Genomic DNA, 40,675 nt, shown 5'->3' on the forward strand with positions numbered 1-40,675 from the left:
GATTCAGCTATTGTGTTTGATTGTACTGTATTAAAAACAAATGCAAATGTCACTGTAATTAATACCGCAAAAACAACACCTAACCATTTTTGGTTGAGTCCTTTAGTTATGTAATAAGCTGGTCCACCACGATAACCACCTTCTTCATCAGGCACCTTATACACTTGCGCAAGCGTTGCTTCAATAAATGCACTGGCTGCTCCGATAAAAGCAATAATCCACATCCAGAATACTGCACCAGGGCCTCCTAATACAATTGCTGTCGCAACTCCGGCAATATTACCAGTACCAACACGAGAACCTGCACTAATTGCAAATGCTTGGAATGGTGAAATACCTTTTTTTCCATTTTCTAATGTTTCAGGTTTTTCTCCAATTGCTCGAAACATTTCCGGTATCCATCTTAATTGTACGAACTTAGATCCAATGGTAAAAAATATACCTGCTGTAATTAAAAGTCCAATTAAGTATTGTGACCAGATTAAATCATTCCCGACTTGAACAAATGCTTTGAACCAATCCGGAATCAAACTATCAAAATTGCTCAATTTAATCCCTCTCATCTATACAAATTAATTTTCATAGTAAAATCAAGAGATTTATAGTTTCATTCATGTTTATAAACAAAATCCAATGCTTATGTAGACATGAAAATAAATGAATCGGTAAAGTACTTATCATCAAGCATTGCACAGTACCTTTTCACATTACTATAAATCTCTTGCTTCATTTTTGTTACACCTAATAGGTATTTTATCATTATATTGTTGTATTTACTAACAAAATTTTAAAACTTGTGTTATTTAACGATCATATTAACAACTTCACCAAATTCTTTAACATCTACTACAAAGCTACCATTGGTATATTGTTCCGATAAATGAATATCTTTAATATTGCCGCTTTCTTCATGTTGTTTTGAATATACTGTATAAGTTGTATGATCCGGCTGAACAACGTTAGCTGCTACGATGCGATGCGGTGTTTTTTTAAGCTCTTTTAATAATGTGATACCGCGTTGTGCACGTTTAGCTTTTTGTAAAATATTAAATCTTATGCGTTTTAATGAACCACGTTGAGTCGCCATCAAGATCGTGTTATTTTCATTAACGATTTGTGTTAACACAACATAGTCCTCACTTTTAAGGTTAATCGATTTAACACCAGCGGCTCTTAGTCCAGTATCTGATAACTCTTCACTACTGTAAGTTAATGACATCCCTTTGTGTGTTAAAACAGTAATCGTTTGTGGTTCATCTAATCTCATTACATTAATCACTTCATCATTATCTTTTAGTTTCATAGAGACAAGTGGTTTATTGTATCTTGATGTTTTAAACATAGAGACATTACTTTTCTTAATCATGCCATTTCGCGTAGCTAAAATATAAAATACATCTGGTTTAAAATCACTTTCACAATAAACATCTATAACATGCTCGCCTTCATCAATAGGCACAATCTGTGATACATGTTGTCCTAAATCTTTCCACTTAATCTCTGAAAGTTTATGAACTGGTATATAAAGATGTCTGCCTTTATTTGTGAATACTAATGCTGTATCTAATGTATTTACTTCTTGATATTTGAGCATTGTATCCCCATCTTTTACACCTAGCTCTTCTACACCACTGGCATTAAAGCTACGTAACGATGTTCGTTTTATGTAACCATGTTTCGTAATACTCATAATTACATTTTCGCTTGGCACCATGACCTCTTTGTCAATTTTGATTTCACTGATTTCAGCTTCTATAGTAGATAAACGTTGTTGCTTATATTTATTTTTTATTTCGCCCAATTCTTCTTTGATAACATTCAACAAAGCATCATGGTTATCTAAAATATTTTTTAAATGTGCAATTTTAGCTTTTAATTCATCATGTTCTTCTTGTAATTGTACTATATCTGTATTTGTCAGACGATATAGTTGCAACGTAACAATAGCTTCAGCTTGTGCTTCTGTAAAATCAAACTCAGAAACCAAATTATCTTTAGCGTCTTTTTTATTTTTTGAATTTCGAATGAGTTTAATAACTTCATCTAAAATTGACAAAGCTTTCATTAGACCTTCTACAATATGCATTCTACTTTCTGCATTATCTAATTCAAAACGTGTACGCTTAGTAACTACATCAATCTGATGATTGAGATAACTGTCTATAAATTGACGAATACCCATAAGAAGTGGACGACCGTCACTGATTGCTACCATATTAAAATTATATGCAACTTGTAAGTCTGTGTTTTTATATAAAAAATTAGCAACCGCTTCGCTATTGACATCTTTCTTTAATTCAATGGCAATTCGTAGCCCTGTACGGTCCGTTTCGTCACGTACTTCTACAATACCATCTACTTTTTTATCTGCTCGCAGTTCATCCATCTTTTTAACAAGTGAACTTTTGTTAACTTCATAAGGTAATTCAGTAACGATGAGTTCTTTTCTACCATTTCTCAATTCTTCGACATCGACTTTAGAGCGAACAACAATTTTACCTTTTCCAGTTTCATAAGCTTTCTTAATACCATCAATCCCTTGAATAATACCACCTGTAGGAAAATCGGGACCTTTGATATACTTCATCAACTGACTTACAGTGATGTTGGGATTATCTATATACTTCAATGTTGCTTGAATAACTTCAGCGAGATTATGCGGAGGTATATCCGTGGCATAACCTGAAGATATACCTGTACTTCCATTGATTAACAAATGTGGGAGTCTAGCAGGTAATACCATTGGTTCCATTGTCGTATCATCGTAGTTAGGCATAAATGGTACAGTTTCTTTATTAATATCTCTTAATAACTCTTCTGAAATTCTGCTTAATTTCGCTTCAGTATAACGCATAGCAGCTGCTGGGTCGTTATCAATACTACCATTATTACCTTGCATTTCTATCAGAACATGTCGCAGTTTCCAATCTTGACTCAAACGAACCATCGCATCATATACAGATGAATCACCATGAGGGTGATATTGTCCGATAACATCACCGACAGTTTTTGCACTTTTACGGAAATTTTTATCAAATGTATTACCACTAGAATACATAGCGTATAAAATACGTCTTTGAACAGGTTTAAGCCCATCACGAACATCTGGTAATGCACGCTCTTGAATGATGTATTTACTATATCTACCAAATCGGTCGCCAATAACATCTTCCAGCGACAAATCTTGAATTATTTCACTCAATTCATTTCCTCCTCATCAGAATAATCCTGCTCTAGTATTTGAATTTCATTGTTATCCAAAATGCTTTGATCTTCTTGAAGACCAAATTCAACATGTTTTTCAATCCATTCACGTCTAGGAGCTACTTTGTCTCCCATTAAAGTTGTTACGCGTTTCGATGAACGTAATTCATCATCAACTTGTACTCGAATCAGCGTTCTTGTATCTGGGTTCATTGTTGTTTCCCATAATTGATCAGCGTTCATTTCTCCTAAACCTTTATAACGCTGTAAACTAAATCCTTTACCTAATTTCTTTTGTAGTTTTTCTAATTCTTCATCTGTCCATGCATATTCTATTTTCTTAGAAGCACCCTTACCTTTTTCCAGTTTGTACAATGGAGGTAATGCTATAAATACTCTACCTGCTTCTACTAAAGGTTTCATATATTTAAAGAAGAATGTTAATAAAAGCACTTGAATATGTGCGCCATCCGTATCCGCATCTGTCATTATAATTACACGATTGTAATTGCTATCTTCTAATTTAAATTCATTACCTACACCAGCACCTATTGTGTGGATAATCGTATTAATCTCTTCGTTTTTAAAAATATCTTCTAAGCGTGCTTTTTCAGTATTTATAACTTTACCTCTTAAAGGTAAAATTGCTTGATATTTCCGGTCACGCCCCAATTTTGCAGAACCACCAGCTGAATCACCCTCAACTAAATACAATTCTTTTTTCTCTGTATTCTTACTTTGCGCAGGTGTTAACTTTCCGGATAATAATGTATCTTTTCGTTTGTTTTTCTTACCTGATCGCGCATCTTCTCTTGCTTTACGTGCTGCTTCTCTTGCTTGTTGGGCTTTTAATGCTTTTTTAACGAGGGTTTTTGACAATTGTCCTTTTTCTTCTAAATAATAAGGTAATTTTTCAGATACAACTGAATCTACTGCACTTCTGGCTTCAGGTGTACCTAATTTAGACTTAGTTTGCCCTTCGAATTGTAATAATTCCTCAGGTATACGAATTGAAATAATCGCAGTCAAACCTTCTCTTATATCATTACCATCTAGGTTCTTATCTTTTTCTTTCAATTCATTAATACGTCTAGCATAATCATTAAACACTCTCGTCATTGCTGTTTTAAAGCCAACTTCATGAGTGCCGCCATCTTTAGTACGTACATTATTGACAAAACTCAAGATGCTTTCCGAATATTGATCATTATACTGAAATGCAACCTCTACTTCTATATCATTAGCAGTGCCAACAAAGTTTGCTACATCGTGTAACACTTCTTTACCTTCATTTACATAACTCACAAATTCTTTTATACCATCTTCATAGTGGAAAACATCTTCTCTTTCTTTGCCAGCTCTCAAATCTTTAAGTGTAATTCTAAGATTTTTAAGCAAAAATGCTGATTCTTGTAAACGTTCGCTCAACACATCATAGTTAAAAGATGTTGCTGATTTGAAAATTTCAGCATCTGGTTTAAAGGTAACTTTAGTACCTGTTTTTCTAGTTTTACCTTGCTTTTCTAATCCAGTAGCTGGTACACCACCATGACTAAATAGCTGTTTATAGATAGCACCATCTCTGTATATTTCTACTTCTAACCATTCACTTAATGCATTTACAACTGATGCACCTACACCGTGTAGACCACCTGAAGTTTTATATCCGCCTTGTCCAAATTTACCGCCTGCATGAAGTACTGTAAATATTACTTGAACAGTAGGTTTACCCGATGTATGAATTCCGGTTGGCATCCCACGTCCATCATCTTCTATAGTAATACTTTCGTCCTTATTTATTGTCACTAATATTTCATTACCAAAACCGTTTAATACTTCATCGACGGAATTATCGACAACTTCATACACTAAATGATGTAATCCTCTTTTATCGGTAGAACCAATATACATACCAGGTCTTTTTCTTACGGCTTCTAACCCTTCCAAAACCTGAATGGAATCATCCGAATAATTATTTTGTTTGTTCATTGCCAATCGTTTCGCCCTCCTACAAACGTACGTTCGTTTTTAAAACTATACATTAGTTATTCTTATATAAATCTTGATAAATTGCAAGTATCAAATTAATATTTAAACCGTGTTTTACTACAGTTATAAATTTTTATTCGTCTAACCGAGGTCATATATGGTAAAATAATTTTAATGTCATTAAAGGATGTGGATTATGTATGGTGATGATAATTATCATGTTAATTTTAAGTTATCTCATTGGTGCTTTCCCAAGTGGCTATGTAATAGGTAAATTATTTTTCAAAAAAGATATTAGACAATTTGGTAGTGGGAATACAGGAGCAACAAACAGTTTTAGAGTATTAGGAAAACCTGCAGGATTCCTTGTTACATTTTTAGATATATTTAAAGGGTTTATTGTTGTGTTCTTACCACTATGGTTACCAGTGCATGCAGACGGTGCTATTAGTACATTTTTCACAAATGGACTCATCGTAGGCGCATTCGCTATTCTGGGTCATGTTTATCCAGTTTACCTTGGATTTAAAGGTGGAAAAGCGGTTGCCACAAGTGCTGGTGTTATACTCGGAATCAATCCTATATTATTACTCATTTTAGCAGCGATTTTCTTCGGCATACTTTATTTAACAAAGTATGTATCACTATCGAGTATCATAGCATCAATCTGTTGTGTAATCGGTGCACTATTAATTCGAGATTATATCTTACTAGTCGTGAGTATCGGTGTAGGCGTTCTATTAATATTTAGACATCGAACTAATATTGTTAGAATATTTAAAGGCGAAGAACCAAAAATTAAATGGATGTAACTATTACAAAAGTCATTAGCAATCAATAACAAAAATAGCAAACATACTCAGACTGGGACAATCTAATGCCTCAGCTACTGATAAGTAAAAACGAATGTCTGGCTAATAGAAAATGATGGAACATAAACCTATTCATTAGTCAGTTTTCCTTATAGTGAAGCAGAAATCTTTAAAATAGACTTCTGCTTCACTATTTTTTATTCATTAAATTAAAGATTTATAGCTCAGACTATCATTATACTATTAATTTTTACTTATTATAATCCAAGTTAAGCGTATGAATTGAATCTTGTCTCAAAACCAGCATTTTAAAATATTATTTATAAAACATAACTTAACATTTGTGGAATAAATGCACTTCTCTTAATTCTACATTCATAAGCAATAACATCTATCATTCATTTACTATTATTTTAATTATAATCCTTATATTCATTATGCCACACTAATCTACAACGTGGTTAAATATCTTCGTTTTCACTCTGAAACATGATTGAACAATTTGAATTCAAAGAAAATTATACTTAAATATGATATACTACTTTTATTATTACTCAAAATTGGGTAATAAATATAGTACTAATTTAAAAATTAGTAACCAATGGTCACAAGCTATAACTTGTGAAATGAGAGGGGACTTTTATTATGGATATAAAACTTTCAGATAACGCTGTATCTTGGTTTAAAGATGAACTTGATTTACCTGAAGATAACAAAGTCTTACAATTTTTCGTTCGCTATGGTGGAGAATTCCAATTAAAACAAGGATTTAGCCCTGCATTTAGTGTTGATCAAAAAGATGATGTAGAAATTGGTTACGAAAACCATTTCGATGGCTTAGATGTAGTGATTGCCGAAAAAGACTTATGGTATTTTGAAGACCATGATTTATTCATAGACGTCAATGATAGTGTCGATGAAATTGCTTATTCTGCTAAATAATAATAGAACTCAAAACACATAACACAATATATAATTCATATAAAAATATATACTTAAAAAGAGCCTGGTTTCATTCCAGGCTCTTTTTATCAATCATCTTTATCATTCTTTTGTACACTTGAAAAACACATGGCAAATAAATTAATGTATGTAAATACAAATACCATACATTGAATTATGCATTTATACATCTAACTAAATTAAAGCATGCCATTTTCTACTTCAAATGTTTCTCCAGCTTGATTTCTTTTATCTACTTCTGCATACATAGCATGCCATTCTGGAAAATATCTATCTAATCTAATAGGCTTAAAGTTATCCTTCCTAATACAAGTCAAAACAGTTGAACCTGTAGTAGCTAATTCGCCAACCTCGTTGTACACTTCATAACGATAAATTGATCTTAAACGTGTATATTTTTCAACCCATGTCTTAATTTTAACAGTTTCAGGATATTGTATCGTTTTTATATATTTAATATCTAAATCTGTAACAGGAGAAATAATACCAGATTCTTCCATTGCTTTATAGCTAAAACCTAATTTTGATATATAATCTGTGCGTGCAACCTCAAACCATGTTGGATAATTACCGTGATAAATAACACCCATTTGATCTGTTTCTGCATAACGTGAAGGAATTTCTGTAATACTATAAATCATTATAAACGTCCTCTTTTCAATTGTTCGAATTACTTATATATAAATATTAACATAAAAATGAAAGCAAGGCAGAAAACACATTTTAAAATCATTTCCACAGACTTAACTAGAAAAAGTTAAATGTTTAGCGTTCACAAATAAAATAAGGCTGAGACACAAAAGATTGTCTCAGCCTTATTTTTGTTCAGAATAAACAATTAATTTGCTAATTTATTTCTTAATACTAATTGTAAAATGCCGCCATGACGATAGTAATCAATTTCTACATGTGAATCGAAACGTGCAACTGCTTCGAAGTCAACAACTTCTCCATTTTCTTTTTTAGCAGTTACTTTCACTAAATCATGTGGTTTTACATTTTCATCGATGTCAACAGAAATAGTTTCTGTACCATCTAAGCCTAGGCTATCTGCAGATTCACCATCTTTGAATTGTAAAGGTAGCACACCCATCATAACTAAGTTAGAACGGTGGATACGTTCATAACTTTGAGCGATTACAGTTTTAACACCTAGTAAATTTGTACCTTTAGCAGCCCAGTCACGGGAAGAACCCATTCCGTAGTCATTTCCGGCTAATACTACTAAACCAGTACCATCTTCTTTATATTTCATTGCCGCATCATATATAGGCATTTGTTCACCAGTAGGCCAGTAAGTAGTGAAACCACCTTCTGTACCTGGTGCTAATTGGTTTTTAATACGAATATTAGCAAAAGTACCACGAACCATTACCTCATGGTTACCACGACGAGAACCATAAGAGTTAAATTGACGAATAGGTACGTCATGATCTAGTAAATATTTACCTGCTGGCGTATCTTTACCGATAGCACCCGCTGGAGAAATATGGTCAGTCGTAACTGAATCTCCAAATTTACCCATAATACGTAAATTATTTAATGATTTAATATCATTTGGTTCTTTAGATAAATTTTGGAAGAATGATGGATTTTGAATATAAGTTGATTCTGGATCGAAATCATACAACGGTTGATCTGTTACATCGATTTCATTCCACATTTCATTGTTGTTATAAACAGTTTCATATTCTTCTTTAAACAATTCAGGTGTAACGACACTATCTACAGTATCTGCTACTTCTTTAATTGTTGGCCAAATATCTTTTAGATAGATATCTTCACCATTTTTTCCTTTACCTAATGGCTCATTTTGTAAATCAATATCAACTGTACCTGCAAGTGCATATGCAACTACTAATTGAGGTGATGCTAAATAGTTAGCTTTTACTAATGGATGAATACGTCCTTCAAAGTTACGGTTACCTGATAAAACAGATGTTACAAGTAAATCTTCTTCAGCAATCGCTTTTTCGATTTCTTCTAATAATGGGCCTGAGTTACCGATACATGTTGTACAACCGTACCCTACTAAATTAAATCCTAAGTCATCTAAATATTCTTGTAATCCAGAATCTCTTAAATAACCTGTAACAACTTTAGAACCCGGAGCTAATGAAGTTTTAACATATTCAGGTACTTTTAAGCCTTTTTCAACTGCATTTCTAGCTACCAAGCCAGCACCCAACATAACATATGGATTTGACGTATTCGTACATGATGTAATTGCTGCAATCGCAAGGTCACCTGTAGTCATTTGTGTTTTAGATCCATCTTTAAATTCAATTGTTGCTGTTTTATCAAATTCACTTTCATCAAAACCATGACCTTGGTTACCAGCAGGTGCAGTAACAGATTTTTCAAATTCTTCTTTCATATCACTTAAGAAGATTAAATCTTGAGGTCGTTTAGGACCTGAAAGTGAAGCTTCAACTGTAGCTAAATCTAATTCAACCACATCTGTATAATCTGGTTCATCTTTATCAGCAGTAAAGAACATATTGTTTTCTTCTAAATATTTTTCAACTAATTCAATTTGTTCTTCTGAACGACCAGTTAAACGTAAATATTTTAAAGATTCTTTATCTACAGGGAAGAAACCACAAGTTGCACCATATTCAGGCGCCATATTTGCGATTGTAGCTCTATCTGCTAATGGTAGATGTTCTACACCTGGGCCAAAGAACTCAACAAATTTACCAACAACGCCTTTTTTACGTAATTCTTGAGTTACACGTAAGGCTAAATCCGTTGCAGTAGCACCTTGAGGTAGCGCATTAGATAATCTTACACCAATTACTTCAGGAATTGGGAAATAAGAAGGTTGACCAAGCATACCAGCTTCGGCTTCAATACCACCTACACCCCAACCTAATACACCTAGACCATTAATCATAGTTGTATGTGAGTCAGTTCCTACTAATGTATCTGGAAAAGCAACTGTTTCTCCGTCTACTTCACGTGCGTGAACAACGTTTGCTAAGTACTCTAGGTTAACTTGGTGTACAATACCAGTTGCTGGTGGAACAGCACTATAGTTAGCAAATGCTTTAGTAGCCCAATTTAAGAATTGATAACGTTCGTAGTTTCTTTCAAATTCTAATTTCATATTTCTTTCTAGCGCATCTGGATTCGCATAGCTATCTACTTGAACTGAGTGATCAATAACTAAATCTACTGGCACTTCTGGATTAATTTTATTTAAATCTCCCCCAACATCATTCATAGCTTTACGTAATGACGCTAAGTCAACAACTGCAGGTACACCAGTGAAATCTTGTAAAATTACACGAGATGGTTTAAAAGGCACCTCACCTACTGTACCTTTATTGAATTCAGACAATGCTTTAATGTGATCTTCAGAAATAACAAATCCATCTTCTTGTCTCAATTCAGATTCTAATAAAACTCTTATCGAATATGGTAATTTGGATATTTTAGTTAAACCTTTTTCTTCTAAAGTTTTTAAATCATAGTATGTGTATGATTTCCCATTTAGCTCGAATGACTTTTTCGCTTGCTCTTTTAAATTAGAAGCCATATAAATCCCCCTTGAAATTTTTAGTAATTATATGCCGTTAATTAAATTGTATAATTATATGTAACTTAAAACAACTACCTACCATTATAAACATCTATAATTTAGATTTGAATTTACAATCAGTATATATAAGTAAAACTTATCACAAGTGTATCGTGTAATAAGTTATTATTATTAATTGAGAATCATTATCACTAATTAAGTGCAATTAAACTTAAACAAAAAAACTGAGAGCCTTCATCGGCCCTCAGTTTTTAAGCTTATTTCTCTGATTTTTCAGCGTCTCTTAACGGCGCTCTTTTATTGATAATATCATCTTCAAAATCTTCTTGTTGATATTGTACATAATCTTGTAGTCTGTGTTTGTTAGGCGTTAAAGTTAAGCCTAAGAATTTACGTTCTTTATTCGCATCTTTGTAGAATGAAATCATCATCATTATAACTACAAAGGAGAATGGTAACGCACTGATTATGGCAGCACTTTGAATTGCATTTAAAGCATCTGCACCATTTCCTCCACCTGCAAATAATAATACGAAAGCAATTAATGACTGAGCAATACCCCAAGTCACTTTAACAACATTTGAAGGTTCTAATGAACCAAATGTCGTTTGCATACCTAATACAAATGTTGCAGAGTCAGCAGATGTAATAAAGAATGATGCAATGAGTACTAGCGCTATCAACGATAATACAATTCCAAATGGTATTTCATTAAACACGCCAAATAATTGAGTTTCAGCTGTCATATTAAACAGTTCAGGATTTTTCTTACCAGTTTCAATACCTAGTACACCAAATACACTGAACCATACAAAACTTACTAAAGCAGGTACTAAAAGTACACCGCCAATAAACTCACGTACTGAACGACCTTTAGAAACACGCGCTATAAAGATACCTACGAATGGACTCCAGCTTAACCACCAGCCCCAATAGTAAAGTGTCCAGCTAGACATCCATTCACGTTTTTGTGGGTTTTGAGCTGCTGTATCAAAAGTATTAAATAGGAATGAATTTAATAAACTACCTGTTGAACTTGTCATCATATTTAATATCAACACAGTTGGTCCAATAATCAAGACTGCAATCATTAGAACCGCACCCAAACTAATATTTAAATTACTTAAGTATTGGATACCTCTACTTAAGCCTGACCATGCACTCATTAAGAATAGAATCGTAACGATCACAATAATGATTGCTTGTACCCAAATAGTATTTGGTACACCAAATAGGTAATTCAAACCACCATTGATTTGTAATGCACCCATACCTAATGAAACAGCAACACCGACAACTGTAGCAAATACTGCTAACACGTCAATGATTGTTCCAATTGGACCTTCTACTTTATTGCCTAAGATAGGGCGTAACGTTCTTGAGATAAGTCCTGGTTCTCCTTTTCTAAACTGTGCGTAAGCAAGTGCTAATGCAACGACACCGTAAATAGACCACGCATGGAATCCCCAATGGAAGAATGTAGAACGTAATGCTTCAGTATATGCTGCAGTAGTTTTAGGTTCCGCATTTGGCGGTGCAGCAAAATCTGCCATAGGTTCAGCAGCACCGTAGAACACAAGTCCTATACCCATACCAGCACTGAATAGCATCGCAAACCAAGATATAGTATTAAACTCCGGTTTATCATTTGGTTTACCGAGCTTTAATTTTCCAATAGGGCTAAAAATTAGGAAAATACAGAAGAAAACAATAAACGTTGTAAGAATTAAGTAATACCAACCCAATTTATCAGTAATCCATAGTTTGATTGTGTTCGTAACAGTGTCAAATTGTTCTGGAACAATTGCCCCGATTAAAACAACTATACCAACAATAATCGCACTATAAATAAATACTGGGGATATCTTCTTACCGTTTGGTTGATTTTCAGAAGAATTCACAATTAATTACTCCCTTTCATATTTATATTAAATTTTTAAATCTAAATAGAAAATTTGAAAAAACAAATTTATTTCTATTTTTTAGTTTTACCATTCATAAGAATAACAAACATCTATGTTAATATCAAATTCACTTTTAAAAAGTATTTTCTTAATTTAATAAATATTGTATAATAACATTTATATTAAAAAAATTTAATTAAGAGAGGTTATTAATATGCTACAAGAATTTAAAGATTTTGCATTAAAAGGGAATGTCTTAGATTTAGCAGTAGCTGTAGTTATGGGTGCAGCTTTCAACAAAATTGTAACAGCTTTGGTTTCATATATTATCATGCCATTAATCGGTTTAATATTCGGTACCGTTGATTTTGCCAAAAGTTGGTCCTTCATGGGTATCAAATACGGTATGTTTGTACAATCGATTATAGACTTTATTATTATTGCATTTGCATTATTTATATTTGTTAAAATTGCAAATACATTAATTAAACAAGAAGAAGAAGAAATTGAAGAAAATACAGTATTATTAACAGAAATTCGTGATTTATTACGTGAGAAACAATAAGCAGCAAGCAACAAATACATTATTTAGTTATCTCATATTAGCGTAAGCGATGAGGATAGACCCGTAAATGAATTTTGAACATTCATTTACGGGTCTATTTTTATCTATAATTCCTAATTTTGTTTTCTTAGACTCATCAGACTGTGCAATCTAACTCTTTTAGATAGGCTTGTATTTGCGGAAACTTTGTCCTAAATATTCAGTTGAGCATTACTTGTGTTAACTATTTACTATAAAATCAATACACAACCATATTATTATTAAATCTTAAAATTTAAATCGACGTATCATCATTGTTACTATGCTTATTTCAATGGACAAAGTAATCAAATATACATCACCTATTCATTTAAATGCTTATAGCTTTAAGATTAAAAAACAGTGAATTTACTTTATCAAAAAGTAATTCACTGTTTTTTTGTTTTTATTGTTTTATAAAGTTTGTTGTACTTTGGTATTGCTCAGTTTGTACTTCTAAAATAAGCGGAATACGTTGTTTTAGTTCGCTAACATGAGAAATAATTCCAACCATTCTTCCAGAAGATTTTAAACTAAGTAGTGTATCCAAAGCAGTTTCCAGCGTTTCCTGATCTAAGGTGCCAAATCCTTCGTCTATGAACATAGAATCTAATGCAATCCCACCAGATTCTTGTTGCACCACTTCACTCAAACCTAATGCCAGCGCTAAAGAAGCTTGGAAGGTTTCCCCTCCCGATAACGAGGTGATATGTCTCTTTTTATTAGAGTGAGAATCAAATACATCTATTTCCAAACCACTATACCCTTTTGAAGTTTGTTCCCTTCTAACTAATTGATACCTTTCACCCGTCATCAATGATAAGCGCTGGTTCGCATGAGCAAGTATTCGTTCTAAATAATATATTAAAACAAAATTTTCCAAAGTTAATTTTTGTTCATTTTTTCCAGATAATACTTCTGCTAATTGAAAAACTTCTTGTTGTTCTTGTAATTCTTTTTCTAAATGATTTATAACAGCATAAATATTATCGATTTTCTTATTGTTAAATTCAAGTTTATAATTATGTTGACTTAACATCGATTTAGCTTGATCTAGTTGTACTTTTTCTTGTTCATAATCTTTTTTTAATTGAGAAATATCATGTAATTCTTGGTTATTAATTTCTGCTTCTAGCTGATTAATGATAATTTCAAATTGTTGTTTCTCTTGATTGAACTTATTTATTTCCGCTTCTATTTTTACTTTATTAGGAATTTCATTAATGGTGTGTTCTACATCTTCCAATGATGTAAAGCCTATCCTATTCATTTCATGGTCAATTTTTTGATTTGCTTCTTTAATATCCTTTTGCAAACTCTTTATAGTATTTTCTAGATGTGTTTTATTATTCATTTCAAGTGACAGTTCGTTATTATATTTTTGAACTTGCTGTACTAACCATTCATATTGCTTTTGATATTCATTTACTTCCTCTAATGATTTATCATAAGCCGTAATAAACTTATTCACATCTTTATATTGTGTGGTATTTTCAAAGTCATTAATCATCAGTGTGCTTTCATCTAATTTGAATTGTTTTGTTTTTAAATCCAATTCTAACTCATGTGATTTTTGCCTTAAATTTAAAATTTTCTCTTTAAGGTTTCTAATTTCTTCATTTTCCTCTTCTATTAATCCTTTTTCTTTCAAAAGGTTATCCTTAGTTAATTCAAGCTCTGTATAGTTAATTTTTTCTAACTCATCTAAATTAAATCTATGTAATTGTTCTAAGATGTGCTGTAATTCACTATCATATTTGATTTTTTGTTCTTTTAACTTTAATCGTTGTTGTTCAATATTATTGAGTTGGTCATGTCTTTTTGTAAGTTCATCAAAATCAATATGATGTTCAATTTCATGAATCTCATTCCCACAAAGTGGGCATTTGTCACCTTTAGAAAGCACTGATTGTAATTTAATAATCATATCTTGTTTATTGTTTAAATCTATATTTGTTTTATCAATAGCTTTATATTTATCATCTAATGCATTTATTTCAGATTTAATATGTTCATTTTTCGCTGTTATGTCAGTTTGTCGCTTTTGCAACGCTTGATATTCTTTTTTATTTAACTCATTTTGTTTTTTAATTTTAATTTCATTATCCAACTGATGTATTTTTTCATTAAGTTGTTCATTTCTTTTATAATCTGGCTCTCTGTCATTTAATTTTTCAATATATTGATTAAGTTGTTGCTTTTGTTTTTCGTAATGTGATTTAAACTCACCGTATGTGTTTTTTAAATTTTCAATTTGCTGGTATAGCTCTTTATATTTATCAATTTTTTTATAAAATATTTTACAATTTTCTATAAATGTTTTCGATTTATCTATTGTCTCAGATAAGTCTTTATGTTTTGCTAATTGTTTCTGACAATTTTCTAATTGCTCCTGTAAATTTGATATGCTTGTTATTGTTTTTGCTTTATCTTTTTCTATCTCTTTATGCTTATTTAAAAGTTTTTCTTTTGAGTCAAGTAAATTGGAGAGCGGTCTTACCTCATTGATTTCATTTAATAATTTTATTTGATTTTTTATATAATTTTGATTGGATAACAAAGCTTCTTGCTTTTGTTTATTTTCTTCGAGACTTGTCATTGCATCTTGAAGTTTCAAATTACGATTTAATAAATTTTCAGCTTGCTCAAATTTTTCGATACTTCTTTTTTTAGCTGTTAATAAATCATTTTGAATAGATTCGCCTATACTTTTGAATTGTGGTATTAATGCTTTGATTTTATCAGTTTGTCTTGAATTTACTTCTTTATACTCATTTAATAAGTTCTCATCAAAAGTATCTAAATCCATCCAATCCGTTTCAAGTGTATGATAACGCTTTTCAATATTCGCCCTTACTTCTTTAACATCATCATTTAACAATTTTTGTATTTCTTCAAATCTTTGACTATTAAACAATGTTCTTAATATTTCCTGTTTTTCTATACTTTTAGATAATAAGAAACGTTTAAATTCACCCTGAGGAAGGATAAATAATTGTCTAAACTGTTCTGAATTAACACCAAGTAACGTTCTAATAAATTGATTTCCAGCATTCACTTTACTTTCACGTAATTCAAATGTATCTTCAAGTTGATAAATTGAAAGTTGTCCAAGTGTTTTATTTTTATTTCCTTCTTTTACAAATGCGCCTTGTCGATTAATTTTATAAATACTATCTCTCAATTTAAACTCGAACTCAACGACCATTGGTGATTTACCGTCTGCAAAATGACTACGTAAATCTCCTTCATTCCTATCTTTTGTCGATGCTTCACCAAATAAAGCAAATACAATTGCATCAAATATCATTGTTTTTCCTGAACCTGTTTTTCCACTAATTAAAAACAATTGATCATTATTTACTTGTTGAAAATCAATGGTTTCGTCTAAAAATGGGCCGAAATTTGTTAATTTTAATGTTAAAGGTCTCATTTAGTCTGATCTCCTTCAAGTAAATGATTTAATACTTTACCAATTTTATTATTTTGAATACTTGTTAATGATTGATCCGTCACATTCTCAAAAAATTTATTAATGATTGTTGTATCATCTAATTTTTGTATTTCTATATTTTCATGATGTAACGGAGTATTAAATTCAAAAGAACTATTGGTAAGCGCCAACGTGTTTGGGTATATTTGTTTCAAATGCATCATAGGATCACTAACATGTGACATATGTTTTAACTTGAAATGTAAATAGTTGTTTTTATCTTTTATGCTTAATTTTTCTTGAATAGCGTCTTCATAATCCCCTTCAATTACTTCTAATTGTCTTAAGGGCATTAATGGCCTAAATATACTTTTCAATTTATGATCTATCATTTCAATTACTCTATAACCTTTAGGTTGTGTAGTTTCTGAAAAAGAGTATTGTAATAAAGAACCACTATAATGAATAAAATCTGAATCTATACTAAATGGATGATGTAAATGGCCGAGTAACACTGCATCAAATTGCTGAAATGAATTTTCTGTAACTGATTCAACAGTGCCAATCGTCAATGCTCTCTCAGATTCAGTGCGTATACCACCTTGAACTGTGAGGTGGCCTATTAGTATATTGACTTTATTTGGATTAATATTCTGTGTCATAAATTCTATTGATTTACTCACGGCTTGTTGATGTGTTTCTATCTTTTTATCATTAAAGAAATAACTTGTTTCATTCACTGTAGAAAATGGTAATGTATAAAAATCAATATTTCCAATGGTAATAGGATCACACATATCTTCAAGTGAGGTTCTGATATAAAGTTGAGATTTTTCAAACCACTTTGAGCCATAATTTAACCGTTCTTTACTATCATGATTTCCACTTATCATCACCAACGGAATGTTCATTTCTAAATTTAATGTATTAATTGTATTTTCCAATAACTGTATTGCAGCTTTGTTGGGATAACTAGTATCATATAAATCACCTGCAATTACGATTACATCTGGTTTTTCGTCGCCCATTTTTTTAATAAATTGATCTAATATATGTGCTTGGTCTTCTAGCAATGATTTTCCGTTCAAAATCCGCCCTAAATGCCAATCAGCTGTATGTACAATTTTCATTCTATCACTCCTAATAGAACATCCGTTCGATTTTATGATATAATACTCCTACTTAATACTCAAGTAATTTTTCAAAATATAAAAGAGGCTACTTAAATTCCATGATTTTTAAGGAAATTTAGTAGCCCTTTAGTATTAAGCATATTCAATTACTCTAATATAATTATTACTTCATTCGCTTATTTAATTAATGTTTTCTTAACTTTTTTATATTGATATAACATAGCCAATCTCCAAGGTACAATCATACAAAAAGCAAGTAAGAAAAACATGCCACCAATTTCACCTGGATCTATTTTATTACTTATAAATATTTTCATAATTGTTCTGATTAACAACAGTGAAATTAAGATAATAGGAAAAGCTTTAGACCGCTTCATGTATACTTCGCTACCGGATGTTTCAAATCGAGAAGTCCAAATTAATATCGTCGAGAAAAGAACACCTAATACGATGCACTCTATTATTTCCATACCCGTTAATCTGAAATAAGGTACCACATACATTAATGCACCTGTTGCCATAAAAAATGGCGGTAAAATAATTTTCTTTTCATTTACTGGATATTGCTGCGCTTTCATTCTTACAACGATTACCCCAATACCCATTAAAAAAGCTACAACTATAGAAAAAACTAAATATAACATGCTTACACCTTCTTTATGTTACTGGCTTAATCTCCACCTCAAATAGTATATCATTTTACTATTTAACATTCAGTAATTTTAATATGTTTTCATTTGGTCTGTATAGCATGTTATTTAGCCTCATCTGTATATTTCAAAAATTCAATTATGTATAGGTGATCTATAGTATCAAAAGATTAATGTCAACGTCGGGAGGTATTGATAGAAAATTACTCAAAATAAAATAAGCCTTGTTTCAGACTTATCTTATTCATTGCTATTTAAATAGCGCGTGTTGTGTCACAAGCTGACAATGCATTTTCTAAAGTATATCTAAGATAATTCATATCATGAATTTGCATCGCGTTGTGATATTCTTTGAAAGCTTCTTCAGTAGAAAAGTTAATATGCATATTTGCTAATCGATCTAAAACTTCTTTGTCTTCCATGTCATAAGCACTCTTCACTTATTAATACCTCCCTTATATATACAAATTATAACAAATATGATTTTACAATCAAATATTTACTGAATATTTAAAAAATAAATTACATTCACTATCACTTTAATTATTTTAATGCGCATTTAAAAAACCTAATCCGTCTATAAAATTTCGAAACATTAAAGTATGATTTGCAAATGACACAAATTGAGTAGCATCACATTTATATGACCGAACCAGGATTATATTCTCATTTTTTAAATATAATAGGTATTTGTTCAAATCAAAAAAGCTGACGATTTACTAGTAGGTAGTAATCATCAGCTTTTCACAAGACATTATTTCTTCTTCTTGAATGCGTCGTCTTGATTTTTATTCATCATTGTCATCATTTGATTTATTTTCTTTTGAGATGGTTTTTGACCCATTTGCATCATCATCATTCGTAGCATTTCTTCATTAATTGGTGGGTTCTTTTTCAGATAATCCATCATATATTTTCTCGCAAGGAAAAATCCACCGACTAGTCCTAGAATTAGTGCTAACACGATTAATAAAATTGCTAACCAAGTTGCCATTGTTTCACCCACTTTCCTATCCTAATGCATTTTACTAAAATAACCACTCCTTTTCAAGAGTGACTCAATTAATTTATATTTCCAACCTTATGTATTATATCAATTATAATTTCAGTTTGTAAATATAATCCAATCTTTATTTATAATTAAAAATTGGTATGAGAACAAAAGCTCTCATACCAAAAATGTTACCTATCTTTTTATCTTAATAATTAGAACGTTTGAATTTGATTTAAGACATTTTCTTTAGTGAAACCATATTTTTCAACTACTAAATCACCAGGCGCACTTGCACCAAATCCATCAATACCAATCACTTTACCTTCAGTACCAACATATTTATGCCAACCTAATGATGATGCCATTTCAATAGCAACACGTTTTGTAATTGAAGAAGGTAAGATAGATGCTTTATATTCATCGGATTGTTGATCGAATGCATTCCAGTTAGGCATTGATACAACACGTACACCTTTACCTTGTCCTTCTAAATCTTTAGCAGCTTCAATGGCTAAATTAACTTCTGAACCTGTAGCTAATAGTAAGTACTCTGGATCTTTATCTGATTCAAACACTACATAAGCACCTTTACGCACACCTTCTTCAACAGTTTCTTTAGGTAAGTCCATTGTTGTTAGGTTTTGACGTGTTAATACTAAAGATGTAGGTGTATTTTCTGATTCCATTGCTACTTCCCAAGCTACACGTGTTTCATTACCGTCTGCTGGACGAATAACATTCATGTTTGGAATTGCACGTAAACCAGATAATTGTTCGATTGGTTCATGTGTAGGGCCATCTTCACCAACTGCAATTGAATCATGCGTGAAAATAAATGTTGAATTTAATCCCATGATTGCTGATAAACGAAGTGCTGGTTTTAAATAGTCACTAAACACGAAGAAAGTTGCACCATATGGATGTAAACCACCGTGAGCAGCCATACCATTTACAGCAGCACCCATTGCAAATTCACGTACACCAAACCAGATATTTTTACCTTCAGGTGTATCTTTATCAAAGTCAACCGCATCTTTAACGTTTGATTTGTTTGAACCAGCTAAGTCAGCTGAACCACCAAAGAATGAAGGTACTGTTTTACTTAGTGCTTGTATTACTTCACCAGAGTCTGCACGTGAAGCACCACTATGGCCAGCTTCAAATTCTGGCAATTCATTTGAGTAGTTTGTTGGTAATTTACCACTGATTGCCAATTTGAATTCTTCAGCTAATTCTGGATATTTTTCACTGTATGTTTCAACAAGTTTATTCCAGTTTTCTTCTTTTTCATTAGCACGTTTTAACATTGTTTGTTGGAAAATTTCATATACTTCATCTGGTACGTTAAAGCGTTTTTCAGGATCCAAACCATAGTTTTCTAAAGCTAATTTTCTTTCTTCTTCACCTAATGGAGCACCGTGTACGCCATGAGAAGCTTGTTTATTAGGCGCGCCGTAACCAATGATTGTTTTCACTTCAATGATTGTTGGTACATCTGAAGTTTTAGCTTCTTTAATAGCATTATCAATAGCATCTATATCATTACCATCTTTAACTAAAATGTGTTTCCAACCATATGATTCAAAACGCGTTTTAACATCTTCAGAAAATGCTTTGTTTAAATCTCCATCTAAAGAAATGTCATTTGAGTCATATAATACAATAAGTTTATCTAATTGTGTATGACCAGCTAATGATGCTGCTTCATGTGAAATACCTTCCATTAAATCTCCATCAGATGCTATTACGTAAGTATGGTGATCTATTACATTAGCATCTTCTTTATTAAACTTACCAGCAAGATGTTTTTCAGCCAATGCCATACCTACAGACATAGCAAAACCTTGTCCTAATGGGCCAGTTGTTACCTCAACACCATCAGTATGTCTAAACTCTGGATGGCCTGGAGTTTTTGAACCCCATTGTCTAAATTGTTTTAATTCATCTAATTCTAAACTACCTGAAACGTGTAATAAACTGTATAGCAATGCAGAACCATGGCCTGCAGACAATACAAAACGATCTCTATCGAAGAAATCTTTTGATTGGGGGTTGAAATTTAAGTGGCGTGTCCATAATGTATATGCCATTGGAGCTGCGCCCATTGGTAATCCAGGGTGACCTGAGTTTGCTTGCTCAACAGCATCGATACTTAAGGCTCTTATCGTATCTATCGCTAATTGATCTTTTTCTTTATTCATCTAAATGACTTCCTTTCTTATAGCAAGTTTCATTACTATTATACCTTATTTAGTAATTATTTAACAAAAAATTGATTTAGTTATTATCTTTTTTATCTTTAGAATCTAATATTTTTTTCACCTTTTCAGGCGTTACATCATTGCCTTCTGGATCAATAACTCTCGTACTTTCAATTTGTTTTTTAAAGCTTTGTCGGAAAGAATCTAAATATGCTTTTCTTAATTTCGATTGTTCTTTCGATTCAGATTCAGTCAATCCTTGTTCTTTTTTCTTTTTTGCTAACTCATTTATACGCTTAATATCTACGGCATCATTTTTCGCCATAATAAACCTCCGTAATTCATAATATAGAAAATATAACAAAAAAATAAGCGAAACTAAATAGTTACGCTTATATTACCATTCTACTAAATAAATTCACTTTCACAATACAGTTGGCTTAATATTTTATTTGGCTTTTGCTAAAAATTGATTGAGTGTCCGTTCGCTTTTTTCATCTGAATTCATTTGATACTGTTCGTCTTTTGTAGAAATATTTGTGATTTGATGATCTGTCATTTCGTACGTTTGTTCTGATTTTGTATTATAATAAGCACTTAATATAAAGACAGTACTCAAAATCATTGTAACTAGCAATACTGTAATATAAGGTTTAATTTGATATATATATAGTTTGAACATATAAGTCACTCCTAGAACGTTTGTTTGTACTTAAACTTTATCAGAACGTCTGTTCTCTGTCAACACGAAAACGAACAAACGTTTGTAAACATAAACAATACATGCTATAATAAAAACAAATTAACGTAGGGAGTGCCTATTATGAGAGAATTAACTAAGCGACAAAATGAGATTTTTGAGTATATTAAACAGACTGTTCATTCAAAGGGTTATCCACCAAGTGTTCGGGAAATTGGTGAAGCTGTTGGTTTAGCATCTAGCTCAACTGTGCATGGACATCTATCCAGATTAGAAGAAAAGGGTTATATAAAAAGAGATCCAACTAAACCACGTGCAATTGAAATTGTTACCGAACAATTAGGGGAAACCGTGAATATGGAATCTACAATTCACGTGCCAGTCATTGGTAAAGTCACAGCAGGTATACCTATTACTGCTGTTGAAAATGTTGAAGAGTATTTTCCGTTACCCGAGCATTTCACTTCAACGCATAACAGCGATATTTTCATCTTAAATGTTGTTGGTGATAGCATGATTGAAGCGGGAATATTAGATGGAGATAAAGTTATCGTAAGAAGCCAAACTATTGCTGAAAATGGTGATATTATTGTAGCAATGACTGAGGACAATGAAGCTACAGTCAAACGTTTTTACAAAGAAAAAACACGATACCGTTTACAGCCGGAAAATAGTACAATGTCGCCAATCTATTTAGATCAAGTTGCTGTTTTAGGTAAAGTTGTCGGCCTGTTTAGAGAAATTTAATTTTATAGATAAAGACACTCTCAATTAAAATAAGAGGCTACGCTTATAGCGTAGCCTCTTATTTATTGTCATTTTTTTCTAAGACATCTTTCACTTTTTCTAGTATATCTTCTGTTTGATCTTTTTTATTTGTTGTCATAATACCTCATCCTCACAGAATATAGATACCCTTTTCAACAATGCATAAACACTATCCCGTATAATTTTCAGTCCAATAAGGTTGTTTATGTTCATTAAAATCAACGCCGACACCTAAAGTATTAAATTCTTTTTTAAGAATATTTTTTCTATGACCTAAAGAATTCATTAATCCTTGATGAGCATAAATGCTACTTGGTTGACCATAAGCTAAATTCTCGCCAGCTGCATTAAAATCATGTCCATCTTGTTCTAATCTATCAAATGGTGAATCCCCAGATTGATTATTATGGTCAAAATAATTATTCTCCGCCATATCATTACTGTGTTTGCGTGCTGTATCAGAGATAGTTTCAGAATAATCTAATGTATTTAACCCATGTTGTACTCTTTCAGCATTGACCAAATCAAAATTTTGAAGTTCAAAACTTTTTGCTAAATTACGCGAAGGCGTTGCATATTGATTTTGAAGTCTATTCTCCATTTTTTCACTTACTAATAGTAGCGCAGTGAGATTGTTGTCATTATGCTTATCATAAAAAGCTGTCGTGTAAATATTGTCTTTTTTAAAATTATCAAATTCATTATCGCGAACGTCCATACTCAAATGACCTTTACGTTTTGTAGTTATCGGATCACCTAATCGTTCTCTAACTATATCTTTAGGAGTACTATATTTAATTTTAGATTTTGAAGAAATAACATTTTGATTACTGTATAGTCCGTTCACTTTACCTTTAATATAACTTACCATAATAAAGCTTCTATAATTCTCCGAATAATACGCATACCATTGTGTACCATATTCATTTGAAGTAACGCGTTTTGCTTTACCTAGTTTTCTTTCAACTTCAGCCTTCGACATGTTCATTTGAATATTATTCAAAGCAAATTCTTGCTCATCAGGTACTTTCAAAGCATTTTGAGTTTGTGACTGTTCCGATGATGACCAACTATCTATTTTTGCTTTAAATTGTTGTTGCAAATTTTCTAAAGGTGTAAATTCTTTGATTGGAACAATTAAAACAATACAAAGAAGTACAATTACATATAATAAAAATCGTTTAATTTTTTACACCTACTAGTTTATTAGTCTCTGTCTCCATTAAAAATGGAGTTTCTTACTATAACATAATCTACTTTAGTCAATGAATTTAAATCATCGCCACCCGCATATGAAATAGAACTTTGTAAATCTTGTTGCATTTCAATTAATGTATCTTTCAATAAACCTTTATGTTCAACAAACATTTTTTTACCTTCAACGTTTTTGTGTTCACCTTTTTGGAACTCAGACGCACTACCAAAATATTCTTTATACATTTTTCCATCTAATTCAACGGTTTCACCAGGAGATTCTTCATGTGCTGCAAATAATGAGCCTACCATAACCATTGATGCACCAAAACGAATTGATTTAGCAATATCACCGTGCGTTCTGATACCTCCATCAGCTATTATCGGTTTTCTTGCAGCTTTACTACAATGGTTCAACGCAGCTAATTGCCAACCACCTGTGCCAAATCCTGTTTTAATTTTTGTAATACAAACGCGACCTGGTCCAATACCAACCTTAGTTGCATCTGCACCAGCATTTTCCAATTCACGAACACCTTCTGGCGTTCCAACATTACCTGCAATAACAAATGCTTCAGGTATGTGGTTTTTAATATGTTTGATCATATTAATAACGGCATCAGAATGCCCGTGTGCGATATCAATTGTAATATACTCAGGAATCACATTATCCTGTGCTAATTTTTCTACAAAATCAAATTCACGGTCTTTAATACCAACTGAAATTGAAGCAAATAATCCTTTATCATGCATTTGCTTTACAAATGGTATACGTGCTTCTTCATCGAATCTATGCATGATATAGAAGTAATCATTTTCAGCAAACCATTCTGCTAATGTTTCATTCATTACTGTTTGCATGTTTGCAGGTACCACTGGTAATTTAAATGATTTCGGACCAAATTTCACAGTAGTATCACATTCTGAACGGCTATTAACAATACATTTATTTGGAATAAGCTGTATATCTTCGTAATCAAATATCTTCATAATTAAACGAACCCCTAACATTTATTAATAAAATAGTATTTAAAGGTAAGATTTTCAAATAAAATTCATAACTCTAAATGTAAATACTTAAACATAGGATAGTTATTTCCGAACAATGACATTTTATTTATCTTTACCAATAGTTAATATACATGCTTTTTCCCTAAATGTAAATGAACTAAAGTCCTAAATTACCAACTTGATTTTTTCACGCCAGGAATTTGTCCTTTATGTGCATGTTCCCTAAACGCAATACGTGACATTTCAAATTTTCTCAGCACGCCTCTTGGACGACCAGTTACTTTACATCTACGTGTCAGTCTTGTTGGTGAAGCATCTCTTGGTAATTTTCTTAATGCTTCATAATCACCTTTTTCCTTCAACGTTTTTCTTAATTCGTAGTATCGTGCTACTAAGCGTTCTCTTTTTTGTTCCTTAGCAATTTTGGATTTTTTTGCCATAATATTCTCTCCTTTTTTACAAATCGTAATTATTACGTTTTGTATAATAACACATTCTTTTTATTTATCAAACTAAAATATTTAAATTATTAACATTCGTATAATGCTTAGAAATTTAACTTTAATTAACTACATACTTTTCAAAGATCAATCTTATTGAAATTAATGAAAGAATATGATATTATTTTAAAACGTAATGATTCCTGTTAAGAAAGAGGTGTTAACTTTGCGCGTAAATATAACATTAGCTTGTACTGAATGTGGTGATCGTAATTATATTAGCACTAAAAACAAGCGGAATAATCCAGAACGAATTGAACTTAAAAAATTCTGTCCACGATTAAATAAATACACTTTACATCGTGAAACAAAATAGTTCTGTGCTTTCATTATCTTTTTAATACGACATTCAAACTAATTGTCTGGGATATAAACGTCTCGGACTTAGTATTAACGTCAATTCTATTCCTTTACTATAGAATTGACGTTTTTTTATATTTTAAATGGTAAAAACGCGGAACATATATCGCATCTATAAGAAAATGATAAGTTTATTATTTTGATTATGGGATTTATGTAGCTATTTTTAATATTTAAATGTTAATTGAATCATTGAAGATGAATGGTGATTTAAAACTTTTACATGCACAAAAATACGATAGTTTATTGCAAATTATAATTTATTCATCAAAATTAATAGTTATTTAACAATAAAGTACTTAATTAACACTTTTAAATAGGTTAAGAGACTACTAATAAAGGTTGCCAAGCCTTATAATAAATACAGTATATTAAAATATGTGGAGGCGTTTCATATGGAAAATCGTCATATTACAAATGAGCAAAAAAGGCATATTATAGATTCAATAACAGAGAAAACAAAAGATAAAAGTGTATGTAACTGCGGACATCCAAATATTGAAATATTAGACGGACATTATTTCCTACCATTGTTAACTGCTTCTTTAGGTAATGATCCGACACCTATGATAACTTTATTATGTAATAACTGTGGGAAAATGCATTTCTATTCACAAAATTTCTTAGGTATCAAAACTCGATAATTATTTTTAGTAATTGAGAAATAAATTACTGTTCATCACTCAGTCGCCTCATATGATGTGAGCGATAGTTAACAACCTTTGACAACCTACAAAGCCTCTGACTTTGTAGGTTTTTGTATGTGGAAATTTATAAAAACAAAGCAATACTTATAACATAGACTCGGTATAAATAAATATAAAAACGGATGATTTTTACTTTATATCGTAAAAATCATCCGCTTAAAATCATACACGAACTACATATATCTCAAATGTTTAACATAAATTAATTATTTTGTATAATTCCATGCGCCATTGAAGTATAAATATGCGTGTATAATTAAGATACATTTATTAATCTGCAATTTCTAAATCTACATCATTAATGTCAATGCCTAGTGCTTTCGCAACACCTTTACCATATTCGCTATCCGCTTTATAACAGTGACGAATATGACGATGTTGTACTTCTAAAGTAGTGCCTTGCATTTCATTAGCTGTATTTTCAAAAATACGTTCTTGTTGTTCTTTTGATTGTAATCTGAATAAACGACCTGGTTGTTCGAAGTAGTTATCATCATCTTCTCTTAAATCATATTCATATGCTTCACCTTCAACTTTTAGACCAGGTTTTTTAAATTCAGGTTGATCTTCAAATGAGCCATCACTATTTGGATAGTAATGAGTACTGCCACCTTGATTATTATCAATAATTCTCATTTGGCCATCACGGCTGAATGGACAAATATTTTCCATACCTACACCTTTAGGTTGGTTAACTGGGATTTGCCAATGGTTCACACCTAATCTATAACGTTGTGCATCACCATATGAGAATAGTCTACCTTGTAACATTCTGTCTGGAGAAAAATCTATGCCAGGTACAATATTGGTTGGTGCGAAAGCAGCTTGTTCAACATCTTGGAAATAGTTGTCTGGATTACGATTTAATTCAAACTCTCCAACTTCTATTAATGGATAGTCTCCTTTATACCAAACTTTTGTTAAATCAAACGGATTATCTTTATGGTTACGAGCTTGTTCTTCTGTCATAACTTGGATATACATTTTCCATTTTGGATAGTCTTTATTTTCAATTGCTTCAAATAAATCACGTTGTGATGATTCTCTGTCTTCAGCAATTACGCTAGCTGCTTCATCAGGTTGTAAGTTTTCAATACCTTGTTGTGTTCTGTGATGGAATTTAACCCAAACACGTTCACCTTTATCATTGTACATAGAATAAGTATGAGAGCCAAATCCGTGCATGTTTCTAAAGCCTTTAGGAATACCACGGTCTGACATTAAAATTGTTACTTGGTGCAATGCTTCAGGTAAAGACGTCCAGAAATCCCAGTTATTTTGTGCACTTCTCATATTTGTTCTTGGGTCACGCTTCACTGCGTGGTTTAAACTTGCAAATAATTTCGGATCTCTAAAGAAGAACACTGGTGTATTATTTCCTACTAAATCCCAGTTCCCTTCATCTGTATAAAATTTCAATGCAAATCCGCGAATATCACGTTCAGCATCAGCTGCACCTCTTTCACCTGCTACTGTTGAAAAACGTGCAAACATTTCTGTTTGTTTACCAACTTCAGAAAAAATGCTTGCTGAAGTATATTGTGTAATATCATTTGTAACTGTAAATGTACCAAATGCACCTGAACCTTTTGCATGCATACGTCTTTCAGGAATAACTTCTCTATCAAAATGAGCCATTTGCTCTAAAAAGTACCAATCTTGCATTAATAGTGGTCCTCTAGGGCCTGCTGTCATACTATTTTCTCTATCTGAAATTGGTGCGCCAAATAGGCTCGTCAACTTTTTCTTGTTACTCATAATATTTCCCCCGCTTTTTCTTATTAATAATTATTATTACCTAGTATTTATTTTAATCTATAACATTTGTAAAAGCAACTCACAATACATCTATAAAATAACAATTTTCAAAATATTTGAATATTTTATGGCTTTAAAGTCATAAAAAGCATTGCTCTTAAATCATAAAACCATTAAAATGGAGAATATATTTAAAATTCAATAGACTATAGGAGACTGTATTATGGCACAAAACAATATGAACCGTGGTCTTAATTCTAGACACATTTCTATGATAGCAATTGGTGGTGCAATTGGCACAGGCTTGTTTGTAGCTACTGGAAGTGTAATATCACAAGCAGGACCAGGTGGCGCAATATTAGCTTACTTGATTATTGGCGTGATGTTATATTTCTTAATGTCTTCAATCGGTGAACTTGCCACCTTTTATCCGGTTTCAGGTTCTTTTAGTTCTTATTCAACCCGTTTTGTTGATAGTTCCCTAGGTTTCACTATGGGATGGCTATATTGGGCAATCTGGCTACTAGTTACCAGTGTTGATATTATTATTTCTTCAAGTGTAATTTATTATTGGGATTTCTTCCAATTTTTCAGTCCAGTTACTTGGAGCATTATCTTCCTTGCCATACTTTTTTTACTTAATATTTTCTCTGTAAAAGCTTTCGGTGAAACAGAATTTTGGTTATCACTTATCAAAGTTGCAACAATAATTATTTTCATCGTAATTGGTGTATTGACGATTATTGGAATCTTAGGTGGAAAGACATATGGTCTAGGCAACTACGTAACAGGAGAAGCTCCTTTTGTAGGAGGCGTCTCTGGCTTCTTGGGTGTCTTGCTTGTCGCTGGATTCTCTGTCGGTGGTACCGAAGTGGTGGCCGTAACAGCTGGAGAATCTTCAAATCCAAGTCATTCAATGCCAAAAGCAATTAAACAAGTGTTTTGGAGAATATTATTGTTCTATGTTTTATCAATTGCTGTTATTTCAGCTATTATTCCTTACACAGACCCATTGTTATTAAACAAAAGTGAATCTGTATCACAGAGTCCTTTTACAATCGTATTTGATCGTGTAGGTATTGCCTTTGCCGCTTCGGTTATTAATGCTGTTATTTTAACTTCATTATTGTCTGCTGCGAATTCAGGTATTTATACTACAAGTAGAATGCTTTTCTCAATGGCAGAAGATAAGCAAGCGCCTAAATTTTTAGGTAAATTAAATAAAACTACAAAGTTACCTTTGGTATCATTGTTCGTAACTTTCATTATTGTTTTAATTATAATTATAATTGCTCAGTTTAAATCAGATATCGTCTTTTCACTATTAAATATTATTGGTTCTTTAGTCATCGTTGTTTGGGCTTCTAGTATCGTAGCGCAAATCAGGCTACGTTCAGCGATTAAAAAACAAAATTTGAATCCTGATGAAGTACTACCTTATAAAGCTCCTTTCTATCCTTTAGGACCAATCATAGTCATCATTGCATTATTATTCTTATTCATAGGTAATTCAATTGGTGCGATTTTAGCTGGTGATATGGGCGTCTTAATTAGAAACCTATCGCCGATGATTATTTTAGCTATCATTTACTTTGTTCATAAATTAATACGACAAACTAAAATTGTTAAACTCAAAGACATTGATTTAAAAGAACATGATTATAATTAATGAATTGCACTGTAAAAGTATTTTAAGATACTTTTTGCAGTGCTTTTTTAATATTGCAAGCCTTACATTTATTTATTACCTACTTGTTCTAAAATAAACCTCAACAATGAGAATTTATAATAATTAAAAGCTTATCATATTTTCAGATACCCAAAATTAAGGTATAATGAAGTTAATAATTTAATGACTTAGAGGTGGAAATTATGATTGGACAAACAAACCTATTTGACGATATTTTAGAAACTGACGAGCGTTTCGTTATTGTTGTACAATCACTTGAAGAAAGACATGATCAATTAATCAAACGCACATTAAGAGAGTATCCAAGTTTAGATCACTCACAAATGGAAAGTCTTTTTAGCCATCTTAAAGAATTATTTTCAGAAGAAGAATTTGAAGAAAATCAGTCAGCGTTTTCAATCACAGTTTATACCAATTTAAACTATGCTGCAGATAACGTTTATGCTCATGTTAAAAGACACCGAGGCAAAAATGAATGGACACATACTGCTAAATAATCACCAACAAAAAATGGCAATTTCTAATTTTCATATAGAAATTGCCATTTTTTCTGCTAATTATATGTAAACAGTAGATTGTAGTTGAAATATTCTAATGTATTAGCTTAGTCAAAGACTGCATATTGATAATTTAGCACTATTTATACATGGTATATTAATTTAAGTTTACACGTTTCTTATAATCGTTTTCGTTCTTATAAAAGTAATTTCGTGTACTGTTTCGCGTTCAATTAATTTAATATTTTTATTTAGTATATATAAGGCGCTTATTTTCGTACTAAAATACATACTTGATAACGATTTTGTAACGAGCTGACACCGAGATCAATGGTATGAGTGACTTATACTATTAAATCATAACCCTAGGCCAAGCTTGCACAAGCAAAAATTTCAATTTTTTAGTAGATGATTGAACTGAAAAATAAAGTCCCACTACTCAATAAATTGAGTTAGTGGGACTTATAGGTGAGCATTTCGGATCAAACTATCAATCATTTGCGTGACCAATATTTAAAAATAAAGGTTAAGCAATTAATTTGTTAGTTAAGTAAAGCTTTTAGTGTGTGTGGGATACCATCATTATCATTTGTTAAAGTAACTTCATCAACAACAGCTTTGACATCATCATTTGCATTGCCCATAGCAACAGCTTTACCAACTACTTTCAACATTGATATATCATTTGAACTATCACCGAAGCCAATAACTTGAGATAATTTTACATCTAATTTTTGACACAATTCAGTGATAGCATTGCCTTTAGATACACCCTGTGCCATAAATTCTAAGAAAAACGGTTTACTTGTAGTAACATCAATATTTTCATTAAAGTGACCTTCTAAATCATTTCTAATACTTGTAATATTTGAAACATAATCAATCCCCATAACTTTAGGTACGTCCTCTTGAATATATGCTTTTAAATCATCCACCTGTTTCATTGGCAGGCCTGTGAGTTCTGATTCAATGTTCATATATTCATGTTCACCTTCATATACGATATAACCATCTTGGTAAGTCAAAACAAACAATTTTTGATTCCTACAAAAATCTACAATACTATCAAAATCAGACTTTGACACAGTGCGACTTACTTCCACTTTTTCATCAGAAACTTTAACTGTTTTTCCACCATTGTAACTTATGACATAACTGTCATGTTGGTCTAATTTCAAATGTTTTGCTGTAGGCATCATACCATCTGTTGGTCTACCCGATGCAAGTACAACTTTATAACCTTGCGCTTGTATATCTATTAAATATTGCGCTGTTTCAACACTAACTTCGTTATCAGAAGTCATTAATGTATCATCCATATCCATCACTATTAATTTATATCCCATCTTGCTATCTCCTTTCAACCTCTACAAGACTATATTATAACAAATAAATCAAACTAATATACTACTTCAGATTCCACTCCTGTGATATTAACTGTAACGAGTTCAGATCGACAATTCGTAAATTCACGTTTAAGTTCCCTCACTAATTCACCGCTTCGTTCAGGTGCTATCAAGGTTAAAACAGTTGGGCCTGCACCACTAATAACTGTAGCATATGATTTATATTGTTTTGCAATTTGTTTAATGGTTTGAAATTCTGGGATTAGATGTTGACGATATGGTTCATGAAAACCGTCTTGTTCCATCATCTTGCCTGCAAGTTCATAATTTTGTTGTATTAAAGCACTAATCATTGTATTGCTGATGGCACTATTTCTAACAGCATTTTTATGTGAAAATGTTTCCGGAAGCACATTCCTTGAAAGTGTCGTACTTAATTCATTTGATGGTATTGTTATGATAATATCAGATTTTGGTGGATCAATATATGATACATCCGTCACTTTTGTTTCAGGATCATAGTATCCTAAGACAAGCCCCCCGTAAATTGTAGGTGCTACATTGTCTGGATGTCCTTCAAATTCAGTTGCCAATTGCAATAATTCATATTTAGAAAGCTCTATATCACCAAAATAATTAGCTATGTATAATCCCCCTACTAGTGCAGAAGCAGAGGAACCTAAGCCTCTTGCTAAAGGGATTTCACTTCTCATTTCTATAGATAAAGACGGTAAAGTCACGTCATATTTATTTGCCACTTGTTGTGCAATTTGATAAATATAGTGCGATTCGTCTGTTGGTAATGATTCAACATTTGGCCCTATATGTTTAAAAGACCATCTATCACTATTATTAATTCGCACATCAAGATATAAAAATTTATTTAAAGCCATTCCAATAGAATCAAATCCGACACCTAAATTAGCAGTAGATGCCGGTATTTTTAAACGTAAACGTACACTCATGCTAAAGTGCTCCTTTAATATATTCTAAAATGCTTTCTCTATCATTTGGTAGTGGCTTAATTGGATTATCTAATAGTGAGATAGCTGTATCTGGATCTTTCAAACCATTACCAGTCAAGACTGACACGACACGTTTCCCCTTTGGTAACTTACCAGCACGGTGTAACTTAATTAAACCAGCAATGGAGGCATTGCTTGCAGGTTCGCTAAATATACCTTCTTTTCGAGCCATCAGTTGATATGCTTCTAAAATTTCTTCGTCTGTTACGCTATCAATGAGACCTTCTGATTCTTTTAAGGCACGATTAGCTTTATCCCAACTTGCGGGGTTACCGATTCTAATTGCAGTAGCTACTGTATCTGGATTCTTCACTACTTTATTTTGAACGATTGGGGATGCACCTGCAGCTTGGAACCCATATAAGTTAGGAAGTTGCGTATCATTCGTGTCATGGTACTCTTTAAATCCTTTCCAATATGCTGAAATATTACCAGCATTTCCAACCGGAATTGATAATATATCTGGTGCTTGGCCATTCAATTGTTGAATCACTTCAAAAGCACTTGTTTTTTGACCTTCAATACGATAAGGATTAACTGAGTTCACAAGCGCAATTTCACCATTTTTAGCCACTTCTTGTACAATTTCAAGTGCTTCATCAAAATTTCCTTCTATAGAAACAATTTCTGCACCATACATAACTGCTTGCGACAATTTCCCTAAAGCAATTTTCCCTTCCGGAATAACTACAATCGCTTTTAAACCTGCTCTCGCAGCATACGCTGCCGCGGAAGCTGAAGTATTGCCAGTTGAAGCACAAATCACTATTTTCTTGCCTTCTTCTTTAGCTTTAGCCATTGCCATTACCATGCCTCTATCTTTAAATGAACCTGTTGGATTTGCACCTTCGTATTTAACATGTAATTCAATACCAAGCATTTCAGACATGTTCTCACAGTATATCAAAGGTGTATGGCCTTCATTTAAACTTACTTTAGGTGTATCAGCTGTTACTGGTAAATATTCCTTGAATTCTTCTACAAGCCCTTGCCAATTTTTCATAAACATTAAACTCCTTCAACTGGGTAAATTTTCTGTACAACATAACCTGATTCTTGAATTGTTTCTATCGGGGATTCATCAATTCCTATGATAACTACACCAGCAGTATGTGCATCACGTTCAGTAACTGCTAATGATTTATGAACAGGCAATTCGCCTTTCAATAAAGTTTCAACTTGGTTTACATCTTCTCCATCTGTTTGCACCACGACATAATAACTTTCTTTCCCTTTGATAACAATCGTATCTTCTTCTTCGTTCATCATTTCTTTGGTTTCTTCAGTTTTCAATTCAAAATGCGGTGGTAGCGTATGCAAATTAGTATCAAAATTAAATGTAACATTTAATAAATCACTTACAACGGCACTCCCTGTAGCTAAACTACCTGCACCTTTACCATAAAACATTGTTTCTCCAACAGCATCACCTATCACATAAATCGCGTTAAATTCATCTTCTACTGATGCTAACTGATGGCTTTTATCAATCAAAGTTGGTGCGACTGATGCATTGACTTGAGCATTTTCATATGTACCTTTACCAATCAACTTAATTTTATAACCAAGTTTATCAGCTACTTTAATATCTGATAGTGTGACATCGCTAATACCATATTTATCAACCTCTTCTAAATTAATCACCTGATTAAATGATAAATACGACGTAATAACTACTTTGCGTGCTGCATCAATACCTTCAACATCATCAGTTGGATCTGCTTCAGCAAACCCTAGACGTTGTGCTTCTGCCAACGCTTCTTCAAATGATGTTTCTTCTTGTGTCATCTTACTTAATATAAAGTTAGATGTACCATTTAAAATCCCCATAAACTTACTTATATTATTGGCGTTTAAACCGTTATTTATAGCATTTACAATCGGAATACCACCTGCGACACTAGCTTCATATTTTAAAGCAACATCATTTTCTTGGGCTAAATGTTCTAGCTCTCTTAAATTTTCAGCTAGAAGATCTTTGTTTGCGGTAATCACGTGTTTCTTCTCACTCAATGCGCGTTTTAACCATTCTACTGTGGGCTCAACTCCACCAAGTACTTCGACAATGATATCAATTGTTTCATCATCAAGAATATCTTCTATATTTTCAGTTAAATTATATTTAGATGTATTAATAGGACGTTTTCTAGACTTGTCACGTACTAATATATGTCTAATATTAATATCTTTATTCATTGTTTCTCTAATTTGTTCTCTATTTTCTTCTATTATTTTTACTACACCAGAACCTACAGTTCCTAAACCAAGTAGTGCTACATTTAATTCTTTCATGTCTTCATTCCTCCGTTTGTTTATCTAAAAAATACAATTGTACAGTTGAAAAATACTTGAATATGGTATAGTATAAATTCATTCATTATTTTTGTAAAGTCTATGAATATTTAAAACGTATATTTATATTATCACTCCTGTGATAAAAACTAAACTAAATTTTCTGATTTTTTAGAAAGGTTGTATAACATTATGAAAGTAACTAAATTCGGAGGAAGCTCTGTTTCCAATGCAGAGCAAATTAAAAAGGTATTAGACATTGTTAATTCAGATGAAGCTCGAAAAATCGTAGTCGTATCGGCACCAGGAAAACGAAATAAAGATGATGTAAAAACTACTGATTTATTAATTCGACTTTACGAAAAAGTGATAGAACGATTAGACTACAATTCTAAAAAAGAAGAAATCATTCAACGTTACAAGGATATTATTAACGAACTCAACATGAGTGATGCACTTTTAAAAACAATTGATGAAACTTTAGAAAGTTACATAGCTACATTGAGCGAAAAGCCATCCAGACTGTTAGATGCTTTACTTTCATGTGGTGAGAACTTTAATGCTCAAATTATTGCAGAATATAATAATAGCCAAGGTATTCCGACGCGTTATATTTCTCCTGGAGAGGCTGGTATTACTGTTACGGATTTACCTCAAAATGCTCAAATCTTAGATCAATCTTATGAAGCACTTTATAACTTAAGGTCATTTGAAGAAAAATTAATCATTCCTGGGTTTTTTGGTATTTCTAGACAAAATTACGTGGTCACATTCCCTCGTGGTGGTTCAGATATAACAGGAGCTATTGTAGCAAGAGGTGTAAGAGCGGATTTATATGAAAACTTTACAGATGTTTCTGGCATTTTTAGAGCTAATCCTTCTATTGTTAAAAATCCTGAAGTTATAAATGAAATTACATATCGCGAAATGCGTGAGTTATCTTACGCTGGCTTTGGCGTATTCCATGATGAAGCTTTACAACCGCTACACAAAGACAGAATTCCTGTCGTTATAAAAAACACAAATAGACCTGATGATATAGGAACTTACATTAGACATGATAGAGAAATTGACTCAAATAGTATTGTAAGTGGCATTAGTTGTGACAAAGATTTCACAGTATTAAATATTAAAAAGTATCTTATGAATAGACAAGTTGGTTTTACACGTAAAATACTAGCCGTACTAGAAGACTATAATATTTCATTTGATCATATGCCATCAGGTATAGATAACATAAGTATCATCATGCGCTCTAAAGAGATACAAAACAAAGAGGAACAAGTACTTAATGATATACGTAAAAATTGTGATGTAGATGAATTAAGCATTGAACATGATTTAGCGATACTAATGGTGGTTGGTGAAGGCATGCATAGAATCGTTGGTACTGCCAGCACAATTACTCATGCACTTGCAGAATCAAACATAAACTTGAAAATGATGAACCAAGGCGCTTCAGAAATTTCTATGATGTTTGGAATCGACGTTACAGATGCAGAGAAAGCAGTTAATGCTACTTATGAATATTGTTACACTAAAAATTGTTTGAATATTTAAACAATAATTACTAACTATTTATCGATAAAAAATCCTTCAAATCGTATAGACTCATTTGAAAGTGAATGAATCCTAATGAATGATTTGAAGGGTTTTTAAATTGCTTTTTTTTCAGATATAAGTGCTTGATTAATGCGTTCATCTCCAACAACTAAGCGTAAAATAACAAATTGATAATAACTTAACGAATCGATAACACTTCTATAATTTGGTAATTGATGATAATCGATGGGATCCAATAACTCATACATTAATACAATTTCAGGCTTAATATAATCTACATCCCATTTGATAGAATGAAAATAAATATGCTTTTCGGGTAAACGAATATTGTGATTCCACCTGAACATCCATTCATCATTTTCAACATCATAAACAATAATTGTCATTATTAACTCATCATTTATATAAATATTTGCATGAGTGACATCTGCAAATTCTAACTTTGTAAAATCAGTGGTTGTATTTTTACCATCGTGTAAAACAATCATATTGCTTTTAGGTATAAACTTTAAAACTTCACCAAGATATTTTCTTTCGACACTAATATCTACCTTATCGTCTAAATTAAACTCATCATGAAGAAAAAGTTGTTTTGCGACTTCACCATTATATTTAAACAGTTCAGGTACATTTTCAGTTAAATTTTTTACAACTTCTTTAATATTTTTATCATTACTAACTGCCAAATCTGTACCTCCTATCAAAAGTAAGCGTTTCCATTAATAATCATTATATTATTTGTGACTACATTTTTCAATGTGAAAAGCACAAAAATGTGAATGTAAACACATTTTTATTTAAAATTCGCCAATATAGCTATAGTCTTGTCGATGATGTTGTTTCAAAATCGCTGGTCTGTTAACAATTAATAATTCTTCTGAACGATTGTATAAAGCTAACTGAATTTCAGCAATTTCTGGCAATGTTTGATACAATGCTTTATCTGTCATATAAGGTGCAGTTGCAAAATAATAGCGAATGCGATATCTCTCAAATGTTTGGATAACATCCGTACCAGTGATAATATGTAGTGCATTGTCTACCTTTCCATTGGGCATTATAATATTAAAATCAGTGTACCTTGCAACATATTTAATGATATCAGTTGAAAAAGAAATCACTGAAATTTTAAATTTAGCTTCATATAGTTCGTCAATAATGTGATAAGTAACTGGGTGGTTATCAAATGCAATAACATCTTCATTATTTACGTTTTCTATTATATAGTTGATATATTTTTTCATAGTAGTCAAATCAATGTCCTCCAAACAGACTTTTCTACGGTAAGTATAGTAGATAATATATGTATTACCCAATTAAGCACTAATTAAATAGATACATCATTTTTTTAATTCAATAATTTTTATAACAAATCATATCACTCATTTATATATTAAGTAGGAATTGCTTATAATTAAAAAATATGATTATACTAATATTAACCCTATTAGTTAATTGTATTTGTACAAATATAAATAAAAGAGTAAAATATAGTTTATTAAAAATATTAAGATTAGGATGATACCAATGTTTTTACCGATTATTTTAGCAATAATTATTGTAATACTATTATTAGTTATTATTATTGAAAGAAGAGTGATGAATCATAAGCTTGAGACTGAATCATATGCAAAAGATCAGTTAATAAATAAAATTAGTATCATCACGCGTGAAAACACATATTTAAAAAATCAAATGCTTGAAAAAAATGTTAATAATGATACACACCATCATGGATTAAGAAAAGCTAAACAGGATTTAAATGACATATTAAATCAATATCAAAGTGAAGGTTCAATTTCATTTTTTGATATTATAACAACTGGAAATTTAGCTGTTAAGCATCCTTTGTTTGAATATGCTAGAGCTTTCGATTACATTGTTATTACTGAAAAAGGGTTATTTAATATTAATGTGAAAAACTGGAAGCAAAAAACATTTTACCACTTCACAGTTGACCCAACAAATGACACACAAAATAGTGACGATGATACTGTAAATCAAACAGTTGGCCGTTATATTGCAAATCAATTCCATAGTCAATTCCAATCAACACGACCTACAACATACACATTTGTAGAGAGAATTAGAAATAATTCTATTATTTATGACTTTTATAATTATGATCCATATGAACAGTCTTCAAAAAATGCCAAAGCATTGGAAGATAGAATTGCAGACCAATTGCATCATAGAATTCAAAATATTGGTTTAGTTTACTTTACAGATGGTAGCGTAAATTTAATTGATGGACCTACAGAAAGACAAGATTTTGTAGAAACAGTTTCATCCAAATCTTCTCTAAAAGAAATAATTGGTGAAACGATTGTAAATGCTCAAGAATCATTAACTGAATCACAGTATAATGAACTACTTGCACATTTCCACTAATTAAACAGTATTAAAAACTGCATGAACGATTTTGTAACATGCCGTCACTTCTAATAATGATATAAGTAAGAGATTACATGCTCAGATTAAGTAAATCAAATACTCAGACAAACATGTATTGCCAAAATCGTAAGATGTAAATATAAAGGAGAGCTAACCCATTATGGATTAGCTCTCTTTTTTGAGAATAGATATTTATGTACCAGTCACTTTTGTGTTTAAGTCATTTGAAATTTTTAACTCCATATATTTTCGTTATTACTTTTAGCTATCTGTTCTGCTTTTTCGAACATTTCTCTATATTTACCATTTGGAGAAAAATATTTTTCTCTAGCCAATCCTTTTTTCACTAACAGTTCATTGAACATCGTATCTTTATCTAGCCAAACATATGCCAGTGTACGACCATATCGATCTTCTTTTTCTTTATCATATTCTAAAAAGACATCTTTATCAGTTAAATGTTCTTTTGAAAAATCAGATGCTTCTTTACCATATGGTTGTACTGGCGTATTTGGTTTAACAGTTTCAGGCGTATCTACACCTATCAACCTCACTTTAATTTGTTCATGTTGACTATTATTTGCTATTAATGTATCACCATCAACTACACGGGCTACATGTACTTTCTCAGTTTGCTTTGGTCCGTCATTATTATTTGTATCATTGGATGAAAAAGGGCCAGTCTCATTTATAAACTGAAATGCAAGTACGCCTAGTACAACTATACTAATAATTAATGTAGTAATTTTCTTTGTTGGTTTCATTGTTGCACCCACTTTTTATGAATATACCAAATTATCATATAGAAAATTAAAGTTTACGTCAAGACGCTCATTTTAAATAAAAATTAATCTTTTACATTAAATAAAACTTTAATTAGTCATTATTTTATTTTAACGTACTTAAGCAATCATGATATAATACATAAATGATAGGAGTGAACAGTTTGAGTATATTTAAGGAGAACATGATTACAGTTATTGCGATTGTTATAGCAATCATTGTAGGCTTAATATTACAATATCAGTTTCAATTTCCACCGCTTGTGTCTGCAGTTGTAGCAATATTTTTAGGCATTTTCATTGGATTTATTATTTTTATTATTCAAGTTATTGTAACTAAGAATAAGAAAAAATAGTGTCTTCTGCCGAGTGTTTAAATCGGCAGTTTTTTTATTTTAGTTAACATAATATTATTATAGGAATATACTAATAAACACGCTTTTCTTTAAAAAATATATTTATAAAATGCTTCGATTTAATGTTTTTTCCAATAAAGTCCATGCTTCATGATCATATTCATCAACATGAATTGGTCTGAATCCAAAATTAAGATACATATTGATTGCTTGGAAGCTTGTTGTTTGAGAGGTTAAATATGCTTGATTATGATATGCAGCTAAAATTTTCATTGCTGCCGTTAATAAAGGTTTAGATAATTGATAAAGTCCGTATAATTGT

Annotated in this window: 37 protein-coding genes (1 of these 37 cut by a window edge); 11 read left to right on the forward strand and 26 right to left on the reverse strand. The window is 31.6% G+C overall.

Annotated elements, in window-relative coordinates:
* From alsT to parE, 3 genes are all read right to left on the reverse strand, one after another.
* Positions 1-548, reverse strand: partial view of a glutamine transporter AlsT gene (gene alsT, locus KA824_RS04215; RefSeq protein ID WP_107386597.1) — the beginning only. Its footprint begins 898 nt before the window's first position; the window shows 548 of its 1,446 coding nt (coding positions 1-548); it begins with the start codon at positions 546-548; the stop codon falls past the left edge of the window.
* Positions 549-799: 251 nt separating this feature from the next.
* Entirely contained in the window at positions 800-3,202 is a 2,403-nt protein-coding gene (parC, locus tag KA824_RS04220; protein ID WP_107384979.1) for a DNA topoisomerase IV subunit A, read from the reverse strand.
* Positions 3,199-5,193, reverse strand: coding sequence for a DNA topoisomerase IV subunit B (gene parE, locus KA824_RS04225; protein ID WP_181187623.1), 1,995 nt, complete (start codon positions 5,191-5,193; stop codon positions 3,199-3,201). The genes parC and parE overlap by 4 nt, the downstream gene beginning before the upstream one ends.
* A gap of 203 nt (positions 5,194-5,396) precedes the next feature.
* On the opposite strand from parE, the gene plsY reads away from it, so the two are divergent.
* Entirely contained in the window at positions 5,397-6,005 is a 609-nt protein-coding gene (gene plsY, locus KA824_RS04230) for a glycerol-3-phosphate 1-O-acyltransferase PlsY (RefSeq protein WP_107385380.1), read from the forward strand.
* A 645-nt stretch (positions 6,006-6,650) separates the two neighbouring features.
* Entirely contained in the window at positions 6,651-6,947 is a 297-nt protein-coding gene (locus tag KA824_RS04235; RefSeq protein ID WP_019467977.1) for a HesB/YadR/YfhF family protein, read from the forward strand.
* Between the two features lie 200 nt (positions 6,948-7,147).
* Here KA824_RS04235 and menI read toward each other — a convergent pair whose 3' ends face one another.
* The 3 genes from menI to KA824_RS04250 all read right to left on the reverse strand — a co-directional run bounded on the left by menI (position 7,148) and on the right by KA824_RS04250 (position 12,413).
* Entirely contained in the window at positions 7,148-7,609 is a 462-nt protein-coding gene (gene menI / locus KA824_RS04240; protein WP_107384939.1) for a 1,4-dihydroxy-2-naphthoyl-CoA hydrolase MenI, read from the reverse strand.
* Positions 7,610-7,806: 197 nt separating this feature from the next.
* Positions 7,807-10,509, reverse strand: coding sequence for an aconitate hydratase AcnA (gene acnA, locus KA824_RS04245; RefSeq protein ID WP_107384940.1), 2,703 nt, complete (start codon positions 10,507-10,509; stop codon positions 7,807-7,809).
* 260 nt (positions 10,510-10,769) lie between these two features.
* The gene (locus KA824_RS04250) at positions 10,770-12,413 is read right to left on the reverse strand and encodes a BCCT family transporter (RefSeq protein ID WP_419426592.1); all 1,644 of its coding nucleotides are present in this window, start codon (positions 12,411-12,413) and stop codon (positions 10,770-10,772) included.
* Between the two features lie 217 nt (positions 12,414-12,630).
* On the opposite strand from KA824_RS04250, the gene mscL reads away from it, so the two are divergent.
* A complete protein-coding gene (mscL, locus tag KA824_RS04255) occupies positions 12,631-12,981 on the forward strand; it encodes a large conductance mechanosensitive channel protein MscL (protein ID WP_107384942.1) in 351 nt (116 codons plus the stop codon).
* 424 nt (positions 12,982-13,405) lie between these two features.
* On the opposite strand, the gene sbcC is transcribed toward mscL, so the two are convergent.
* From sbcC to sosA, 8 genes are all read right to left on the reverse strand, one after another.
* Positions 13,406-16,432 carry an exonuclease subunit SbcC gene (gene sbcC, locus KA824_RS04260; protein ID WP_181187564.1) on the reverse strand — a complete coding sequence of 1,009 codons (3,027 nt, stop codon included), beginning with the start codon at positions 16,430-16,432 and terminating at the stop codon, positions 13,406-13,408.
* Positions 16,429-17,562, reverse strand: a complete 1,134-nt coding sequence (sbcD, locus tag KA824_RS04265; protein WP_107384944.1) for an exonuclease subunit SbcD — start codon at positions 17,560-17,562, stop codon at positions 16,429-16,431. The genes sbcC and sbcD overlap by 4 nt, the downstream gene beginning before the upstream one ends.
* A 179-nt stretch (positions 17,563-17,741) precedes the next feature.
* Positions 17,742-18,209, reverse strand: coding sequence for a CcdC family protein (locus KA824_RS04270; RefSeq protein WP_107384945.1), 468 nt, complete (start codon positions 18,207-18,209; stop codon positions 17,742-17,744).
* A 260-nt stretch (positions 18,210-18,469) separates the two neighbouring features.
* The gene (locus tag KA824_RS04275) at positions 18,470-18,655 is read right to left on the reverse strand and encodes a hypothetical protein (RefSeq protein WP_107504952.1); all 186 of its coding nucleotides are present in this window, start codon (positions 18,653-18,655) and stop codon (positions 18,470-18,472) included.
* Between the two features lie 314 nt (positions 18,656-18,969).
* A complete protein-coding gene (locus tag KA824_RS04280) occupies positions 18,970-19,209 on the reverse strand; it encodes a YneF family protein (RefSeq protein ID WP_019467986.1) in 240 nt (79 codons plus the stop codon).
* A 212-nt stretch (positions 19,210-19,421) separates the two neighbouring features.
* Positions 19,422-21,410: a transketolase gene (tkt, locus tag KA824_RS04285; RefSeq protein ID WP_107384946.1), complete on the reverse strand. Its 1,989-nt coding sequence runs from the start codon at positions 21,408-21,410 to the stop codon at positions 19,422-19,424.
* Between the two features lie 76 nt (positions 21,411-21,486).
* On the reverse strand, positions 21,487-21,735 hold the full coding sequence (locus tag KA824_RS04290; protein WP_019467988.1) for a DUF896 domain-containing protein: 249 nt from the start codon (positions 21,733-21,735) through the stop codon (positions 21,487-21,489).
* 123 nt (positions 21,736-21,858) lie between these two features.
* On the reverse strand, positions 21,859-22,092 hold the full coding sequence (gene sosA / locus KA824_RS04295; RefSeq protein WP_107386448.1) for a DNA damage-induced cell division inhibitor SosA: 234 nt from the start codon (positions 22,090-22,092) through the stop codon (positions 21,859-21,861).
* A gap of 141 nt (positions 22,093-22,233) precedes the next feature.
* On the opposite strand from sosA, the gene lexA reads away from it, so the two are divergent.
* Complete coding sequence (gene lexA / locus KA824_RS04300; RefSeq protein ID WP_019467990.1) at positions 22,234-22,857, forward strand: transcriptional repressor LexA; 624 nt, start codon at positions 22,234-22,236, stop codon at positions 22,855-22,857.
* Between the two features lie 190 nt (positions 22,858-23,047).
* Here lexA and KA824_RS04305 read toward each other — a convergent pair whose 3' ends face one another.
* From KA824_RS04305 to rpsN, 3 genes are all read right to left on the reverse strand, one after another.
* Positions 23,048-24,064, reverse strand: a complete 1,017-nt coding sequence (locus KA824_RS04305; RefSeq protein WP_308811674.1) for a CAP domain-containing protein — start codon at positions 24,062-24,064, stop codon at positions 23,048-23,050.
* 20 nt (positions 24,065-24,084) lie between these two features.
* Positions 24,085-25,062: a GMP reductase gene (gene guaC / locus KA824_RS04310; protein WP_107385286.1), complete on the reverse strand. Its 978-nt coding sequence runs from the start codon at positions 25,060-25,062 to the stop codon at positions 24,085-24,087.
* Positions 25,063-25,253: 191 nt separating this feature from the next.
* The gene (rpsN, locus tag KA824_RS04315) at positions 25,254-25,523 is read right to left on the reverse strand and encodes a 30S ribosomal protein S14 (protein WP_181187563.1); all 270 of its coding nucleotides are present in this window, start codon (positions 25,521-25,523) and stop codon (positions 25,254-25,256) included.
* A gap of 226 nt (positions 25,524-25,749) precedes the next feature.
* On the opposite strand from rpsN, the gene rpmG reads away from it, so the two are divergent.
* Together rpmG and KA824_RS04325 are read left to right on the forward strand one after the other, a co-directional pair.
* Positions 25,750-25,899, forward strand: coding sequence for a 50S ribosomal protein L33 (rpmG, locus tag KA824_RS04320; RefSeq protein ID WP_017724369.1), 150 nt, complete (start codon positions 25,750-25,752; stop codon positions 25,897-25,899).
* A gap of 439 nt (positions 25,900-26,338) precedes the next feature.
* Positions 26,339-26,587 (forward strand): hypothetical protein, encoded by a 249-nt coding sequence (locus KA824_RS04325; RefSeq protein ID WP_107385306.1) that lies wholly within the window; start codon positions 26,339-26,341, stop codon positions 26,585-26,587.
* A 333-nt stretch (positions 26,588-26,920) separates the two neighbouring features.
* Here KA824_RS04325 and KA824_RS04330 read toward each other — a convergent pair whose 3' ends face one another.
* Positions 26,921-28,408 carry a catalase gene (locus tag KA824_RS04330; protein WP_107385305.1) on the reverse strand — a complete coding sequence of 496 codons (1,488 nt, stop codon included), beginning with the start codon at positions 28,406-28,408 and terminating at the stop codon, positions 26,921-26,923.
* A 223-nt stretch (positions 28,409-28,631) separates the two neighbouring features.
* Here KA824_RS04330 and KA824_RS04335 point away from each other — a divergent pair, with 223 nt between their 5' ends.
* Both KA824_RS04335 and KA824_RS04340 read left to right on the forward strand, forming a co-directional pair.
* Positions 28,632-30,077 (forward strand): amino acid permease, encoded by a 1,446-nt coding sequence (locus tag KA824_RS04335; RefSeq protein ID WP_107385304.1) that lies wholly within the window; start codon positions 28,632-28,634, stop codon positions 30,075-30,077.
* Positions 30,078-30,280: 203 nt separating this feature from the next.
* A complete protein-coding gene (locus tag KA824_RS04340; RefSeq protein ID WP_019467809.1) occupies positions 30,281-30,595 on the forward strand; it encodes a hypothetical protein in 315 nt (104 codons plus the stop codon).
* Positions 30,596-31,137: 542 nt separating this feature from the next.
* On the opposite strand, the gene KA824_RS04345 is transcribed toward KA824_RS04340, so the two are convergent.
* Genes KA824_RS04345 through KA824_RS04360 form a run of 4 tightly spaced genes read right to left on the reverse strand, consistent with a single transcriptional unit; the run spans position 31,138 to position 35,258 of the window.
* On the reverse strand, positions 31,138-31,941 hold the full coding sequence (locus tag KA824_RS04345; RefSeq protein ID WP_107386171.1) for a Cof-type HAD-IIB family hydrolase: 804 nt from the start codon (positions 31,939-31,941) through the stop codon (positions 31,138-31,140).
* A 53-nt stretch (positions 31,942-31,994) separates the two neighbouring features.
* Positions 31,995-32,906 (reverse strand): homoserine kinase, encoded by a 912-nt coding sequence (thrB, locus tag KA824_RS04350; RefSeq protein WP_107383948.1) that lies wholly within the window; start codon positions 32,904-32,906, stop codon positions 31,995-31,997.
* 1 nt (position 32,907) lies between these two features.
* Complete coding sequence (gene thrC, locus KA824_RS04355) at positions 32,908-33,969, reverse strand: threonine synthase (protein WP_107383949.1); 1,062 nt, start codon at positions 33,967-33,969, stop codon at positions 32,908-32,910.
* Positions 33,970-33,974: 5 nt separating this feature from the next.
* A complete protein-coding gene (locus tag KA824_RS04360) occupies positions 33,975-35,258 on the reverse strand; it encodes a homoserine dehydrogenase (protein WP_210133238.1) in 1,284 nt (427 codons plus the stop codon).
* A gap of 192 nt (positions 35,259-35,450) precedes the next feature.
* Here KA824_RS04360 and KA824_RS04365 point away from each other — a divergent pair, with 192 nt between their 5' ends.
* Entirely contained in the window at positions 35,451-36,818 is a 1,368-nt protein-coding gene (locus KA824_RS04365; RefSeq protein WP_107505418.1) for an aspartate kinase, read from the forward strand.
* Positions 36,819-36,913: 95 nt separating this feature from the next.
* On the opposite strand, the gene KA824_RS04370 is transcribed toward KA824_RS04365, so the two are convergent.
* Entirely contained in the window at positions 36,914-37,507 is a 594-nt protein-coding gene (locus KA824_RS04370; protein ID WP_107383952.1) for a hypothetical protein, read from the reverse strand.
* 111 nt (positions 37,508-37,618) lie between these two features.
* A complete protein-coding gene (locus KA824_RS04375; protein ID WP_226952021.1) occupies positions 37,619-38,065 on the reverse strand; it encodes a sugar phosphate isomerase family in 447 nt (148 codons plus the stop codon).
* A 283-nt stretch (positions 38,066-38,348) separates the two neighbouring features.
* Between KA824_RS04375 and KA824_RS04380 the strand changes: the two genes are divergently transcribed.
* Positions 38,349-39,212, forward strand: coding sequence for a hypothetical protein (locus KA824_RS04380; RefSeq protein WP_107383954.1), 864 nt, complete (start codon positions 38,349-38,351; stop codon positions 39,210-39,212).
* 236 nt (positions 39,213-39,448) lie between these two features.
* On the opposite strand, the gene nucI is transcribed toward KA824_RS04380, so the two are convergent.
* Positions 39,449-39,979 carry a thermonuclease NucI gene (gene nucI, locus KA824_RS04385; protein WP_107383955.1) on the reverse strand — a complete coding sequence of 177 codons (531 nt, stop codon included), beginning with the start codon at positions 39,977-39,979 and terminating at the stop codon, positions 39,449-39,451.
* A gap of 182 nt (positions 39,980-40,161) precedes the next feature.
* Here nucI and KA824_RS04390 point away from each other — a divergent pair, with 182 nt between their 5' ends.
* Positions 40,162-40,353 carry a hypothetical protein gene (locus KA824_RS04390; protein WP_107383956.1) on the forward strand — a complete coding sequence of 64 codons (192 nt, stop codon included), beginning with the start codon at positions 40,162-40,164 and terminating at the stop codon, positions 40,351-40,353.
* A 102-nt stretch (positions 40,354-40,455) separates the two neighbouring features.
* On the opposite strand, the gene KA824_RS04395 is transcribed toward KA824_RS04390, so the two are convergent.
* Positions 40,456-40,675 (reverse strand): N-acetyltransferase (locus KA824_RS04395; RefSeq protein ID WP_481906278.1); only part of this gene is annotated, 220 nt, incomplete at its 5' end.

The sequence above is a fragment of the Staphylococcus sp. GDY8P198P genome (assembly GCF_017891615.1).
Classification (GTDB): Bacteria; Bacillota; Bacilli; order Staphylococcales; family Staphylococcaceae; genus Staphylococcus; species Staphylococcus cohnii.

Bases quoted from the DNA above. Each gene is read 5' to 3' on its own strand.
- thrB (WP_107383948.1), bottom strand. From the start codon at position 32,906: ATGAGTGTACGTTTACGTTTAAAAATACCGGCATCTACTGCTAATTTA.
- menI (WP_107384939.1), bottom strand. From the start codon at position 7,609: ATGATTTATAGTATTACAGAAATTCCTTCACGTTATGCAGAAACAGAT.
- KA824_RS04340 (WP_019467809.1), top strand. From the start codon at position 30,281: ATGATTGGACAAACAAACCTATTTGACGATATTTTAGAAACTGACGAG.
- sbcC (WP_181187564.1), bottom strand. From the start codon at position 16,432: ATGAGACCTTTAACATTAAAATTAACAAATTTCGGCCCATTTTTAGAC.
- KA824_RS04290 (WP_019467988.1), bottom strand. From the start codon at position 21,735: ATGGCGAAAAATGATGCCGTAGATATTAAGCGTATAAATGAGTTAGCA.
- KA824_RS04270 (WP_107384945.1), bottom strand. From the start codon at position 18,209: ATGTTATATTTAGTTTTTTCTATAGTTGTAGCTTTTTTAATGGGTATT.
- guaC (WP_107385286.1), bottom strand. From the start codon at position 25,062: ATGAAGATATTTGATTACGAAGATATACAGCTTATTCCAAATAAATGT.
- parE (WP_181187623.1), bottom strand. From the start codon at position 5,193: ATGAACAAACAAAATAATTATTCGGATGATTCCATTCAGGTTTTGGAA.
- sbcD (WP_107384944.1), bottom strand. From the start codon at position 17,562: ATGAAAATTGTACATACAGCTGATTGGCATTTAGGGCGGATTTTGAAC.
- KA824_RS04335 (WP_107385304.1), top strand. From the start codon at position 28,632: ATGGCACAAAACAATATGAACCGTGGTCTTAATTCTAGACACATTTCT.
- KA824_RS04280 (WP_019467986.1), bottom strand. From the start codon at position 19,209: ATGGCAACTTGGTTAGCAATTTTATTAATCGTGTTAGCACTAATTCTA.
- KA824_RS04365 (WP_107505418.1), top strand. From the start codon at position 35,451: ATGAAAGTAACTAAATTCGGAGGAAGCTCTGTTTCCAATGCAGAGCAA.
- KA824_RS04380 (WP_107383954.1), top strand. From the start codon at position 38,349: ATGTTTTTACCGATTATTTTAGCAATAATTATTGTAATACTATTATTA.
- KA824_RS04235 (WP_019467977.1), top strand. From the start codon at position 6,651: ATGGATATAAAACTTTCAGATAACGCTGTATCTTGGTTTAAAGATGAA.
- lexA (WP_019467990.1), top strand. From the start codon at position 22,234: ATGAGAGAATTAACTAAGCGACAAAATGAGATTTTTGAGTATATTAAA.
- KA824_RS04330 (WP_107385305.1), bottom strand. From the start codon at position 28,408: ATGAGTAACAAGAAAAAGTTGACGAGCCTATTTGGCGCACCAATTTCA.
- KA824_RS04325 (WP_107385306.1), top strand. From the start codon at position 26,339: ATGGAAAATCGTCATATTACAAATGAGCAAAAAAGGCATATTATAGAT.
- rpsN (WP_181187563.1), bottom strand. From the start codon at position 25,523: ATGGCAAAAAAATCCAAAATTGCTAAGGAACAAAAAAGAGAACGCTTA.
- KA824_RS04375 (WP_226952021.1), bottom strand. From the start codon at position 38,065: ATGAAAAAATATATCAACTATATAATAGAAAACGTAAATAATGAAGAT.
- sosA (WP_107386448.1), bottom strand. From the start codon at position 22,092: ATGTTCAAACTATATATATATCAAATTAAACCTTATATTACAGTATTG.
- mscL (WP_107384942.1), top strand. From the start codon at position 12,631: ATGCTACAAGAATTTAAAGATTTTGCATTAAAAGGGAATGTCTTAGAT.
- KA824_RS04345 (WP_107386171.1), bottom strand. From the start codon at position 31,941: ATGGGATATAAATTAATAGTGATGGATATGGATGATACATTAATGACT.
- tkt (WP_107384946.1), bottom strand. From the start codon at position 21,410: ATGAATAAAGAAAAAGATCAATTAGCGATAGATACGATAAGAGCCTTA.
- nucI (WP_107383955.1), bottom strand. From the start codon at position 39,979: ATGAAACCAACAAAGAAAATTACTACATTAATTATTAGTATAGTTGTA.
- KA824_RS04360 (WP_210133238.1), bottom strand. From the start codon at position 35,258: ATGAAAGAATTAAATGTAGCACTACTTGGTTTAGGAACTGTAGGTTCT.
- thrC (WP_107383949.1), bottom strand. From the start codon at position 33,969: ATGAAAAATTGGCAAGGGCTTGTAGAAGAATTCAAGGAATATTTACCA.
- acnA (WP_107384940.1), bottom strand. From the start codon at position 10,509: ATGGCTTCTAATTTAAAAGAGCAAGCGAAAAAGTCATTCGAGCTAAAT.